The organism is Vibrio sp. OPT18, from assembly GCF_015163615.1.
Lineage (GTDB): Bacteria > Pseudomonadota > Gammaproteobacteria > Enterobacterales > Vibrionaceae > Vibrio > Vibrio coralliirubri.
Map to the genome: position 1 here is coordinate 15,137 of NZ_JADDYK010000055.1, position 57,671 is coordinate 72,807.

A 57,671-nucleotide genomic window follows, 5' to 3' on the forward strand; every position below is an offset into this window, starting at 1 on the left:
TCGCCCAAGCCAATGAGCTAGAACCCGACAACCACTTCGTTATGTCGAACCGTTACATGTATGAGCTTGCCGACATTTTTATAATGAGATCGAAGAATAAGAATAAGCAGGTTGAAGCGCTCAATAAGAAATTCAAAAAACAGTTACTGAATGCTCAGAACAATGCTAACTCTTATCGAGTCTATGACGCGTTAGCAGCCTACTTCCTCACTGAAGATAACCCTGGCCAAGCCGAATACTATCTAAGCTTGATTCCGAGGAATGAATACAGTGTGATGTCTATGATTATCTTGGCAAAAATTGAAGAATCTCAAGGCAACCCTTCAATGGCGGAAGAGTATTACTATGAAGCGATATTAGAATCTGGCCACCCTGTGGTTTTGAAAGTCGCTCAAACGTTGTTTTTCAAAAGTAACATCACCGAGATTGAATCCAAACTGGGTATCAACCAATGATTAACAGCTCTTAACTATTGGCTATTGGCTATAGGCTATAGGCTATAGGCTATAGGCTATAGGCTATAGGCTATAGGCTATAGGCTATAGGCTATTAGCCGTTAGCTATTAATATAGCAAACACACCGCTTACTCAGGCGGTGTGTTTTTGGGTTCTCACAGAAATCAGTAATCGTTAATCGCTCAATCGTTGATAAAAAAGCGATAACCGCTATAAGGCATTGGTTAGCAGAATACCAACACCAATCCTTTCACTGTTGTAGTCATAATCAATCAAGCTTTCTCCATAGCCTTTGTAGTACTGGACATACCCTTGAAGCCGGCCATACAGAGGAAAGCTGAGTGATGTCTGTATTCCACCATACCCGGTTTGAAAGTTGTAGCGACCCAATGCTGAAACCTCAAAACCATCCCACTTGTAAGCGCCAGACAATTCATAATGACCGAGATAGTCTTGAATATCAGGGTTGTCATCGCTACTACTCGACTCAGGAATTCTGTACCAAGGCTGAAAATAAACCGCAAAGTCATCTTCGGTATACCCTAGTCCAACATAAGCGCGGTTCCAGCTACGACTAAGCTCTGCCGTTCGTCCGTTAGATTCATGCTCTAAACCCAAACGCGAAAACCAAACACCATCAGCTGACTCGATGTTCAAAGGCGTTTCGTAAAAGATCTCTGGGCGATAGTTAGTCTCTCTAAACGGTGCCGAGATATCAGAAGAGTACGCCTGCCAAAATGATTTGAGCGTAAAACCAAAATAGATTTTGTCCGCTTGATTAAAAACACCATCATCAACCACTGGAATTTTTAAACTTAACTGCAGTTTGATCTCTTCATCGCTGAGGTCATCCGCTTTACCTCCGAATCGCTCATCCCCATAGGGCTGTGTATTCACGCTGGTCATATGAGTCACTGGCAAAATGTAGTTCAAACGATAAGGCGTTATAACAAACGGGTTATCTTCAGTTGTGTACTCCATCTTCAATCGCGGGACTTTAGACTCAAGTGCACTTTCGCTGATTGAGTCTAAACCGACTTCGCTGGTTTCACCCGAGAACTTATTTTCGGGTGTTTTGTTTGATGTAACGGCTTCTTGGGATGCGCATTGCTGCTTTAACCACTCAATACTTTGTTGATTGGTTGCTTTGGCCAATGAAGACAAAATACATTGCTCATAGCTTGCTCGTTCATCAACACCGATAGTTTTGGCATACGCTGAAGCATTCACAGCGAGGCCAATAGCCAGTAGAGCAAGCGTGTTTTTGTGTCTAGCTAGACTTTCACCAATCCCGATGCGTTTACTAGCGCTGTTCTGTTTACGAGCTTGCATCACACTACCCTTGCTTTTTATCGAGGTAAGTCACTTCAAAAGCAAAGTCGACTGCTTGTTGGGTAATTTGCTCAAGGTTTTTGTCGAGCATATCTATGGTGATTTCTGATTTTTCATTCTCAAGTACGCCATTATCGTTAACAACGAAAATACGGCGACCAATGAGCTGAGATGAATCATGATCTTTCAAATCCACACTCGCCAATATACGAATTGAACGGTCGCGAGTGCCTGCCGCATATTTAATGGCGCCGATAACAGAGCCAACAGGGATAAACTCAGTCACACGCATGTCTTCAGGAATATCATTGATGTCATAGAGCATCACGCTTATATCGAGCTCCTTATTCTCCAAAACTACGTTCTTGTAGCCCTGTAATTTCGTCGCCAGCTTCTCGTCCATTTTCTTGTGGAGCTGTGTTTTGAATTGAGACTGAACCTGCTTTGATACTCGCTTGTCAATCCCCGAACTTTTTATGCCAACGGTCGTAAATTCAAACTCATTGAAGTGAAGTGAACGGCTGTCTTTGGCTATCCACGATACCCCTTTCATGTCGTCATCAAACTGGCTATCAATGAAGTAGTGGTTTGAGTCGACGCTCTGGATTTCTTGTTTATTTGGCATGTTGCTTGAACAACCAGCAGTGAATAAAACGATCAATGGGAATAGGTAATGTAGTTTCATGTGAACCTCTAATTTTCTAAATTTTGAGTGCACGAATCCCTAAGCGATAAGGCTCATAAATTGGGATTCGTGTTGATTAAGCTTCTATGTGTATTGGCTGACTAAAGTAACCAACCAGATAACGAACTAAACTTCTTGCTCTTGTCCGCGGTGATCCGCAGCCAAGTAGGTGTATATCGTTGGCACAACGAACAGGGTGAATAATGTGCCCACCGACATACCCACCGTGATGACCAAACCAATAGAGAAACGGCTTTGCGCACCGGCTCCGCTTGCAATAAGCAGCGGTACGACACCGACAACCATCGCAGCTGTGGTCATCAATACTGGTCTCATTCGAACAGTCGCTGAACGAATAGCGGCCTCGCGTCGGCTGCATTTCAATTCCTGTTGCATTTGGTTTGCAAACTCCACAATCAAAATACCGTGCTTACTAATCAAGCCTATCAAGGTCACCAGCCCCACTTCGGTGTATATGTTGAGCGTATCAATGCCTAAATACAGTGGCATCAGGGCGCCAAAGATAGACAATGGAACACTGGTTAATACCACTAGTGGGTCTCGCAAACTTTCAAACTGAGCCGCCAGCACCAAGTAGATAATCACAAGCGCTAGGAAGAACGTCGTAACCAGTGAAGAGCCTTCTTGTAGGAACTGTCTCAATTGGCCTGAAGTATCCGTCGTATAAGACTTAGGCAATATCTTCGCTGCTCCTTCTTCCATCACTTTATAGGCTTCACCGATACTGATTCCCGGCATCATTTTCGCTTCAATCATGGCGCTATTAAGCTGTTGAAACTGATCCACTTTCGATGGCTGTACTGATTGGCTAATTTCAATCAATGACGCCAGTGGCACCATCTCATTGGTGTTAGAGCGTACGTGGTAGTTCTTCAAGTCATCCCAAGAGTTACGGTTCTCGTTAGGTACCTGAGTGATAACTTGGTAGCTGCGCTGGTCCATCGAGAAGTAATTCACGAAGCCTTCACTGATAAAGCGAGACAACACGGTACCAATATCTTGTGCGTTCACGTTCATCTGAGCCGCTTTATCGCGGTCGATGCGAATCTCTACCTGTGGCTTATTAAAATTCAGGTCGTTTTGCACATAGATGAACTTGCCACTCTTCTGTGCGTACTCTTTCAGTTTTTCAGCGTACTGATAGAGATCCTGATAAGAGCCCGTTGGCGTTTTCAGAACCATCTGGAATGGCAGACCTTGCGGTGTGCCTGGCAAGTCCGGTGGAGAGAAGGTATACACCTGCAAACCCGGTAATACAGAGCTCTCTTTTTCGAAACGTTGCATTACTTCTTTTGCCGTTGCGTCACGCGAATCCCAATCTTTCAATACACCCAAACCAAAGAACGCATTGTTGTTCATGTAACCGTTATCTAGCATGGTCATTTCGACTTCATCGTTCTTGCTGATAGAGTCAATCAGAGCCGGTGTAAAGTGGCGAATGTAATCGGTATTCGCTTGTGCAGGACCTTGCCCCATCACAATCATCACGCCTTGATCTTCTTCAGGTGCCAGTTCAGATGAAGTATTCATAAACATGAACACCAAACTGATCAGTAACGTTCCTACCACTGGCCAAATATAAACACGGTTGTTCAACACATGTTCGAGCACTTTTCGGTAGCGCTCTGTTACACCTTCAATTACAGCATCGATTTTCTTAACCAACTTTCCATCGAGAACCGATTTGTTAAGCAGTTTTGAACACATCATCGGCGTTAGCGTTAAGGCGATGAAACCCGAAATTAATACTGACCCCGCCAAAGTGAATGCGAACTCCGTAAACAACTTACCGGTGAGCCCTCCCATGAAACCAATAGGCGCGTACACTGCGGCCAATGTAATGGTCATCGCAATAACCGAGCCTGCAATTTCACGTGCACTGTCTATTGCGGCCTTAATTGGGCTGGTGCCATCTTCTAAGTGACGAAATGTGTTTTCTACAACAACGATGGCATCATCAACCACCAGCGATATCGCTAATACCATGGCAAGCAGCGTCAACAGGTTAATACTGAAACCCATGCTCAACATGAAGAACATAGAGCCAATCAATGACAAAGGAATCGTTACAAGTGGTATCAACATTGCTCGCATTGAGCCCAAAAAGGCGAAGATAACGATGACAACGATCAGCGCAGCTTCCATTAAGGTTTTCGCTACTTCATCAATTGAGGTTTCGATAAACTTAGTTGAGTCATAGATTACGTCCGCTTTAATACCATCAGGTAGGCCTGCTTGGATCTGCGGAAGCAATTCGTAAATGCCTTCAACAACGGTTAACGGGTTCGACGTTGCCGTATTGCTGATCGCCGTTGATACGGTAGTCACACCATTAAACTCAACGTCTGAGTCATAGTTTGCTGCGCCTAGTTCAACCGTCGCCACATCTTTCAAGTGTACGAGTTGCCCGTCGTGCGTCTTCAAAGACATGTTCTTGAAATCGTCTACTGAACTTGAATCGGTATGAGCGTTAATATCAACTTCGATATAAGGATTTTGCAGCTTGCCCGCCGCACTCACAATGTTATTTGCACGCAGCGCGTTTTGGACATCTTCAGCCGTCAGACCATATGAAGCCAGTCGTTGAGGGTTCAGCCAAATTCGCATTGCAAAATCTTCTTGCCCCAACATGTCGACCTTTGACACCCCTTCAACAGTAGAGAAAGTCGGCTTAACCACACGGCTCACATAGTCCGAGACTTGCTCCGTCTTCAATGTGTCACTCGAAAATGAAACATATAAGATCGGAGATTGAGACGTCGACTTAAGAATACTTGGATCCAATACGCCCGATGGCAGCTTATATTTTACTTGCTGCACGAGAGACAAAATCTCAGTCAAAGCACTGTCCGATGGATACCCTAGCTTCAAATAAACCGTAATAACCGACTTACCCAGAGCACTATCCGATGTCATGTAATCAATGCCCGCTGTTTGGGCAATTTCTGCCTGCAGTGGTTGCGTCACATACCCTTGAACGCTGGATGCACTGGCACCTGGATAACTCGTTGTAATGGTAATAACGCCCGTTTCAATTTCTGGATATTGACGCACTTGCAGTGAGGTAAAGGCTTTAAGACCTAACACCAATAGCACAAGGCTTAATACCGTAGCCAAAACTGGACGTTTGATAAATACATCAGTAAATGTCATGGGAGTTTCCTAGTTACTTTGCTTAGTGCTTTTGTCAGTGATCAGCGGATGTTGGTTGTTAACCAGAACCCATCCACCATTCTTAAGTTGGTGTTGGTTTGAAGTCACAACCACATCTCCTGCTTTCAAGCCCGAAACCACACCAACATAGCCACCTTGTTTAGGGCCGACTTCGACAGTGCGTTGCACAACCTTGTATTCATAGAAGGGTGATGCATCTTTGCTTGTGTGTTCGCTGGCCTTTTTGGTCGACGTATCCAATACAAACACGGTATTCCCGTATAAGGTGTAACTGATCGCAACAGAAGGCACCGCCACGATGGTGTCCGATTCCGATGTGATTAACGTAGCGTCGACATACATACCCGCTTCTAACGGCACAGCTTGGTTAGCCATGGCTCTCAATTCGATATTGTGCGTGTTGCTGTCTGAGCTCGGTTCAATAGCAGAAATAGTGCCGTGAAAGACTTCGTCGTTGGTTGCTTCTGAATAAAACTGTAAATCTTGCCCTACCTTCACATCGTGTAAATAAAGCTCTGGAATAGAGAAGTCGACATACTGCTTTGATTTGTCTTCCAGCTCGACAATCGCAGTGCTCGAATTAATAAAATCACCCACATCGATATTGCGAATCCCAACACTGCCAGAAAATGGCGCTTTCACTTTCATGTAGTCGATTTGCGTAGCAATATATTCCAGCTTTGCACCTTCAGCATTAAATTGAGCTTGTAGCTTATCAACCGAGTTTTTTGAAACGCTGTTATTTCTAAGGAGCAATTTATTCCTCATCAATTCGACTCTTGCCAATTCAACTTTGGATTGCTGGCTCTTATAATTGGATTTCAATAACGCATCATCCAATTTAACAAGAACATCCCCCTTATTTACTTGCTGACCTGAAGTAAATAGAATTTCTTTTACTTGGCCTGACATTTGGCTCGTCACATCAATAGATTGATTAGAGTGAATGTTGCCAATGACTTTTAAACTTTTGTCCCAAGTATCTTGATTTACTTTTTCCGTTGTTACAGATATGGCTGGCAATTTAAAATTAGCGACCTTCTCTTTGATCATTTCACCTTTTACATAATGAAAGCCAAATACAAAAGACAGTAATATAAAAAGAGCTGACCCGACAATAACGCCTTTATACTTACTCATGTGTTCACCTTGTTTTTTAAGTCTGGTCATTCTATCTATAGACGCTACCAATAAATCAAACTCATATAACATCCACCCAATCTTATATAAAATAAAAATCAAACCATATAAATCAACAATTTAAGATCAATCCACCAATCAACACTCAATTTTTGTTTTATTGCTATTTTATTTGAAAATGATTTATCTATTTTCTCGATCGATATAATTATCATCGTTCCTTAAACAATTAAACGAGTTAACTATGTCGAATCAAATTAATCACACTAAAGTCGCTATTAAAGAGAAGATGAAACGTATATATGGCGAAGATGTTGTCCATAAGCATAATAAAGACCATTTAGAATATAGAGAGCATCAACCCTCTCATTCTGGTCAACATGGTGGCGACCCAGAAGGTCATAAGCATTTAGTCAACCACCATTCTGATGGACATCATCAGAAACACCACAAAGATAAAATGCATGACCACAAAAAGTCATCGCGACTACATCATAAAAAATAGAATCCTGGGTTAATTCCAGGTCATTAAAAATAAGCATTAGATCAATTCATCACTCAAATATGATTAATGCTTAATCAAACATTAAACCAAATTAAAAAATGAAATAGCGAGTCAATGGTGATGCTATTTCATTCAAGGATTACTATGTCATTTATTATTGAACAACTTAGAGACTATCCATTTATAGCGCTCTTTTTATCACTCGGTCTCGGTTACTTAATCGGTAAAATTAAAATCGGTAAGTTTGAATTAGGTGGAATCGCAGGTTCACTGCTTGTTGCTGTAGCACTTGGTCAGATCGGCGGTATCGCGATTTCAAATGAAGTGAAAAGCATCTTCTTTGCTTTATTTATTTTTATGGTGGGTTACAACGGCGGTCCTCAGTTTTTCTCGTCATTCCGCCTCTCTTCACTCACACGCTTATTTGCTTCGTTCGTGATGACCTTTGTCGGTCTTATTACTGTCGTTTTACTCGCTAAGTGGGCAGGTTTAGATAAAGGGTTAGCAGCGGGCCTTGCGGCTGGTGGCTTAACACAATCGGCAATCATAGGTACTGCAGGTAATGCTATCGATCAGCTGAACCTAGCGCCAGATGTCACCTCAACACTTAAAACAAACGTGGCTGTGGGTTACTCAATCACCTACATCTTCGGTTCTCTTGGTCCGATTCTAATGATGTCACTCATTCCTATGGTAATGGGTTGGAACATCACTAAAGAAGCGAAAAAGCTCGCTGAACAAATGGGCTCTGGAAGCAAACAGTTAAACGAGGGGGAATTCTCTGCATTGAACCGCGTATCTTCTCGTGCTTATCAAGTGACCGCGAACTCTATGTTTGTTGGAAAAAGTGTTGTCGAGTTAGAAGAAGCATTCGATGCCGACCTCACAATTGAAGCTATCTACCGCTCACCCCAAGACACAGAATCAACGTTAGATTTGGCGAAGAACCCTATTTTAGCGGCGGGTGACAAAGTTTACCTTACTGGTCTGACTCAGGCATTTCCTAAAGTGACCTCGTTGGGTGTCGAACTCGGTGAATTTAGTGAAGAAAGCAATGTTGTCCAAACACAACAGAAGGTCGTACTCACGAATAAGAAACTAGTGGGTATTACGCTACGTAAGCTTCACGATGAAACGAACGCACGTATTCGTCGTGGTGTTTATATCACTCAGCTATCACGCATGGGCCATGATATTTCGACATTGCCAGAAACTGAACTGCACATTGGTGACGAAATCACCTTAGTTGGACAAAAAGAAGACATAGCTAAAGTCATCAAAAAAATTGGCTACAACAGCCCACTGCCTAGTGTTACTGACTTCGTAACAATGTCTTTCGGCATGGTGCTTGGCTATCTGATTGGCGAGATTGGTTTCACTATCGGTGGTTCTCATATCGCTCTAGGTTCAGGTTTAGGTTGTCTGGTTTCCGGCCTACTTGTGGGCTACCTAAGAATGCGTACACCTCGTTTAGGCAGTGTTAACCATGGCGCAGCCAACTTTATGCAGACATTCGGCCTTGCAGTATTTGTTGCGGTTGTTGGTATTAATGCAGGCGCTCCAGCTCTGACGGCAATCAAAGAGAATGGCGTAACGCTTTTACTGCTAGGTGTGTTGGTCACTCTAATTCCTCAAGTACTGACGTTCCTATTCAACTACTACGTACTCAAAATCAAAAACCCAGTAGAAGCGCTAGCAGTTATCGCGGGTAGCCGCAGTGCAAACCCTGCATTCGCATCGCTACTAGAAAAAACACAAAACAGCACACCAGTACCGAGTTTCACGATGACTTATGCGGTTGCCAATATCTTCCTCACCTTATGGGGTCCGATCATCATCAACCTAATTACCAAAATCTCGTAATCAACATCGAATCAGCCAATTGATGATTCAACTTATTCATTAACTACTTAACACAGTAGCTAGCCAAGCAGGCTAGCTGCTCAAAGAAATTAACTCATTTATATATCCAAAAAACTTGGATCTTAAACAAATTTAGAGAGAAACGACTATGAAACGCACAGATGAAAAACGCCTAGAAACACTAAGCCCATTCGAAGTAAAAAACACACTGATCGACCTTGCTCAGCATTCACATGAAAAAACCATGATCAACGCTGGTCGTGGTAACCCAAACTGGGTCGCGACAGCGCCACGTGAAGCCTTTTTCCAATTAGGTATGTTTGCACTAGAAGAATCAAAATCGAATTTCTCAGGGTATGAAGGCTTTGGTGGAATGGGAGTTCAACAGGATATTAGCCTGCGCTTTCTTCAGTTTTGTGAAAAATACGAAGACCAAGAAGGTGTGCAATTCCTCATTGAAGCCTTCCAGTTTATTACGGATCAATATCAGGTAGACGGTGATGCGCTTATTTATGAATGGGTTGAAGGGATTCTAGGTAACAACTACCCAGTGCCTGATCGCATGCTCAAATATTCAGAACTTATTGCTCGCAAATACATTGAGCAAGAAATGGCGGGCTCGCAGCCATTACCTGCAGGAAAGTTTGACTTGTTCGCCGTTGAGGGTGGCACAGCGGCCATGGTTTACATCTTTAACACGCTAAAGAGCAACCGACTATTGAACCCTGGTGACACCATCGCGATTGGTGCGCCGATTTTCACCCCGTATATTGAAATGCCAGAGCTTGAAGATTACGCGCTCAACAAAGTAGAAATCATGGCTGATGAAGCGTCTGCGTGGCAAATCCCAGACTCTGAATTAGAAAAACTGAACGATCCAAGTGTTAAAGCTTTCTTCCTCGTTAACCCAAGCAACCCTGCTTCGGTTCGATTAAGCGATGAGACACTCTATAAGATTGCAGAGGTTGCTAACCGTCGCCCTGAGCTCATCCTTCTTACAGATGATGTTTATGGCACTTTTGCTGATAACTTCACATCACTAGCGATGCTGGCTCCGAAGAACACGATTTTAGTGTATTCGTACTCTAAGTACTTTGGTGCAACAGGCTGGCGTTTAGGCGTGATTGGCGTACACGAAGACAATAATTTCGACCGCATGATTCGAGATCTTCCAGAAGACACTCGAAGCACGTTATCTCAGCGATACCAAGGCATTGCACTTGAGCCGAGTAAGATTAAGTTCATTGACCGTTTAGTGGCAGACAGCCGTGCAGTAGCACTGAACCATACCGCCGGTCTTTCAACACCTCAGCAGATTCAAATGACAATGTTCTCGCTGCTGTCTTTGATGAAGGATGGCGAAGAGTACAAGCGACTCGCAAAACAAATTGTGCGTCGTCGCTACCACACTCTAATGCAAAAGAACTTAGCCGCGCCAATCGTTGCTGAAGGCGATCAAACCGGTGCGTTCTATTACGTGGAGATTGATCTGAAAGAGATTGCTCAAACGATTCACAGCAACGATTTCTTCGCATGGTTAGAAGAAACGTATGAGCCGCTTGATTTCTTGGTACGCCTTGCAGAAGAACATGGTGTGATTGTGATGCCGGGGGCGGGTTTTGATGCGCCAACGTGGTCTCTGCGTGTGTCTCTAGCGAATCTAGAGGAAGCACAATACGCAAATATCACTAAAGCGATGAACGCAGTAATGCAAAGCTATGTTGAACGTTACGAAGCGGCTTGCTAACACGACCTCAACACTAGAAAGCTCATAGAAAAGCGATAAATTCTGAGTGTAGATTCACTAAATTAGTGAGCCTACACTCAGTTCGTTTTATCTAAGACGATATATGAGAATAATTATTTGAACTCATAGGTGTAAGACGCACCAACACTGTTATTTTCACCGAAATCGTCCTCAGCAAAAATAGTGAAGAAGTTGAATGATTGAGCGTCACTCAACTTGTAGCTAGCACCGACGCCTGCCCAATACCCTGAATAATCATCAGACCCCATTGAACCGCCACCGAAGCCCATGATAGACCATTCATCAGTAATCGTTTTTAAACCAAACGCACCAATGTAGCCACCGTGTGTTGAGCTCGGCATCAATACATAGTCAGAACCAACATTATCGTCATCGAAAACCGCTACTTCGCCGTCATTATAGCTGTAACCAGCCATAGGGAAGATTTGCCAACCTAACGGCTCAATATCGAAATAGCTCAGTGGTATAAATGTGCCAATACTGTAGTTGTTCTTATAAGCATCGTTATCATACTCAGAGCGGCTAAAGTTGAAGTTCACGATACCCATAGGCAATAGCCATGAACCGCCTACTCGCCACTCTTCGCCGTCTGCATTGACACGAGCATTAATCATTCGCGCTTCATCAAGCCCAATAGACCCAGAGAACTGCAAATCTTCGTTATAAGCAACGCCAGCTTTGGTTACGATTTTAGTCGGGTCGTCAGGGTGCTTCTCTTCAGCAAAAGCACCCATCGAACCGAGCGTTGCCAGAGCAACAAGCAATAGATTACGTAATGTCATTAGAAGGTCGCACTAACGCCAACAAAGTGGATACGGCCATCGATTGATCCATTAATTAATGTAGCTGATGTATCGGCTAAGTTACGATTCATATCAACTGATCCTAAATCAGCGTATTCGTAGAACACGTCGATCAAGATATCATCCCAATACGTTGAAGCACCTACCGAGTAGCGATACTGTTCGCCAACAGGAAGGTCAACCCATTGCATTGACGGATCATCTTGTGGCGAGGTCTCGTAAGAGAAGCCCGCTTTCAAACGCCAGTCTGAGTTCAGTTGGTAGTCCGCACCTACTGCAAACTTCCACACGTCGTCCCAATCGCGTTCAAGTGGAACACCACTAATTGGACTTCCAGCAACACCAAAATCAAGAACTGTTGTATCCCACTCACTCCAACGATGTAATTGCACACTAGCCAATAAGTCGAGCTTTGGGTTAAGTGCGTAACTAGCGCTGATATCAACGATCTCTGGCAAAGCAAGATCCATAGCTAGAGAGTTAGACAAATCTTCTATCCCTCTTAACTCATTATTAAACTCGTGCTCAAGCTTTGACCGATAGCTAGCACCCAACTTAAGTTTATCCGACGGCGTAAACATTACACCTAGGTTATAACCATAAGCCCAGTCAGTGTCTTGCTTTGCTGTAAAAACAGAGGATGACTGTTGTAACGCAGCCCAACTTAACTGGATACCGGCACCAACCGACCACTGGTCATTCAGTTGGTAGCTTAGTGATGGGTTCACTTGCATTGCAGTGAGAGTGATATCTTCTAAAAGTGCTGCACCCGCCCAATCACTGCCGTAATCAAGGCTAGAGCCGCCAACAGCGCCAAGCGCGATACCAAGGTGTAATTTGTCTGTGACTTGATGAGCGTGGAAGGCACCAAATGAAGGCATGACTGTATGAGCTTTACCGTTGTCACTTGAATCTAAGTTGTCTTGATATTGCATCTCAAGATCAAACGCCATAGTGTTAATGGTCGTTTTGCTTTCGCCCATGTGAGACATGGTGGCAGGGTTAGTCCACATCGCCGCCGCAGAGCGAGTGTAAACACCGTCACCAGCGCCAGTAGTACCCGCGTTGGCAACGACTGCTTCTTGCAAAAACAGGCCACTTGCGAATGCATTTAAGCTAGTAAAAATTGCAGTGGCAGCTAGAGAGTAAGTAAAAGTTTTGTTCATCAGAGCGCTCATTTAGCCTTAGACATTAAATTGCTCTAAGGTTACCGCAAGGCCCTATAAACAAAGGGAATATCCATTATTCCTGTACAAACGCTATTTAAACTTTCTGGCGACGTAAGGGCGTGGTTTGTCTCGATGAATTTCACGTTGAGCTGCAATCGCCCTGTTCTTACCTAACCCAACCTTTATCTGATACCAAGTCTCGTAGAACACAGCCATGCCTGGGCTTGACCACCAAGTCTTGTTGTAGAGTTTCTTGTTAGCAGCGACGACATCTGGCGACCGATTCGCACACTCAAGCGCCAACGCATAGGCTTCAGCGTAAGGATCTTCGGCAATCTTGGTCACCACCCCATATTCTTTCGCGGTTTCACAGTCGATCACTTTGGCCGTCATCGCCATTTCAAGGGTGTGATCTTTACGCATCAGCTCTCTAAAGGCGATAGCGCCTCCCATGTCTGGAATCAGACCCCACTTTGCTTCCAATATTGAGAAGTTCGCATCCGGGCTAGCAATTCTAAAATCACCACCACTGACCAATTGCAGACCACCTCCCCAACAACGACCATGAATCGCAAAAATGACTGGGCATGGAATATCTCGCCAACCCAATGAAAAGCGTTGTGCAGCGTTGGGCAATGTCGGTAGCCATTTAAACAAGAGCTTCATCGCCCCAGATTTACTGGTTAATAGGGACTTAACATCAAGCCCTGAACAAAAATCAGAGCCCTCGCCCTTCACTATTACGGCACGAATCTCGGTGTTCTTTTTCAGCTGAGTCACCATGTTATTCACGCCTTGGAACATTGGCATATCAATAGCATTGAGCTTATCGGGTCGATTCAACACAACCGTCGCAATTTGGTTTTCATCGATAGAACAAGTAATACGATCGAGGTTTGGCATGGTGGCTACCTTATCAGTGGTCAGACCTTTAGATTATACATTTTATTAACATATGCCAAACTTGCACATTAAGAAGCGAGACCTGTGTTGCTTAACGCCTCTCCCTTACTTAAACGACATCAACAAAAAAGCAGTGATGGATCGCTCCATTCACTGCTTTTTATTCATAGCTTTTATTGCCAGTAGCGTCGATTACCAATGGATTTAGGTCATGAGAAAAACCTATGTTCTTCGAGATTTCAGTAACAAGAAGATGAAATAGCTGCCACCAATAATGGAAACTAACGTCCCTGCTGCAAGCTGCGCTGGGAACACCACCACTTGCCCTAGCCAGTCAGCAAATAACATGAGAGCAGCACCAATTAAAAACGACAAAATGATCTGTTCTTTAACCAAACGCGCACCCACCATTGCGGCTATATGCGGAGCCAACAAGCCGACAAACGCGACAAGCCCCATGGTGGTTGTCACGACCGAACATAAGATCGCAACAATACACAACAATGCCACGTAGGCAATATTGATATTCAACCCTCTGGCACTCGCGAACTGACGGCCTGTCGCAATTAAGGTCACCCAACGACTCAACAGCAAAGCAGCCCCGATAGAAGACGTTATCACCATGGTCATAATCATTGCTGACTCTGGTTCAACACGATAGGTAGAACCTGCCAACCAAGCCAATAAGGTGTATTTCCCCTCGCCGACTCGTGTTAAGGAAAATTGCACTAAAGCCTCCAACACCGCGGTCAGCGAGATACCGGTCAGGATTAGGATAGACGGAGCGAACTGATGCTTCTTACCAAGGAACAGCAACAAACAGAGCGCAATCGCACTGCCCAAAAACGCAACCCACGGGCTCAATGAGTGAATCGAATACCCCATGAATAAGCTACTGAAAATCAACGCCAGAACCGCTCCAGCCGACACACCAAGAATGTCTGGGCTCGCGAGGGGGTTGTAGACCAATCTTTGTAAAATCACACCAGCCACCGCTAAGCCGCCACCAGCGAATATCGCGGTTAACATTCTCGGCCAACGAATCGACCATTCAAATGCGTCTGGAATAACAAAGTAGCCCATATCAGAAGATGGCTGTGACAATGTACTCAACGCCAGCAACCCGAAAATCATTGTACCCAATAAGAAGTAAGCCACAGGTGAAATAAACTTTGGCCCTTTAGGCATCGAGAAAAACAACTGATCTTGAGCCGATAATTGCTTTCTCGCAATAATAATCAACGCAGGAGCACCGATCACCGCAGTTGCCGTCCCTGTTGGAATCATGTCCAAAGACCATTGTGCCAAGAAGATCGCCAAGCTGTCGGTCACACAAAGCAGCAGCGCACCTAATACACAACTCGCGATGAGTTCAGATTTGGCCTTTAGAAAACCTAGATGCCTAGCGATGTTCGGGGCAATCAAGCCGATAAAACTGATCACGCCCACTGAGGTAATCGACACTGAGACCAACCAAACGCCAATTGCCATTAACACAAAGAAGGTTGCTCCGATGTTAAGCCCGCGCGCTGCTGCTCCTTCAGTACCAATCGAAAGCAAAGTTAGAACTCGTGGCGCCAACAAGAAGATGGCAAAAATCGGCAACAGCTTAGGCATCAGCCACAACACTTGTTCCCAGCCATTTTGCCCTAGGTCGCCCGCTCCCCATACAAACAGATTCTGTGCGTACTGGTCGTTAAGCAGAATAATCGCCGTTGCAAATGCCCCTAGCAACAAGTTGACCGCCATACCCGCCAATACAATTGGCAAGCCGCTCATGTTTTTGATGCCTACAATTGAAACAATCAGCCCCATCGCAAGCAGCGCACCAACTAGAGCAAACCATACTGAATACTGAGCGACCAACATCGGCGCTACCACATTCAGAATAACCAGACCAAGCCATGCACCTGATGATGTACCCAAAGTTAACGGGGACATCATGCGATTCTGCGTCAATTGTTGAAACAAGCTGCCGATAGTGCCAAGTGTCCCGCCAACCAAGATTGCCATCACCAAGCGAGGTAAATTGACATAAGCCAACGCCATCAGCTCGAATGAATCATCGACCATTGAGTTGAATGTCGCGATGTCACTGATCTGTGAGACTTGCTGAAGCAACTCACCAATAGGGCCAAATTCCGACTGCCCTAACCATAAATGAACAAGGGCAGCACAAAGTAGCGCAGCCCCCATCATAAAACCACTGGATTTCATTACTGCTCCGCTAGCGTCAACAACGATTGCGCCATGGCTTCTGCGTTATACAAGATCGACATTGCACCGCCGTAGCTCCAACTTGCTGCGACTGGGCTAAATTGACCATTGCGAACAAAGGGCATGCTCTTCCAAACCGGAGAACGGTCCAGCTTGTCTTGATACGGGAAAGGTTCAAAGTAAAGCGCAATCCCCTTCTTCACGTTCTTAAGCTCGGTCATACGCTTTTGACTGATACCCCACTGACTTGCAGGCAGATCCATCGCATTATCAAAGCCTAGTTGCTCAAGTGCATATTGTGGAATCGAGTTATCACCGTAAATGTATACCGAAGTGGTGCTCGCAAAACGGAAAGAGGTCACTTTCGGCTTGTCGCCTGGGTACGCCTTATCTAATTCAGCTTTAAGAGCTGCGATACGCTTATCCATTGCGGCCAGCTTTTGGTTCGCTTGTTCTTCTTTGCCAAGCAGCTGGCCGATCTTCTTGAAGTTCTCGATAGCAGCCGCTGCATTACTGTGCTGCTCACTGTACGTTTGGTAGTAAAGTACTGGCGCGATTTCAGAAAGTCGTTCCTGAAGATCTTTCTGTGGTGAAGCGATAAGAATCACATCAGGGTTTAGCTTCTTCAAAGCAGAAAAATTAGGCTCTGTTCGTGTGCCAATGTCCGCCACGCCTTCTGGAATCGCAGGTTGAACAACCCAATCGGTATAACCTGCAATATCAGGCACTGCTACTGGCGTGACACCGAGTTCAATCACTTGTTCAGCTATGTCCCAGTTCAGCGCTGCCACTCTAACAGGCTGAGCTTTAAGGGTTTTAACGCCCTCACTGTCTTCAACTTGAAAATCCGCCATCGCATTAAACGATAAAGCGCTCGCTAATACGGTTACCACCAGCTTTGCATTCAAGCACTTTACTTTAGAAAAATGGGAAGCTATTCGTTGTAAATTCATACTGTTGCCTACTCAATCTAAATTCTATATTTCTTCAAACGACAAAAGCAGCCCAGTGAAGGCTGCTTTAAAATTGATCACCCTAACCTAGTTAGAATTCATAGTTTACGCTTAGCTCTACAGACTGCTCAGCACCGAACCAGCAGTTCGATTGGTCGTAACACGCGTAATATTCTTCGTTGAAAATATTGTTCACGGCTAGGTTCGCTGTTGCGCCAGATAGCGTATCGCTTGCTGCACCCAAATCATAACCCACCGACAAATCAACAACCGTGTAAGACGGAACTTTACCTTGAGTATTGCTTGCGTCCATTTGCATTTCGCCAACGTAACGAGCACCTGCACTGAATCGAGAGCCAGCTAGCATGCCGTTAAATACGTTGTAGTTAGCCCACATGTTAGCTGTGTGTTCAGGTACATAGATTGGAGTCGTACCTTCTAAACCGTTGCTAGAGTCTTCGGTAATTTCCATATCAACATACGTGTATGAAGCCGCAATATCGAAGTTTTCTGTCGCAAACCAACGTCCAGATAGTTCTGCACCTTGCGATACCACTTCACCAACTTGGATTCTTGGACCATAAACGTTTGTCGGGTCTGTCATCAACATGTCTTGCTTAACAATATGGAATAAAGAAACCGTTGCTTCTTTCGACATATCGTCAGACAGGTATTTCACACCAATCTCTGCTTGTTGTGCGTTCTCTGGATCAAACTCATTGCCCGCTTTATCAACACCCGGAGCTGGTTCGAAGCTCGTAGCGTAACTTGCGAATGGCGCTAATCCATTATCAAACTGATACAAGCCACCTAAACGGTAAGTGAACTGCTTGTGATCAGATTCATGGGCGTAGTAATCACTCTCAGATTTGTAGTGATCAAATCGCGCACCCGCAATCAGTACTAGTGCGTCCAGACGAACTTGGTCTTGAACATAGAAGCCTAACTGACTTGACGTCGTATCATCTAAGTATTCGTTTTCTTTAGTAACGTCACTACGGTCAAGCAGATCGTTGTTAGGGTTTAATGGATCAAAGCTATTAAAGCCACTGCCGTTCGCGCTGTATGCTGAGTAGTTAACATTACCATCCATGTCTTGGTAATCTAAACCAAGCAATAAGTTGTGTTCTACTGAACCAACATCAACGATACCGCTCAACTGGTTATCAATAACAAAACCTTTGAAGCTCTCATCTGTTGAATAAAGAGCTCGAGCCAACTGGTTTGGTGTGCTGGGATCGTAACTAAGGTGATATGTGTTCTCTTGATATAGAGATGCGTCGGTATAGCGAGCATTCTGTAAGAACGTCCAATTGTTATTAAAGTCATGGTTAATCTTATAGCCAACCATCAACACTTCACGTTCGAATTTACTCCAGTTCTTGTCACCCATAGAAACAGATGGATCGCTTGCTTTAAGCACATCGAGTGGCATTGCCGAGTTGATGCCCATTGAAGGATCATTCTGGTAGTACAGATTGAAGTTGATTAATGTGTTGTCGGTTGCTTGCCAGTCCACAGAAGGTGCAATTAAGTAACGCTCTTCTTCTGCATTATCAACTTGGCTGTCTTGCTTGCGAGCAAGTGCGATCAAACGGTAAGAAAAATCACTGTCACCAAACTGACCAGTGGTATCAATAGAAGCTTCTTGTAGATTGCGAGAGCCTGTTGCTACGCCAACTTTAGTCGACGATTCCGTTTGCGGAGCTTTAGCAATCATGTTCACCATACCACCCGGTGGCATTGCGCCATAAAGCACAGAGGTAGGCCCCTTGAAGATCTCAACTTGTTGCATTGCGATCGGATCAATCTGCGGTTGTAGGTTCCAACCATTCAAGAATTGAAGTGAAAGACCATCGTAGTAGTTAACGTTGTTGGTATCAAAACCACGGATAGAGTAAGAATCAAACATTGCTACCGAGCTACCACGGTTTTCAGTTACAACACCCGGTGCATAACGAAGGGCTTGATTCAAAGATTGAACACCTCGTTGCTCTAACTGTTCTTCATCAATAACCGTAATACCTTGAGGCGTTTCTTCTGGCTCAAGTGCCGATTTAGTTGCGGTGTTACGATACGCTTTGCCCATAATTGTGACAGTTTCTACATTCGAATCTGCCGCAGTAACGGTTTCTTCCGCCAACGCTTGCGCTGAGAACGCAGTCAACAAAGCGACTGCCAATGATGAATACTTAAAACGAGTGTGAGTGGTCATAATTCCCTCGGTACCAATGCTTAATATAAATAATAATAAATCTCATTTGCATTGTATGTATCTATGAATGGGATAATTAACAATTTGGTGCAAGTTCAAAAAGAACTTGGCCTATTTATAACGAAATTCGGTCAATTGATGATTAAAAACACAATTAACCTTATCAGTAGCAAGGCTTTGCTAGGAAGGGAATGACGAGGATATGACTACGATTTAATAATAGGAACCCAATACTCCATCTCAGCATCTGATGCATGGGCTTGATAGCCAAATGGGTACACTTCAAGCTCATAACCATCAAGACCACGATAGCCGGAACTTGGCATCCAATTCAGCACAAACCAACTCAAGGTATGTCGCAGATTCTCGATAGGCCCGCAGTGCTTCACCACGGCATAGGTTTGCTTGGGGATGGTCAGCACTTCTAACTTTTCAGAAATGAGGCTTGGTAGTTGCGGAATTGAAACTTCGTCATGAAGCTCGACACCTGCCCAATAATGAATGTTAGTCCCGTCGAAGCATGACTGAGTGAGATCGACAACACCAATAAACTGCAGTGCATTATCATCGGGCAAACTCACCTCACTTTCCAAGCGTGACCATAACTGAGGGACTTTTTGTGCAAAATCTTGGGTCAGTGAAAACAAGCCGCTGATTTCTGACGTCATGCCTTTAACAAGAAACGACTCTTTTTCGTCGATTCGAACTTCAACAAAACTCAGAGCGCCTTTTTCTTCCGCACTGACGGTTTCAGATACTTGTATCGGCTTCCTTAGCCCTACTCTTTTACCCGCTTTTCTGTATTGGCTTGGGCTTGCCCCAAACATCTGCTTAAAGGAACGACTAAAACTAATTTCTGAATTGAACCCAAGCCCGAGTGCAACATCAATGACCCGCTCTCTTCCATCAAGTAGCTCTTCGGCAGCCTGACTCAGTTTTAGCTCTCTCACATAGTTCGCCACAGTAAGCCCAGTTTCGGCTTGAAACACTCTTTGCAGTTGCCAGCGAGACCAACAGCTTTGCTTTGCAATATCTTCTAGAGATAGCGCAGAACTAAGGTTCGCATGGATATAAGCCAAAACGCGGCTGATACGGTCAAATGCAGGTGTGTTCATATTCAAGCTTTCATATTCTCGGTGGTGGCTAAGGCGTGTTGACCTTTCGGGGTAAAATAAAGCTCAACACGATCTAAAACATATTGGTTTCAGCAATACTTTTATCATTTAAAAACACTTTGATCACTTAAAAAAGGCTAAGCCGCGTACAATTCATAAATTAACCAAAACAGCAAAAGCCCAACGTAGATGCTCCATTTTGTATGGTTATCCTTAATTAGGTTCGCTATGATAACGCAACTGATTCTCATTTAATGGTTTAAGATGCTTTCCCAGCTCCACAATATTGTCACTCGTAGGAGAGCGCCGTCTCTACATAAGAAAATCTTCGCTTACTCAAAGCAAGTTACCCCTTATTTAAGCGGAAGCTTTGGTGCGCTGCATAGTAAGAGCATTGCAATAACGAATGACGATAGCCATAAAGAGATCAAACGCGTTTACGATAGCCTCGCACAAAACCACCCTGAAGCGGGCAAAGCCTATTGGTTAACCCGAACGTGGGATCTAGTATGCTGGCAACCCATCTATGTGACCTTCATTTCCATTTATGGCCTTCACTCACTGCCGGATATTAAGAACATCGGCCAGTTTCGGTACAAAGAGTTTGTCACAGGCTACCGTTTCTTTAATGGTGACCATCAACATGGCTCACCGGAAGAACTGATTCCACAAGCGGGTGAAGCTATTCTTGCACTGACCGAGTTTTATCGAAGCCAGATTAGTGAGTGGACACGCATTCGCCCGGGGTTTACCAATCATTTATTGGCTGACCTACTGTTAGGCAGTTTGATAAAGCTTCAGCAGCACGAACCAAGCCTAACTAACGACTATATCACTGAACAAGCCAAGCTTTGGTTAGCGGCATGCCAATTGTCGGAAAGTCATTTGGACAGCCTGAAGGTTGATGCAAACTCAGGTATGCTAAAGCTAATCAGAGTCAGCTGCTGCTTAGTTTACAAATGCGAATCAGGAAAGTATTGCGACGATTGTCCAAGACATCCCGACAACAAAAAAGCGGCTAAATAACACCCTCTATTTTAAAGGCCAATAAAGCTCGTTTTATTTCATTGAGTTGCTTTATTGGTCTAGACACAGGACTGACATGTTTCAGCTTTCAAACATCAAAATTGTTCGTGATGAACGAACCATTCTCTCAATTGAAGACCTTGCGATTCCGACCAATGAACTGACTGTCGTTCTTGGCCATAATGGTTCAGGTAAATCTACACTCGTTAATTTGCTATCCGGGCAGATGTCACCGGATCATGGCAGCGTTGAACTGGACGGCACTTCTCTTTCTTCACTAAAAAGCAAAGACTTAGCCAAGAAGATTGCGTATTTACCGCAAAAACTTCCCGCTTCTGCTGGCTTAACTGTCGAAGAGCTAGTTCGTTTAGGGCGTTTCCCATGGAGAGGCGCACTAGGCCGTTGGAATTCAGAAGATAAGTCGATCATCCAGCAAGCAATGGAAAGAACCGGTGTTACTGAATTCTCACAAGCATTAGCGGATGACTTATCTGGTGGTGAACGTCAACGCGCGTGGGTCTCTATGTTGCTGGCTCAACAGTCACCGGTATTGATCCTTGATGAACCGACTTCTGCATTGGATGTTCATCACCAATTCCAACTGATGAGTTTATTGTCTGAACTGAACAAAAATGAAGACGTTGGCGTTATCGTGATTCTGCACGACTTGAACCTTGCACTGCGCTACGCGACACACATCGTTGCTCTGAAGAAAGGTCAGATTGCCTTTGAAGGTAGCGCAGATAAGTTACTCGATGAACAGGCTTTGTCTGCACTGTATGAATCCCCTATCCGACTGATCGATCATCCAGTTCCAGCTAAGACAGCAGCAAGCGAAAAGGTCGCCGTTGTCTGTGAATAGTTCGGATATCTGAGTCTAAGCTCTAAGCTCTAAGCTCTAAGCATAAAAAGGCCATTGAAATTGTAGAACTTCAATGGCCTTTTCGTTTTCCACTAGCCGGGCTGCTAGATAATTACCTAAACAACTAACTGAGCTGGGACTCTCTCGCTTCTTGGCTACTGAAACCACGCAAAATGTTAAACAGGGTAATCAATGTGAACAGCATGATGACGAGCGATAAATGCCACGCTTCCCCTAGCCCTAACTGAACCAGTCCCATACTCACCATTGAAGAGACCACCATCTGCCCGCCGCCAGACATCGCAGCAGCCGCGCCAGCATTCTTCTTATAAGGCAACATCACTAACGCCTGAGCACAAGGTAACGCAATACCATTACCAAGGATCATCAAAAACTGGCCAAGCATGAGATACAAAGGCTCAAGTGGGCAAAAGAAAAGCCACAACGCAGCTGAGATGTGTAGCACAGGCGTACATAACAGTGTTTTCTTATTGCCTAACATTGGGCGAATACGGTTACACAAGCTGGTACCACCTAACATGCCCAACGCAGGTATCACCGCCCACATAGCGTACTCATCAGACGTCATGCCGATCTGGTTCTGCATGATAAACGGCATCACCGACACAGTGGTGATCATCAAACTAAAATTAAGCCAGCCAATGCTCGCAAAGCTCATAAAGTAGCGAGAAGTGAGTAGCTCTTTGTATTGCAACGCCATTTTCTTCGGTGAGGGAATCGCTGAGAACTGAGTGACGGTTTCTTTGAATTTGAACGCCAATACCCCCCAAGCCAATGAGACATACCCAAGTAGCGAGATGAATACCATACTCCAGCCAAAGTGGAAGTTGATAAACCCACCGATAACAGGCGCAATCAGGGGAGTAATTGACGCTACCATGGCGATATAAGACATCGCCAATGGTAAGTCAGATCCGCTGAATCTATCTCGTGTGGAAGCGCGAGCAAGCACCGCACAACAACCTGTTCCTAAACCTTGCAGGAATCGACCCAGTACCATACTGGTAAATGAATGGCTGAAGAAGATGATCATCAACAGGCCAAGCATGGCGATCAACAAGCCGCTTAACAGTACCTTCTTACGCCCAAGAGCATCGGAAATAGGGCCATAAATAAACTGGGAAGGGCCAAAGCCTAATAAATACACACTCACCAAAAGCTGAGCTTGCTCTAGCGAGACATCAAAATCTTTTGCGATCCAAGGTAAAGAAGGAAACACCAAGCCCATACTGAGCTGGCCGATACTGATGACCAAACAAGCAAGTAAGATCGATTTAAAATCAAATCCACGACTCATCGTTTAATACGTCCATTCGAAAAAAAATCGTGCGTATCTAACTCACAACATAAAAACTGAGAAAATAGCAAAAATGCTGCTGGCGAGTTGTTCATAATGCTCCGACGGGATCAAATAGAGAAAGGCACAGTAAACATACGTGAGCTTGTATAATCATACAATAGGCGTTCAACTAAATATGTGAATAGTCACTTTTCAGCGACCTGAGCTTTCCGCCTGCCCACGACAAGCGCTAGACTAACACTAGATGCTCATAATCAAGGGACTTCAATGAACACTCATCACCGTGTTTTTTCATGTGCTTTAGCGCTACTTGCCTCTGGTCCTATAACGTCTGCCTTTGCGTGGCAGGCAGAGAAGATCACCGACGGACTCGTGATCCCTTGGGGGCTGGCTTATATCAACGATAAGTCCATGCTAGTAACAGAAAAATCAGGCGTCATTAAACAAGTTGATTTAAAAACAGGCGATCAAAAAACACTCTTCAGGCTGCCCAATGTATGGGCGAAAGGCCAAGGTGGGTTATTGGATATCGGACTCTCCCCTTTTGAAAACGGAAAGTTCTACGTCACTTACAGTAAAGACGTCGATGGTGAAGGGGTAACAACACTGGCTTATGCTAATTACAACAATAATGAAATCACCAATTGGACAGACGTGTTTGTATCTAAATCCAGAACGGACACCGGACGTCACTTTGGTAGCCGTATCACCTTTGATGATAGCCACCTGTATTTTTCAATCGGTGATCGAGGTGATCGAGACAACGGCCAAGACACCATGACTCATGCTGGCTCAATATTACGACTGAATGCCGATGGAAGCACACCAAGCGATAACCCATTCTCGGATAACAGCGAGGTGCTCAATGAAATTTGGAGCTTTGGCCATCGCAATCCACAAGGTCTGTATTACGATTTCCCGACTCAAAAGCTTTGGTCGATTGAACACGGTCCTCGCGGTGGTGATGAAATTAACCTAATAAAAGCAGGTGCCAACTATGGGTGGCCAGTCACCTCACACGGAAAAGAGTATTGGGGCCCTATCAGCGTTGGCGAATCGGAAACCAAAGATGGTATTGAAGCGCCTAAAAAAGTCTATGTTCCTTCAATCGCTCCGGGCAGTTTGATTGTTTACCAAGGAGACAAATACCCAGAGCTGAAAGGCAAACTGCTGGCTGGAGCACTAAAACTTACTCACATCAATATTGTGACAGTCAATGAACAAGGTGAGGCAATCGAGGAAGAACGCATTTTAGAGGACTTGGGCGAAAGGATAAGAGACATCGAAACTTCACCAAACGGAGACATCTTCTTCAGCACCGATAATGGTAATCTATACCGCTTGAAAAAGTAGCCGGAACCTCGTTCAAGTGAAGACATATACCTTACAACGACATTTATAAATATAAGCCGTTAAAAGTGGGCTCAACGCCCAGTTAGCGGCTTTAAATTTGCAAAAAATTAATGCGCTAAAACAGTGCATTTACTCCAAATTCGTCATCAATTTCGACCACCTTTTTCACAAAAACTACAACAAATCACCATACAACTGTAACTCCATGATATTTAAGGAATGCAAAGTTTGACTACCCCCAAGTTTCTGCAACCTTTCACTATGGATTCGATTGACTATCCCCTGATTTGATTTAGACTTCACTCCGGCTAGAAAGAAAGTTCTTTGTATATAAACATTTCGTTGGATTACTAGTAACCCCGTTGTGTTGTACGCAATAGCAATAAACTTTTCCGCGCTATCAGTGCCACAATTGGCTCAAAATAAAAATTTAATTTTAGGATATCATCATGTCTAACACAGTTACTGGTACAGTAAAATGGTTCAACGAAACTAAAGGCTTCGGCTTCATTCAACAAGAAAACGGCCCAGACGTATTCGCACACTTCTCTGCTATCACTGGCGACGGTTTCAAAACTCTTGCTGAAGGCCAAAAAGTTGAGTTCGTAGTATCTCAAGGTCAAAAAGGCCCACAAGCTGACAGCATCAAAGTACTTTAATTTAGTATTTTAAAGCTTTCTAAAAATAGCCAGCCTCTGCTGGCTATTTTTTTACCCGCTATTCAGAGATTTAAGGTAATATTCCCCTTCACTATTTCTACCTAAGACACCCTCTCAATGGCTCTTAAACCGACAATCTACAAGTTTCGTATCTCTTTAACCGATATGAATCGCGACTATTACGACTCTTTTAATCTAACGGTTGCACAACACCCTTCTGAAACAGAACAGCGAATGATGGCTCGTATCATGGCTTTCTGTATCAATGCATCTCCTGAACTTGAGTTCACTAAAGGGTTGTCTAGTATTGAAGAACCCGATTTATGGCAGAAGTCGTTAGACGATCAAATCCTAGAATGGGTTGATGTGGGCGAACCTGATCCAGAGCGTGTTAAGAAGGCAACTCGCCTATCTAAATCAGTACGCGTATTCAGCTTCAACACTAAATCAAACGTTTGGTGGGAGCAGAACAAAGGTAAATTCGGTTACCTAAAAGCTCAGATCGTTCGTCTAGACAACGATGGTATTGAGCAGCTAGCAGCGATGACACAACGTACGATGGATCTTTCAGTCATGCTGACGGGTAACTCTGCTTTCGTTAACAGCGATACTCAATCTGCAGAAGTAACGTGGGAAGAGCTACAGAGTAATGACTGAGCGTCCAACTAGTGATCAGCAGAAACTTGAAGCAAATCAGCAAGTCAAAACCAAACTGCACTCTTGTTTGAAAGAGTCTGGTTTAGACTCAGTAGCCGCGATTGCGACAGGTTTCGAGAAAGAGCTAACGTCTTTTATCGACGAAAACCACGCTCTGTTTAAACACGCTTGTGAGAATAAGCCGGACAACTCTGCACGTCAGACGTTGCTTGGTCTGTTAACCAAGGTACATATCGATGCAAGCTATCGCTTTGAAAGTAATAAAGAAGCGAATGAGGCGATGCAAAATGTATTCGATAACACAGTGCGCACTGAACATAGCGACAAGTTTCAAAACTCTAACGCCCAACAGTTAAAACTAGTCACGCATTTGTGGTTGTTCATTCAAGGACGACTAGGAATGGATTACAGCCTAGCCAATGATCATGCTGCTGTAGCCGCTACGCTACTGTCTCGTATATCGAGAAGCAGTGATGATGAGATTCGCGTAGAGTTCATGGCCAGTTTTTACGATGGTTTGAACATCTATCAAGCTGAGAACAAGCCATCTGGTATTGTTCACCACTTAAAGCGTTTGTTTAACCTTTCTTAAGCACCCCACCAGCGACTGACTCTAGTTACGCTCTATGTTTTATAGAGCGTGCTTTTTCTGTTTGGCCGCAAGAGATTCCCTATTACGCTCGTTCCTCACTTTAGGGAATGACGGACTCGTTTTACTGAGATTCAACGTTTCGGCTCGCCTAAACAGCAACACAAAAATAACCGTTTTTCGCGAAATACTCTTAGCCTAGTACCCCACATTCTTGGTCATCCCCGAGAAGGAGGAACGACTGAATCGGGGATCTCATAGCAAGTCAGAAAGCACAAAGATCAACAGATTCCCTACTCGCTCATTCTTCACTTTAAGGAATGACAGAGGTGACCGAGTCTCTCATTCTGCAAGATCAGCAACGCTGGCTTCTAAAAGGCTAGCGATAGAATACACACTTAACCCTCACCCTCGTATTTTACCTCACACGCCGTCATCCTCGAGAAGGAGAAACGACTGAATCGGGGATCTCGTGCCAGCTATACCAATAAAACACTTCATCAAAACAGACTCCCTACTTGCTAATTCTTCGCTTTAGGGAATGACAAAAGTTAACGAGTCGCTCATTCTTCACTCTAGGGAATGACGACATTCGCAGCCATTACAGTTAACTTCATTACAGGCGTAAAAAAGCCCCGCAAAAAGCGAGGCTTAGAATAATTTCAACGAACTTCAATTTACAGAGGATAAATCGCGTTCATCCAATAACGAAACGTATTAACGCAGGCCGTGTAAGAATTCGTGGCGCGTTGCTGGGTTTGATCTGAATATACCGCCCAGAGCTGTTGTTGTCGTTTCACTAGTTGCGTCCATAACACCGCGAGATTTAACGCAGTAGTGAACGGCATCCATAGTTACAGCAACGTCATCGGTTTCGAGTAGCGTTTGCAGTGCAACAAGGATCTGCTGCGTCATACGCTCTTGAACTTGTGGGCGCTGAGCAAAGAATCGAACAATACGATTAATCTTTGAAAGGCCGATGATTTTCCCACGCGGGATATAAGCGACCGCAGTCTTACCATCAATCGTCACTAAGTGGTGCTCACACGTACTGGTCACGGTAATGTCTTTTACTCGTACCATCTCACGAACACCCATCTTGTTTTCGATTACAGTAATTTTAGGGAAATTAGCGTAATCCAAACCAGAGAAAATTTCATCCACGTACATTTTAGCAATACGTTGCGGTGTTTCTTCCAGACTATCGTCCGTAAGATCAAGTTCAAGGAGAGTGAGAATCTCACGCATATGGTGTTCGATTCGTTCCTTTTTCTCTTCTCGGCTAACCTGGTTAGGACTCATTGGCGTCTCTAACCCGCGGCTTGCTAGCGCATCTTTAACCAACTTCGCTGATTCGCTAAGACCTGACATTGAACTTCCTCTTTTATTACCCCTTCTGGATGGCAAACAAGGATACTCGGAATTTTGAATAAATACACCCATATTTTAAGGGAGGTCATTATTTACGGGGCTTAAACTATGCTAAAGTGGCTGCAATTTCGTTGGCGAACCATCATGATTTGATAATTATTGAATCCCTATTGCCAACCACCAAATCAAAATAATAACGATCAAAGGATTTCAATTATGGGCTGTTGCGACGCTCCGGGCTTGATGCCAATTGAAGAAGCACTAGATAAGCTGCTATCACCAATTAAACCTATTCAAACGACCTTATCACTGCCATTGGCAGAAGCATTGGGTTACGTACTTGCTGAAGATATTCTATCCCCTATTTTCGTCCCTCCTTTTGATAACTCAGCAATGGACGGCTATGCACTGCGCTTAGCAGACCTAGAGAACGGTAAAGTACTGCCTTTAGCGGGCAAGTCCTTTGCAGGTCAACCATTTGAAGGTGAATGGCCAGCAAACACCTGTATTCGCATTATGACAGGCGCAAAGATCCCGGAAGGTTGTGACGCCGTAATCATGCAAGAAAACACGGCTGAAACTGACGCTGGCATTGAGATTCAACAAGACGACATCAAGCTGAACAATAACATTCGCCCTACTGGTGATGATATCAAGCAAGGCGATATCGTTCTTAGCCGTGGCGAACGTTTAACGCCTCGTGACATTCCAATGATTGCTTCGCTCGGTGTGAGCCATGTAACTGTGGCACACAAACCCAAAGTCGCTTTCTTCTCTACTGGCGATGAGCTCAAGCCATTAGGGCAACCTCTTGAAGACGGTCAGATCTACGACAGCAACCGCTACGGCATTAAACCGCTGATTGAAGCATTTGGTTGTGAAGCGATTGACCTAGGCATCATCCCTGATTGCCCTGCAACGCTTAAAGAAACCTTCGAGAAAGCTCAAGAACTCGCAGATGTTGTTGTGACTTCTGGCGGTGTGAGTGTTGGTGAAGCGGATTACACCAAAGATATTTTGGAAGAACTCGGTCAAATTGGCTTTTGGAAGCTCGCTATCAAACCCGGAAAACCGTTCGCATTTGGTGAGTTGGATAACGCGTGGTTCTGTGGCTTACCGGGTAACCCAGTATCAGCAATGATGACTATGTATGTGTTAGTTCAACCTATGCTGGCTAAATTGGCTGGTCACACCGCATGGACAGCACCAGAATCGATTCCGGCTATCACTAAGTCCGCATTCAAAAAAGGCCCAGGCCGTACTGATTATCAACGCGGCATCTACTCGATTGAAAACGGTCAGTTTGTAGTAGAAACAACAGGTAACCAAAGCTCTGGCGCTTTCCGCTCAATGAGCTTAGCAAACTGCTTTGTGGTACTAGAGCGCGAACGTGGCCGTGTTGAAGTCGGTGAAACGGTTCAGATTCAACTGTTTAACTCGACGCTTTACTAACGAGGCTTGCTGATGGAAATACTGTCTGACGCAGAGATGCTTCGCTACAATCGCCAGATCATTCTCAAACAGTTTGATTTTGAAGGCCAAGAAGCGCTGAAACAGAGTTCAATCTTAGTGTTAGGTGCAGGTGGTTTAGGCTGTGCCTCTGCTCAATACCTTGCGACGGCGGGCATTGGTAAGCTAACACTGATCGACGATGATATTGTCGAGCTTTCAAATTTACAGCGACAAGTGCTTCATACCGATGCTGATATTGGTAAGAAGAAGGTCGATTCTGCCGCTGAGTCTTTGCAAGTATTGAATCCTCATCTGACGATTGAAACTGTTGATCACAGGCTTGATGACGAGGCACTTGGCAAGTTGATTGAAGCACACTCTCTTGTTCTTGATGCCAGTGACAACGTTGAAACGCGCAATCAGTTGAACCGTTTGTGTTACGCATCAAAAACGCCACTAGTATCAGGTGCTGCGATTCGCATGGAAGGTCAGATTAGCGTATTCACTTATCAAGATGAAAACGCACCTTGCTACCAGTGCTTGAGCGCTCTATTTGGTAATGCTGCTCTAAGCTGTGTCGAAGCCGGTGTGATGGCACCTGTTGTTGGCATGGTAGGCGCGGCTCAGGCTTTGGAAGCTATCAAGGTTATTGCCAAGTTTGGACAACCAAAGCAAGGCAAACTTTTGATTCTCGATGCCATGTCTCACAACTGGCGTGAAATGAATTTAATGAAGATGCCTAATTGTTCGGTGTGTGGATAGACTGAATCATATCCCCTCTTATCGAAAACCTAAGCCTTGACTAAAAATCAGGGCTTTTTTAGGTCTCAACATAAGCGTCTCAAATCGCTTTATCAATTTGAAATACTCTATGAGTGATTAGTTTCATTTGAATTCTCATTTTGAGAATATAATGAGAAACCTAACGCCTTAAAATATAAACCAAAAAAATCAACAACTTAAAAATGGCACGTAACTTGTAAAAGTATCTAGACCTTCCATCACAAGGATGTAGATATGAGAATTACAACGTTAAGTTTGCTATTAAGCGCCCCCCTAGTCGCCAACGCAGCGCCATTCGATACCTGTCCAAGTAAGGCGTACCTCTTTCAATCCACCCCAGTGCAAGTTTGGGGCGTGAACCTAGTGACAGGTTCAACCACCTTGTTAGAAGACGATACCGGTATGGATGCCAATATCAATGGTGTTGGTTTCGACTTCCAAGACAGATATATTTATGGCTATGACACCACCAACAAACGCCTAGTGCGTCTTGGCCAAGACTTCCAAGCAGAAGTTATCAACACAAGTGGACTGCCAACTGACCACACTTTCTATGTCGGCGACGTCTATGAACATGTGTATTACCTGTACCGCACAGGGAAAGGTTTATTCACCGTTGACCTATCGCCGTTAGACGCCGACCCAAACGCGACTGTTACAGTTAACAAAATAGCTGGCAGCCCGGCAACCGTAAGACTGACCGATTTTGCTTTCCACCCAAGTGATGGTTCTTTATATGGTATCGATAATAACTCGGGCGGCTTGTACCAATTCAACCCAACCACAGGCGCAGAAACCTACATTGGTGACACCGGAGAAACAGGGACATTCGGCGCAGGTTATTTCGACGTAAACGGCTACTACTACGTATCTCGAAATCAAGACGGTAAGATCTACCGTATCAACCTGTCCCCAGAGAACGCTGCAAACATCGCTGCAGGTGTCGTTCCTGCTGTAGAGTTTGTATCGAATGGCCCTTCTTCTAATCAAAATGATGGTGCTCGCTGTGCGAATGCGCCTGTTGTGGATGAAGATTCCAACATCGACTTCGGTGACGCTCCAGATACTTACCTAACGTTATTAGAAAGTAACGGTCCTCGACATGAACTGGATGGCGTAACTTGGTTAGGTACAGATGCGCCCGACGCCGACCTTGATGGCTACGTAACACCGCAATCAGATGAAAGCGTGGGTATTGATGATGAGTGGGCGAACGGTGGTATCGGTTTTGTAACCGCACTTGAAGCTGGTCTTGATTCAAAAGTGGTGATTGAAGCTTCAACAACCGGTTACCTTTCAGCTTGGATAGACTGGAACCAAGATGGCAGCTTCGATGGCGCCAACGAGCAAGTGTTTACCGATTACCTGTTAGACGCTGGTGAAAACGATCTGTTTCTAAATGTCGATATCAACGCACTAACCGGTACGACGTGGGCTCGATTTAGATTCAGTCAACAAACCAACCTAAGTTACTTTGGCGGTTCAACCTCTGGTGAGGTGGTAGATATTCAAGTCGATGTTCTTAACGATGGTGCCACCGCTCGTTACTTCCCAAGTGCTTCCGGTTACGCAACGCTCGCGTACGAAGATAACTGGCCATATAAAGCCGACTACGACATGAACGACGCTGTTCTTATGTATCGCATTACCGAAATCCTTAAAGATGGAAAAGTCGTTAAGTCCACTATTGACGGCCGCCTAGCTGCTGTCGGGGCAACGTACAGAAATGGTTTTGCTGTTCGACTTCCTAACTTAGACCCGATCTTAGTGAGTAGTGGTAGCTCTTACATGAAACACAACGGTGTATTCACTGACCTTGACCTAGAAGATGGACGTAGCGAAGCAATCTTTGTTATCGCCAATGACCTGACAGAAAAAATCAGCACTGGCTGCACCTTCTACCGCACCAGTAATGGATGTAAAGAGGATGAGCAGTTTTCTTTCCAAATCGGAATTACTTTAGCCGGCGACGGTGTGAGTACTGGCAGCTGGACCGATATGCCTTACGACCCGTTCATCTTCGCAACGCCTGGGTATTATCACGGTGAAAACCTACCTCTACATCCAGGACGCAGCTGGGAGGTTCACTTGCCAGACCAAGCTCCAACAGAAGCATTTGATACCACTAACCTCTTTGAAGCTGGTTTAGGCGTCGATGACAGTAATCCATCAACAGGTAAATACTTCAAAACAGTAGAAAATCACCCTTGGGCACTAATAGTGACTTCGGATGACGAATGGGAGTGGCCTTTAGAGTACGTCGATATTGTTACCGCTTACCCAGAATTTAAACCATACGCAGAATCCGGCGGTGAAACGAACCAGACATGGTACCAATCACCTGCAGACAACCAACGTTACGAACCATAAGGAGAGACGTTATGACTATTCACACTAAACAATATCGAGACAATCATTGCGTTGATTCAAGTCGCAATCTCTTTGAGGAAAAACGTATGTCTGTACAAAGCACTTGGAACATGAAGAAGTCACTAGCCGTTATTTTAGCAGCAGCGCCATTAGTATTAGCCGGTTGTGGGGGCGGCGGGGGCGGTGGTAGCAGTGCATCGACTCCATCGCCATCTACACCCTCGACACCTGTAACACCGTCGAATCCAGTAACAGCAACGCCTTCGCCGTCTCCCACGACAAGTGCGGTAGCAGCGCAAAGCTATACGATGAGTGATTTGGTGGTACCTGACGGGTTTGACTACGACTCGGTTGAACAGTTTGATCTCGACATCGACATCAGCAGCATTTCGACAGACCGTTCTTTTGTGACCGTTTATAGCCGATTTAGTACAAGAGATGACTCAACCTTGAAGCCGGATTACTCCAGTAAAGTCATTGCTGGCCCATTAGATAATGGTGTGTTCGCCTCCAACTTTGCAGCACCGGTAAACCATGAAGCACTCTTGATAGAGATTTGGTTTTACGATGGTCAACCTCCATTACAACAAGTGGTTTCTAGCGGCGACTCTCAGATTGTCTGGCAGTAAATCGTTTAACAGCAGGTAGCTTGTCGTTAGTTAGGTCTATGACGAAACAGAGTCAAAATTGGTTATTTGTAAGTAAGAAGTGAGCAGAAATGCTCACTTTTTTGTTTTCGTCGAAGAGCGGTTAATTCAGCTTTCTTAGCGAGTAGCATTCACTTTACCACCAATCTCACTTATATTTTCAATATAACCTTCAAAGACTTACTCTCATGAAACAGTTAAAAATAGGTCTATTTATCTTAATGTGTGGCGTAGGCGTGTTAGTTGCCCTTGCCTATTTCCCGCTAACATCAGAGACGGAGCAACGCATTCAAGCCAAAGTCATTTCGAACACGCTGACTCAATCCTTAGATGGACACAGGCGTTATCTCACGGTTCAGACAAAAGATAATGACGTATTTCGGGTCTCTATTGCTCCTACCACAGACTGCCCTATTGATTCTGTGGTTGCGCTTGATACATTAAACAATCAATTAACCGGACAAAGCAGTTATCAGTTCATCCACTGTCGAGCAGCTCAGTAGCTATCGATACAACAACGGTATTCGTAAAAGCAACTGTATTCGCAAAGCAACTGTAATCGCTCTAACACTGTATTTGCTATAACACTGTATTTGCTATAACAGCAAGAATCGCTAAAACAACAAGAATGGATATAACAATAATGAATCAGCCACTCATCTCACCACAACAACTTCAACAACGTTTGCTAAAAGAAGACAATATCATCCTCCTCGACGCCAGTATCGAGTTTCAAATTCCAAGCGAGTCAGAAAAGATCAAAGGACAAATGATTCCTGGTGCTATTCGTTTTGACTACGACAAAGACTTTTGTAACAAGCATACTCTGCTTCCTCACATGTTCCCGACCGAAAAACATTTCAACACTCGCGCAAAAGAGATTGGCATCAATCAAGACAGTACTATTGTGGTTTACGATAACTCCGGAACCTTCGCTTCTCCCCGTGCGTGGTGGATGTTTATGGCAATGGGACACAACGAGGTATTCATCTTAGATGGCGGTTTGCCCGCTTGGATCGAAGCCGGTTACGCGACCGAGACTGGCTATCGCACCGAAGTAAAGGCGGGCAATTTTGAAGGCCATATTCAAGACAACTACTTTGTCAGTGCTCAGCAGGTTGAAGGTTACTCAACTGACAAGAGCGCAAACATTGTAGATGCGCGTTCTCAAGCTCGCTTCGATTCAGAAGTTCCTGAACCACGTGAAGGCTTACGTAGTGGCCATATACCGAATTCGATTTGCCTACCGTTTGCTCAAGTACTCGATAACGGTAAGTTAAAGCCTCAAGAAGAGCTTATTGATATCTTTTCAACGTTAGAATTAACGCCTTCTCAACCTATGTTCTTTAGCTGTGGCTCTGGCGTAACAGCCTGCATCATATTATTAGCCGCTAAACTCGCTGGCTATAACGGTGAAATGGGTGTTTACGATGGTTCATGGACGGAATGGGGTGCTAACGACAAACTCCCTATCGCCGTGACTAAAAAGTAATTCAACTTCGCTTAATGCAACTATTGGAATATACTGCGCATGCATAAAGAGCTTACTGATAATGATGGCCCCACGTCTCATGAAGTAAGCCTCTATGTCGCAGTTAACGCTATGTTCATTTGAGACCAAGACTCGATTCACGCCGTTTGATTTGTAACCCACATCAACTTGCTAACCATAATTCGTGATTAATCATAAACTAATCGTTATCGACGTTATGAATACTAATTTTTCACTCAAGAATCTCTGCTCGTAGTCGTTACACTATTTAATCATTAATACTTTCATCATTGATGTTTGTATTTTTCGTTGCATGAATCGCGCTGACAACCCAATAGTTTGTCACTTGCAGTCTGTTAAAAGTAGTAACCAACAAAGGCATCTCATGGCTCTATTTAAGCAAAATATCTGGTCGCTGTACGCGTTTGTCGTACTACTGACCCTGATACTTTTCGCCGCGTTGGGAATAACAAACTGGAAAGCGAACAGAGACGATTTCATAGAGCAGCAGCACATTCAGGTTGAGCTTTTTTCTAGCTCCGTCAACTCGCTGCTGACCAGTCAAGAAGCCTTGTTAGAAGTGGTCGGCCATCAACTAGCTCAACAGTCTGATTTCACACGTACTGCGTCTATTCAAATTAGGCCAATTTTAGACAAGCTACTTGAAACCCACCCTGCGATTGCAGCGTTTGGCTTGTTGAACACCGACGGCGACTACCTCTCGATCAGCTCAAATCTTGAACTTGCGAATCAAAGGAACTTGCTGCAATACGCGCCAACAAGAGACTCCTTTTTAGACGCCCTATCAAGCCGTAGCATGGTGCTTGGCCGTACCTATTTTCAAGAATCGTTGAATAGCTTGGTTATCCCGCTGAGAAAATCCATTTCAATCGATGGCAAGAAAACCGATGCAGTAATGACCGCAGGGCTACGATTAGACGCCACGATCGTATTTGAAAATAATGCTCACGCCGGAAGTTTCAATACACTAAGCCTGATCAGAAAAGACAGCTATCGCCAGTTTTATTCGAGTGATATCGAATCTGAGAGTGCGTATTCCTCTCCGGTAGGCAAAGATGTCATACAGCGTATTGCAAGCATCTTTACCGACCGCTTTGGAATTAGCGTGCAAGAAGCGATGAATGGGCAAGAAACCTACTCTTTTGTCGTCGACGATGAACAGTACCACTCTTTAATGAGCGCGAAATACATCCCAAACTACAAATTGTGGGTGGTAGGACGTACGGATCTAACTCACGTCGATAGTATATTCATACAAGAGTTCAGCATTCTTTTCGTTGCCTTTATTTTTCTTCAATTTGGTTTCTACTTTTTGGTTAAGTCGATTGCCAAGAATGAACAACGCACTCGTAGCCAACTCATTTATCAGGCGAACCATGACCCTTTAACCTCTCTGCCAAACCGTTTGTACATGCGTAAAAACATTGGTAAATGGATTGACGATGAGTCAGAGCCGTTTTCGCTGTTGTTTATCGATATCGATAACTTTAAATGCGTCAATGACACCCACGGGCATGACTTTGGAGACAAGGTTCTCAAACAGATCGCTTTGCGTTTGATGAGGTTCCGATCTCGCCTCAGCCTATTGGTACGTGAATCCAGTGATGAGTTTTTGTTCTTAACGCCCTTGTCGAATGAAGCTGAAATTAAACGACTCGCCAAGCGCATTATTGAAGTGCTTTCTCAACCTTATGAAGTTGAAAGCGCTCAGTTTTTGTTAGGTTGCAGCATCGGCGTAGCACGTTTCCCTGAACACGGAAAAGATCTGGATAGCCTGTTACGTTCTGCCGATATTTCGATGTACAAAGCGAAACAGCAGCAAAACTCGTACAGTATTTTCACGACGGAAATGCAAGACGCGCACCTATACAAGATGAAAGTAGAACAAAGGCTACGCATCGCTATTGAGAAACAAACGCTGTTCATGGTTTTCCAACCACTGGTTCGTGCAAATGAGAGTATTCACGGTGTAGAAGCACTCGTTCGCTGGATTGATGACGAATTGGGTTTTGTTCCGCCAGATGTCTTTATACCGATAGCTGAGAACACAGGCTTGATGCAAAAACTGGGTACTTTTATTATTGAGTCCAGCATTATGCAGATCGCCCACTTGCACCGAACAACAGAACAAAAGATCGGGCTGTCGATCAACATATCAGTGCGTCAGTTTTCTCATCAATCCTTCTCTGAGCACTTGTTCGCGACACTAGAAAAGTATCAACTCTCTCCTAGCTGTTTAACGCTAGAAATTACGGAGAGCTTGTTCATTGAAGATGTGACTTTAGTGAAACCGACTTTTGAAGCCCTCAAAGAGAAGAATATAAAGATCTCTTTAGATGATTTCGGTACAGGCTATTCATCACTGAGCATGTTGAAAGCACTGCCTATCGATGAGCTTAAAATCGATAAGAGCTTTATTGAGAACATTGCTGTCGATCAGCAATCACTCACAATGGTGCAAAACATCATCGCAATCGGTAAGAACTTCGGCATGGTGGTATTAGCAGAAGGCGTAGAATCGAACGAACACTTCGCAATTCTAAAGGCATGTGGATGTGACTTAATGCAAGGCTATTACTTCTCTCGCCCTATCCCTTATGATGAGCTGGCTGCTCACCTAAATAAGCAAGTGACCGAGCACGCGGAATGTTCTGTTTAAGAACGCGAGTTAAGTTAAATAGACGAGCTAAATAAATAAGGTAGGCAGATAAACACCTACCTTATTTTCTGGGTATTTTTTGATCGGTTATTTATTCATTTCACTATTTATTCATTTCGCTATGCATAACATCGATCAACTGTCCGGAAGGATCTCCTGATAATTCCCAAGTAAAAATACCACCTAGGTCTGATTTCTTCGCCCATTCTGCCTTTGCTTTGATAGAACGCTGATCTTCAAAAGATATGAATACTTTGTTATCTGGGTTCCACAAATAAGGTGCTTGAGCTTGCTCGTCATACTTGTACTCATAACCTTGTTTGCTGCTGTAGTTATTCATAAGGTCCCAGAACATAAAGTAACCGTTTTCACCGGTACCAAACTGCGCCCCTTGTTCAGAAATTAGGTCACCTTTAGGCAGCTCTCCAGCAAAGTCTTTTGTCCCTTGCCAGCCTCGACCATAAAAAGCCGCCCCGATCACGAGCTTCTCGCTAGGAATACCTTGCTCTATCATCTGATTAATGAAGACGTCAGCTCCCATTCCCCACCAACTGCGCTCTGTGGCGTGTAAGTTTGTAGTGTGACCTGTTTGAGCTCCCCAACCTCCGAGGAAGTCATACGTCATCGCAAACATGTTCGTCAGATATGGGCTAGCTGCGTTCCAATCAATTTGGGCAGCCTTAGCGCCAACACCGACAGCCGTTGAAAGCTCATAATCTCTTTGAGTCGTCTTTGATAAAGCGTCCAAATCACTTCTGATTGTTTTTACTAAAAGTGTGAAAGCTTCACGCTCTTGCGCTTTCTGCTCATCCGTTAGTTTAGTCTCTGGGTTCCAAGGCGAAGTGGTTAAGCCGCCGCCTCCTGGGTATTCCCAATCAAGATCAATACCATCAAAGAAGTCATATTTTTGGATCAACTCAACAGCAGTTTTTGAAAAGTGCGCTATGGCTTTAGGATCTTTCGCCATCGCATGGAAAGGTTCCGACATTGTCCATCCACCAAATGATGGCAATATTTTGATATTTTGATTGTCGGCCTTCAATTGAGCTAACTGGGCAAAGTGACCTTTATAGGCGACATCAACATCCACGTCTCCGAAATCGACTTCTAACGCAGCTTCTTTATCCACAATAATCGCGGTATATGGTTGTTTGTCTGCACATTGCTGCTGAATTTGTTTTTGGACGGGCTCACCGGCACCGCTATGAGGACCACACATGCTCAAGAAGGCGTAAATAATATGTGAGAGCTTGTCTGCCGGTATGTCGTCAACGGTATAAGGGTTATCTTTATTAAGATATTGCCAATCCGCAAAATACCCTGCGACGACTTTATCATCGGCATGTACTGTAGGTGTGAGCATACAAGCCGTGGCTATTAAGCTAAGCGCAATGACAGAATTAGATTTAAAGATAGAACTTGATTGGTCACTGTTACTAGAAATAGCGTGTGTGATAAATGACAGTTTCATAATTATCTCCTTTAGTGTGGCTTAACATTAAAGAGTGATAATTCTTTCAACCGCTGAACAAATTCACTATTCGAGTCATGTCTAATAGTTATCCCCCTTATTGCACTGGTTTCATTAGGGAGGAATTTCCATGGTTACTCAAATAGTGAATTCAACGAAGCATAAATATCTTACTATTCACTGCCGTTTGGTTTATTCACGCTAAGTTGTTCGTCCAAGTTAAGTACCGTCAATGCATTACTTACGCTGGTTGCGATCACATCGACCACGCCGGTTCTTAGTGCACCTAACAAAGCGAGAGGTTTACTGTTCTCTGCTGCGATGGCAATCACTTCTGCTATTGGCCGGAATTCTTCCAAGGCCAAACCAATCACACGGTCACTCATTACTGTGTTTGCTGTTTTACCGTGAACATCGAAAAAGTCGTAACCCGCAAAGTCACCGACGACACCTTGTAATAAACGAGATTGAACGACCTCACCTGCGGTAAACCAACCTAAGTCGACCATATAACTGTTTTCGCTCATATCACCGATACCGACTAAAGCGACATCGGCTTTTCGAGCGAGATCGAGGGTCTGCTTAACGGTGCTGTTTTCCATGAATGCGGTTTTTTGCGCTTTATTCTCGGCATAAGCAGGCGCGTACAAGGTTTCAGAAGATCCACCGTACTTTTTAGCTAGCTGCCTGCATATATGGTCGGCATTAAACATACCGCCTCTTGGGTGAATACCGCCGATACCACACACGAATTTGCAGTCTCGTGGCGTAATGACACCAGTGTGGTGAGCAACAGACGATACGTTTCGCCCTTGTCCTACTGTCACCACCATGCCGTTTTTCAGTGTACTGGTAAGATAGTTAGACACTAAACCAGCAACCTGTAATCGCTGCTTCTCTTCATTTGGTTGGTCTAGTGCCACAAGCGCACGCTTTACACCAAATCGTTCGATCAAACGTTGCTCGATCTTCGCACTAAAGACAGGGTGATATTTCACGGTGATCTCAACAATGCCCTCATCTCTGGCTTGCTTGAGCATTCGACCAACCTTTGCACGGGAGATAGAGTACTTTTTGGAGATCTCTTCTTGCGTGGCACCGTCTTGATAATAAGCAACAGCGACTTCAGTGAGGAGATCAGTGTTTTCTTCGGAAACATCTTGGATATTCTTACTCATATACCACTCAACCAATATTTAACAATTATTTTACCTGCTTGAAGAACAAATGTTCGATGCTTAAGCAAGTGATACACAAGTTTACACCCCGAACATATGTAACAGCAAGGTACATTTGCTCATCGTCATAACCATGGTTTTGTTGTTGATTAATTCACCTCACTTTGCTCGTTAAACGTTTGCTTGCATACCCCATGATTACTAGAGCGAAATATATTTGACTGAAGTCACCATACAGCACTATTTACCGTTGACTTTGGGGCTAGATCGGATAAATATGGCTACATCATTTACTCATCGAGCGATCAAATGTTCTGTGCAAATGTTCGTTCGGAGAAAAATTTAAATTAATGTAAGTTTGGCTCACTGGTACAACCATTGAGAACTTCATTAGTTAGCTTGCAAATGCCCACACCTCTCCCATTAACGAGGTGTTATGCGATACATAGGATGATCAAAATGAGCAATAAATTAGAGCAACTTCGTAAACTAACAACTGTTGTAGCTGACACTGGCGATATCGAAGCTATCAGCAAGTACACTCCTGAAGATGCAACAACTAACCCATCTCTAATTCTTAAAGCTGCTCAAATTGCTGAGTACGCTCCTCTAATCGATGCTTCTATCGAATACGCAAAAGCGCAAAGCGGTGATAAAGCACAGCAAGTTCAAGATACTTGCGACATGCTTAACGTGAACATCGGTAAAGAAATCCTGAAAGTTGTACCTGGCCGTATCTCTACTGAAGTAGATGCTCGTCTTTCTTACGACATGGAAGGCAGCGTTGCTAAAGCTCGTCAACTTATCAAAATGTACAATGACGCTGGCATCACTAACGACCGCATCCTTATCAAACTGGCTTCTACTTGGGAAGGCATCCGTGCCGCTGAAATCCTAGAGAAAGAAGGCATCAACTGTAACCTAACGCTTCTATTCTCTTTCGCTCAAGCTCGTGCTTGTGCTGAAGCTGGCGTATTCCTAATCTCTCCTTTCGTTGGTCGCATCATGGACTGGTACAAAGCGAAAGAAGGTCGTGATTTCGAAGCTTCAGAAGATCCAGGTGTAATCTCTGTTTCTGATATCTACAACTACTACAAAGACCACGGCTACAAAACTGTTGTTATGGGCGCAAGCTTCCGTAACATCGGCGAGATCCTTGAACTTGCGGGTTGTGACCGTCTAACTATCGCTCCTCAACTTCTAGCAGACCTAGAAGCAGCAGAAGGCGAAGTAGTTGAGAAACTTATCGACTCTAACGGCACTAAAGAGCGTCCAGCAGCGATGACTCACGCTGAGTTCCTATGGGACCACAACCAAGATGCAATGGCTGTTGAGAAACTGGCTGAAGGCATCCGCAACTTCGCCGTTGACCAAGGTAAACTAGAAGACATGATCGCAGCTAAGCTGTAATCACTCTCACCAAATTCAAATAGGGGAACGTTCAGTTCCCCTACTTTTATCAATTTTGTTTTTCTTAATTTTTATTCGGAAGTTCTTATGAATCGCAAACATCTAGCTAACGCTATTCGTGCTCTAAGCATGGACGGCGTACAACAAGCAAACTCTGGTCACCCAGGCGCACCTATGGGTATGGCTGACATCGCTGAAGTACTTTGGCGTTCTCACCTAAACCACAACCCAGCAAACCCAGAGTGGGCTGACCGCGACCGTTTTATCCTGTCTAACGGCCACGGCTCAATGCTGATTTACTCTCTGCTGCACCTAGCAGGTTACGAGCTTTCAATTGAAGACCTTAAGAACTTCCGTCAACTGCACTCTAAGACTCCAGGTCACCCAGAGTACGGCTACGCACCAGGCATCGAAACAACGACTGGTCCTCTAGGTCAAGGCATTACTAACGCTGTTGGTATGGCTATGGCTGAGAAAGCGCTAGCTGCACAGTTCAACAAAGAAGGCCACGACATCGTAGACCACTACACTTATGCATTCATGGGTGATGGCTGTCTGATGGAAGGTATTTCTCACGAAGCATGTTCTCTAGCAGGTACGCTTGGTCTTGGTAAGCTGGTTGCTTTCTGGGATGACAACGGTATCTCTATCGATGGCGAAGTTGAAGGTTGGTTCTCTGACGATACACCTAAGCGTTTCGAAGCTTACGGCTGGCATGTAATCCCAGCGGTAGATGGTCACGACTCTGACGCTATCAACGCAGCGATTGAAGCGGCTAAAGCAGACCCTCGCCCAACTCTAATCTGTACTAAAACAGTAATTGGCTTTGGTTCTCCAAACAAAGCAGGTACGCACGACTGTCACGGTGCACCACTAGGCGCTGAAGAAATTGCAGCAACACGTAAAGAATTAGGTTGGGAGCACGGTCCTTTTGAAATTCCGTCGGAAGTTTACTCAGAGTGGGATGCGAAAGAAGCAGGCGCAGCTAAGGAAGCAGCGTGGAACGAGAAACTTGCAGCTTATGAAGCAGCATACCCTGAGCTGGCAGCTGAATTCAAACGCCGCGTAAACGGTGACCTACCAGCTGAGTGGGAAGAGAAAGCATCGGCAATCATCGCTGATCTTCAAGCTAACCCAGCAAACATCGCATCACGTAAAGCATCTCAAAATGCTCTAGAAGCGTTCGGTGCTATGCTACCTGAATTCATGGGCGGCTCTGCTGACCTTGCGCCTTCTAACCTGACTATGTGGTCTGGTTCTAAGTCTCTTGAAGCAAACGACTTCTCTGGTAACTACATCCACTACGGTGTACGTGAATTCGGTATGACGGCTATCATGAACGGTATCGCTCTGCACGGTGGTTTCGTACCATACGGCGCAACGTTCCTAATGTTCATGGAATACGCTCGTAACGCTATGCGTATGGCTGCTCTGATGAAAACTCAGAACATCCAAGTTTACACGCATGACTCTATCGGCCTTGGCGAAGATGGTCCAACTCACCAACCAGTTGAGCAGATCGCTTCTCTACGTCTAACTCCAAACATGAGCACATGGCGTCCATGTGACCAAGTTGAGTCTGCTGTTGCTTGGAAACTAGCAATCGAGCGTAAAGATGGCCCTTCTGCACTTATCTTCTCTCGTCAAAACCTTGCACAACAAGATCGTGACGCTGAGCAAGTAGCAAACATCGCTAAGGGTGGTTACATCCTGAAAGATTGTGAAGGCAAGCCTGAGCTTATCCTTATCGCAACGGGTTCTGAAGTTGAGCTAGCGGTTAACGCTGCTGCTGAGCTAACAGCTGAAGGTAAGAAAGTACGCGTAGTTTCTATGCCTGCTACTGACGCTTTCGACAAGCAAGACGCGCAGTACCGTGAGTCTGTACTTCCATCTGACGTAACAGCACGTATGGCTGTAGAAGCTGGCATCGCTGACTTCTGGTACAAGTACGTTGGTTTCGGTGGCAAGATCATCGGTATGACAACGTTCGGCGAGTCTGCACCAGCAGGTGAGCTATTCAAGATGTTCGGTTTCACTACTGAAAACGTAGTAAACACAGCGAAAGAGCTTCTAGCTTAATCTTGAATACATTGTCTCGCCCTTCAATGGGTTGATGCATACAGAAAGCCCCGCATGAAAATGCGGGGCTTTTTTTGTCTTTTCTCTCATTCGGATTAAATCTAACGGCTATTTTTCTTCGAAACGCTTCGCCAATTGGTAGAACTCATTGACTTGTTCTTTTAGCTCTGTGGAGTGGTCTTTCACAGAATGCGTTGCCACTAAGTTTTGTTCTGCGGTCGACGCGATAGACTGCATATGCAGATTGACCTCACTCGACAGCTCACGTTGTTTATGAGCAGAACTTTCAACAGACTGCATGAGTTCATTCATGGATTGCATTAGGTTTTCGACTTCCGACAAGCGCTCTGCACTCACCTTTGCAACATCACCACACGCGTCCGTTTGCTCACGGTTCGCCAGAATATCTTTTTGCCAGCCTTCAATCGTCGTTAGCATGGTGTCGATACTCTCTTTGATCTGAACCGTAGCCTTTGAGGTTCGACCCGACAACGCGCGCACTTCGTCTGCAACGACCGCAAAGCCTCGTCCTTGCTCACCCGCTCTCGCCGCTTCAATCGCAGCGTTCAGGGCCAACAAGTTGGTTTGTTCGGCGATTCCACCAATCTCTTCCATTATCTTACTTACGCTCTGCGCTTGGTCGCTCAGTTGGTAAGTCGTTTGAGTCGCCTTTTCGGCCTGAGAAGCTAGGCTCTCTAAGTTTTGATGAGTTTGATTAATACTCTCTTTAGCGCCAGCACAAGTTTGCAAAGTCACATCGACAATCTGGTGCGCTTCTTCTGTGCGAGAAGAGACCTCATTGGCCGTGACTTCAACCTCTTCAGTCGCCTCTCGTACTTGAAGAATATCTTTTGTTTGTTGATCTAAAGCTTCAGATACTTCAAATGACGTGGCATTCAAGTTGTCAGCCAAATCTTGTAACGGCTTGGCAGAGTCTGTCATACGACCTAACACTGTGCGGATTCTTGCAGACAATAGTTTTAAGTGAAAATCGGCCACAGAGAACTGACTATTACCTGAATAAACAAGACGACTGACACTATCGAATTTCGATTGCAGCTTTTTCAACTGCACTGGAGTATCAATCAGCTCTTGTCGGAAAAGTAACGCCAATGCTGAAACAGGAAGTAGGCTCAACAACCATTGTGATACTTGCCCTACTTCAACGAGATTTGAAATCAGAGGCGCAGCCAAAGAGCCTAGCAACACGGCGTAACGAACACTGTCACTGATCTTTAATGACCATTGACGACCCGACTTTTCAGCCTTCAAGAGGCCTTGGTAAGCCTTGTCTGCAACTTGTATCCATTCATTCTTTGGCTTAACACGAACAGATTGGTAGCCACTCACCTTACCATTATCGTAAATTGGAGTTACGTAAGCATCGACCCAATAAAACCCACCAGATTTGGTTTTGTTTTTTACGATGCCACGCCAAGCTTTACCTTGCTTTAGGTTAACCCACATATCGGCAAAAGCGGCTTTCGGCATATCGTTATGCCTTACGATATTGTGGTGTTGCCCTAGCAATTCTTGTTGGCTGTATTCCGCTGTGCGACAAAAAGCATCATTACTGTACGTAATCACGCCTTTTAAGTCAGTGGTAGAGACAAGTTGTTCGTTTTCGCTGAGAAGCGTTTCACGAGATTGAGTAGATGAGCTGACAGTCATTATATTAACTTAGGTTAATTATTATTTTAGGCGAGGAATATATACAATTATTAAAGTTATGACAAAATGTGAACGTCACATTTTGTGTAAATGCCTGCTATTTATACAAATATTAGCTAAGTACCTCACAAAGCTAATAACTTCACTATCTTCTCATGCCAACAGTCATGACTCATCTAAGTTTACTGCAGTAGTAAATTTCACGGTTCTCATTGAGACAGAGGTATGGAATTTACGAATATTCAGATCTTTGCGTAGTACTCGCTCCACAAAGTCTTCGTAGGCTTGAATGTCTTTGACCGTCACAATCAGCATGAAATCAAAGCTGCCTGATATCTGATAGCACTGCGTGACCTCTTCTGCCTTTGAAATAGAATGGCGAAAGATTTGATAAATATCCCCTCGGTCACGCTCCATTTCCACGGACACAACCAAAGTCATCTTACTGCCGGTCAGTTCTGGATTAATGATGGACACATCACCGACTATCACGCCCTCTTCTCTCAGCCGTTTCACTCGCTTTAAGCAAGCAGGCGGTGACAACCCGACCAGCTCAGCCAATGTCTGATTAGGGATTCGGTTGTTCTTTTGCAATTCAACCAAAATGCTTCTATCTATACGGTCAATCACCATAATTTCTTAAACCAATACATTTATGACTTATAATTCTTAATACTACGATAATTAAAAAATCTATCGCAACTTTAAAGGTCAATTTAGAAATCTGAATCACAACAATCACGGTAAGATCTTCTCATACCAAACAATCGAACCATGGTCGTAACTATGAAATCAATCTATCAATTTTTTAAAGAACTCCTTAGAGAGATTTTCGATGTCACCTCGACACTTTTCCGAATCATGATTCCAATTATCATCGTGATAAAGGTCATTGAAGAGCTCGGCGGCATCGTGATTCTGAGCGAATGGCTGAGCCCAATAATGGAAAGCGTCGGCTTACCGAAAGAAATGGGCTTGGTATGGGCAACCACCATACTCACTAACATCTATGCGGGGATCATTATTCTCATCAATTCCGACGCTCCCTTAACGGTTGCTCAAGCCTCGGTTTTAGGCAGTATGATGCTTCTCGCCCACTCACTGCCGATTGAAGGAGCGATAGCCAAAAAGGCAGGCGTGAGCTGGCTGGCTACGCTGTCGGTGCGAGTCGGTGGTAGCTTGGTGCTGGCATGGCTACTCAACCTCAGTTATCAATATGGGGATTTGCTCAATTACCCAGCAACGGTGCTTTGGCAGCCTGAGGTATCAGGAGACACAAGCTATTTGGGTTGGGCCATTGAACAGCTCAAGAGCTTTGCGGTTATCTTCATGGTGATTTCAGCGCTATTACTGCTACTCAAGGTTTTAAAGATTCTCGGCATTGAAAAGCTCATGGCAATATTGTTAAGACCGTTCTTGAGACTGCTAGGAATCAGCAAGGACGCAACCAACTTAACGATCATCGGAATCACGCTTGGTCTTTCGTTTGGCGGTGGCTTATTGATCAACGAAGCCAAGAAAGGACATATCTCCGCGAGGGATGTATTCACCGCAATCATGCTGCTCAACTTGCTCCACAGTTTGATAGAAGATACGTTGTTGATCATGCTCATTGGGGCTGACTTCTACACCATATTTTGGGGAAGGTTAGTATTCTCAGTGCTGGTTATCGCTTTAATATCCAACGTCATTAAACGCATGAATCCAAGCACTTGTGAACGTTACTTTTATCGCGATGTCTCTCAGTCATAAGTAAAAATACCAACGAGACTAAAAGGAAAAGAGCTCAAACACGGGCTCTTTTTGCTACTCGCCGATCCTATCACCGCCGTTATTGTTAAATTTCACGTCATTGAAACACTGAAAGTTACTCTCAATACCCTAATTATTGATATTTTGAGTAAAATAATTTGAGCATGGGTATTTACTAATAACTCAGTTATTACATGCGTATTTTAAAACACCGATAATAAAAAATTATCTTATTATTTAGAAGCCAACTCCTTGTATAAAGCGCCCTCCAGAATTATAACCGCGTTCTAATCAATGTTATTAAATATCCAAACTATCAGCTATTCATTCAACAAAACCCATTAAATAACTGACAATAGAATAAATAACACTCCTTATTTTATATTAACTCTAAATGTTGAAACCGGAACGAATAATTAATTGTAATAATTATCCATTTGATTGGTAAATTTTATAAATATATTTTGTTACATAATCAAAACTGATGGCTCTTATGACTATGTTCCTTATAACAGCGCCTCTTACAACCGAGACTCGTACAACTAGGACTCTTACAAAAACACCAGAAAAACAATGGCTTTAATGGTTCTAATTTTTTCCTCACTGTCACAGGCTTCCACTATTGAGAACGACGAACTATTGCTGAAGTCATTGATTAAACGAGGTGTTATATGTTCAGGCTTAACCTATGAGGAAAATCAAGAAGCTTTGCGTATCTATCTCAACGCTAAAAAAGTGAAGAGCACTCCGTTTGATTCAAAAAATAGAAAAGAGACAACCAATACAAAAGAGATAGAAGGTAAAAAACATACAACAAACACACGTCAGTTAAATAAGACACCACAAGAGTGTATTAGGCCAAACTCGGACAACAGATCCGAATAAGGCAAGTTGATACTGATATCGACATGGAAATATAAAAAGGAAATATAATGAAAATGATGAGAAAAACATTGTTGGCTTCAGCAATGCTTACTCTATTTAGCGTCAGTGGTTATGCAAAAACACCTATTGATTTAGGCGTAGTTAATGAAGACAAACTCATTGAAATGCTAGTTAGACAAGGCTTAGTCGACCAAGATGCAACCGATGCGGCAAAGCACGATGCGCTTGACCGTTATTTGAAAAATAAAATCAATTCCGATTTCAAAGGCGATGCTCAATTCGGAAAAAAAGCACTTGAGCAACGCGCAAAAATACTCAAAGCCATAGAAAAAGTGTCTGGTGTTAAAAAAGCGAGTGTCTTTGCTTTAGAAGTCGGCACCAAGCGTACCGACAAAGTACTCGCTCTATTGGTCGATTTCCCTGATTTGAACTGGGATAACAACAAGTTGACCGAAGAGCACACGCAGATGCTCTACGAGAGCTACAACCCAGAGCATTATCAAGAACTGTTGTTCTCAAATTCTGGCTACACAGGGCCCAACGGCGAGAACCTAATCTCGATGCGCCAATATTACCAAAGCGAATCAGGTGACAGTTACAGCGTTGCAGGTCAAGCTGCGGGTTGGTATCGCGCCTCTAAGCCTGCGTCATTCTATGGTGGTAACTCCCCTACCACCGACAACGACTTAAACGCACAAGAACTGGTTCGTGAAGCGCTGAATCAACTGGCTCAAGACCCGAGTATCAACCTTGCCGATTACGACATCGAAGATCGTTACGATTACGACGGTGACGGAAATTTCCGCGAACCCGATGGTGTGATTGATCACCTGATGGTGTTTCATGCATCGGTAGGCGAAGAAGCCGGTGGTGGCGTGTTAGGCCCTGATGCGATTTGGTCTCACCGATTCAACCTTGGTCGCACTCATGTACTGGAAGGTACCTCTAGCTCTCTTCCTGATCGCTTTGGTGGCCAATACGCGGCGTTTGATTACACCATTCAACCGATTGATGCAGCTGCAGGTGTCTGTGCTCACGAGTATGGCCATGATTTAGGCTTACCAGACGAGTACGACACGCAATACACAGGCAAAGGCGAACCGGTTTCTTACTGGTCAATCATGTCTTCGGGCAGTTGGGCTGGTCAAATTGGCGGTACACAACCAACGGCATTCAGCTCTTGGGCAAAACACTTCCTACAGAAATCGATTGGCGGACGTTGGATTAACGATGATCAGATCTCGATTGATTACCTAGAAGACAATCCACAAGTGTATACGCTGTTCCAAACGACGGATAACAGCCGTCCGAACATGATTAAGGTCGATCTTCCCGAAAAGCAGATTGAAAGCCTGAAACCCTTTGAGGGCGAGTATTCGTTCCACTCTCAAAAAGGCGATGATCTGAAAAACAGTATGACTCGCAAGTTGGTGATCCCAGCGGGCGGTTCTGCTTTGCTTTCGTTCAAAACTTGGTATGAGATTGAAAAAGACTACGACTTTGCTCGCGTGCTAATCAACGGACAAGCCATTGCTGGCAACATTACCTCAATGGACGACCCATACAATACTGGCCTCGTTCCTGCTATTGGCGGCGAGTCTGGCGGATGGATAGACGCTGAGTTCGACGTTTCACAATGGGCAGGCCAAGAAGTTGAACTGTCTTTTGAATACATCACCGATGGCGGCTTAGCAATGGAAGGCTTCTATTTGGATAACCTTGCTGTGGTTGTCGATGGTGAAGTGACCAATATAGATGATGGTGAGAGCAACTCCACCTTCGCCCTTAATGGTTACAAGCTGAGTAATGGATTCCATCAAGCGCAGCACTACTATCTATTGCAATGGCGCAGTCACATGGATGTTGATGAAGGCCTAGCGAACATCAAACGCATGGGGCAACTGATGTCATTCGACCCAGGCTTGATCATTTGGTACGTGGACGAATCACTAACTGACAACTGGGTAGGTAAACACCCTGGTGAAGGTTGGTTAGGCGTGGTCGATGCAGACCAAAATACCATGGTGTGGGCAAACTCTGGTGAAGTGGCTCAAACACGTTACCAAGTTCGAGACGCTGCGTTTTCACTCAAAGATCATACTCCAATGCGTCTTGTAAACAGCGACAATGATGTGCTCGAAGATACCAGTTTGGTTGGCAATGCGAGCTTCTCGGATGACCAAGATTACACATCGCCTCAAGCACCAGATTCAGGACGCATCCTGACGGAGTTTGGTTTAGCGGTCGATATTGTGAATCAAAGTGATAACAACGAATACGGCGTGGTCCGCTTATCTAAAGTAAGCCAACACAACGTCGCTCCTACTGCGAACTTCGAGCTGAATGTGACTGGCCTGAACGTTTCAGCACGTAACTTCAGCTCAGACCAAGACGGTGAGATCACCCGTTACCTGTGGGACTTCGGCAACGGCACAACAAGTAACGAAGTGGCTCCAACTTGGTCTTACGAGCAAGCGGGTGAATACACGGTGAACTTGACTGTTGTCGACGACAAAGGCGCTACCGATTCATTTAGCTCCGTAGTGAGTGTTGAATCTCCAAACGCCCTTCCAGAAGCGAGCGCGAAGTACATTCACTTGGGCCGCTGGGTAACCATGTGGTCTACAAGTTCAGACAGCGATGGTCGTATTGTTGATACCGAGTGGACACTTCCAAACGGAAAGGTGAAACGAGGTCGCACATTCACGTCAATCTTCCCTTCATACGGAAAGCACGAGGTGACACTGAAGATAATCGATGACCAAGGTGGAATTACCACCAAAACGATTTTGGTCGACCTGTAAATCATCGCAGGCTCTGTCATGCGTATTTGCAACACAAGCTTAAGTACTGTTGTTACAGGATATAAGCCAAGACAGCAGTTTTAAGAAAACGTTATTATTTAAGCCGTAAGCAAAAGCCCTACCTTATTGGTAGGGCTTTTTATTTGTCTGTGTTTGGATAGCATCATTAGCACTGTAAACCGGTTACCGTAGCACTAACGTTCAATTCTTCAGCCGTTCAACTGGTCCTTAAACCGGTTGTTTTTGAATGTGTGATTTACGTGCGCTGAACGCGAACAACAAGATAACAGCTAACACGAATGGTAAGACATAGATATTGAGGTTCTGCCATCCAGCTGTCGATTCTAACCAACCAGAAAGCATGGCGGTAATCGTCACACACCCAAACACAACAAACTCATTAAACGCTTGTGCCTTGGCTTTGTTCTGCGATTGGTAAGACTGACTAAACAAGCCCGTTGCCGCGATAAACATGAAGTTCCAACCGACACCTAACACGACCAAGGCCGCTCTAAAGTGCCAAATAGATTCGCCATGAATGTTAATCGCGATACAGACAACGAACAGCACCCCACCCGCCAAGATCATCATTCGTGAGCCAAACTTCTCGATAAGTGAGCCAGTAAAGAATGCAGGTACAAACATGCCCAGCACGTGCCACTCAATCACACCCGCCGCCTTGGTAAAGTCAAAGCCACAACCAATCATTGCTAATGGCGTTGCTGTCATCAGGATATTCATCACCGCATAAGCGACCATGGCAGCAAACACGGCACCAATAAAGTTAGGCGATTTAACTATCAAACTGAGAGGATCGGATTTAGGCGCCTGACTATTAAAGGACACTTTTGGGAATTGAATAGTTTGTAAGATGAGTAACGCAAGAATGTTCAATCCAATCAAAGAAGCAAAAGCACCAATGTACAAGCCATCTTGCGACCACTGTTGAGACATAATAGCCAAATTTGGCCCCAATACTGCTGCTAGAACGCCACCAGCCATAGAGATAGATATCGCTCGATGACGGGCATTTTCATCACACACCTCGATTGCAGCAAAACGATAAAGCGTGCCAAAACCTATGCCTATCCCAAGTAAGAACGTAGCGAAACAGAACAGATAGAAGTGTTGTTGAGACAGTGCGTAGGTGGCAAGACTAGCTCCTGTAATGCCAACCACATTACCAATGCTAAATCCTCGCTTTCTCCCTAACTTGCCTGAAATTAAAGATGCAGGAATAGTGGCTGCCATTAAACCCAAAAACTGCAGTGCAACCGGCAAGGTGATCATGCTGACACTGGGCGCAATCTGCTTACCGATCAAACCAATCACAGAGATCAGTAATATGTTACCCGTCATCAACAAGGCCTGACACAGTGAAAGCAGCCAAACATTTCTATTCATCTTCGTTCCTAAATATGAGCACAGTTGGTCAATAGACCAAAAAATCAACAAAGTCGCAACACTTTGTTACTCATAGCAACTCTACAAATCGACCAGTATAAAGTGTTACCACCATATGACTTTGATTAGCGTTACTTAAGACACTAGAGTTGAAATTATCATTACTTAAGATAATAATAATTTTCTGTTATTTATTGGCTTTGTTGTTTACAGGCTCTGTGATTTATAAGTCTTGTTATTTATAGGCTTTAGCATTTGAAGGTGAGTATGATTAATCCACTTTGGCTCAATACGTTTAAGACTCTGGTTGAAGTTGGACATTTCACCCAAACGGCAGATAAGTTGTATATGACACAACCTGGAGTCAGCCAACACATCAAGAAGCTTGAGCAAGCTTGTAATTGTGACCTGCTCTCTCGAGAAAATAAGAGCTTCGAGCTGACCGAACAGGGTCGGATTATGTATCGCTATGCGCTCAAACTAGAGAAAGACCAAGAAGATCTTTTTGAGTCTCTGAGTTTTGATAATCCTTATGCTGGGCAATGTCACTTGTCTTGCTCTGGTTCACTCTCTTTGCGTCTGTATCCCAAGCTTTTGGAACTTCAACAGCAACACCAAGAGCTCAGCATTAACTTAGAAGCCGCTCCAAACAAAAAGATATTGAATGACCTAATCGAAGGCACTACCGATATCGGCATTGTTAGGCATTCCCCGAACGACAGTTACTACCAAAGCCAAGTCATCGGCAAAGAAGCACTGTGTCTTATTGTTCACCACAGCCTTGCTGATTTAGAGGTAACGCCACAAGTACTTCATGATATTGGCCTGATTGCGCACCCAGATTCTGCACACTATCTGTCTTTGTATTTCGACCTTTGCGGAGATAAAGACTTAGCGAGCATCAACGTTAATGAAATACCAAGATCTGGCTACATCAATCAGCTTCACCAGATCTTGCTACCCGTATCAAAAGGATTAGGTTTTACCGTGTTACCGGCTGGCGCGGTTGAGCACTTCCCAGATAGAGACAAGCTACACGTTGTTCCGCCAAAGGTAGAAGTTGAGGAAACGCTGTATTTGGTTCAAAAACGAAACCGAAAACTGCCGCACCGATACGATACGGTTGTTGAATTGATCAAACAGAACGTGAGTGGTTAGTTCGGTATAGATAGATTTAAAGCCTTTAGCTAGCTCGTTATTTCGCTGTAAGAGCTAAAGGCTTTAATGTTGAAGTGATATTTATAAAAGACAACTACTCAGAAGCGCCAAGTCCCTCTTTGGCTCGTTCAAAGTCATAATTATCTAACGCACTTTGAACATCTTTGAGAACAACAGAATGTGGATACTGTGCCAGTAACTCAGTCACATATTGAGTTGCATCGTTATCATAAGCATCCAGCAGTGATAGCAACTGAGCATGCTGTTCTGACGTGATGCTCGGTGAATCAGAGATATCAGCAAGACTCGCATCGGCTTCTTCAGTACTTGTCGTATTGAATCCCTCAACACCAGGCACATCAAAGCTTCTCTCAACCACTTTAGTCAATTCGATTAATCCAAGTTCGCCTTGCTTAAGATCCTCTTCATCACACGCCTTGTTATGAGCTTTGCTTTCTAAATCACTGAGTAACTCTGCCAATCGCAATCCACCAATCGCAGCTGCCATGCTTTTTAAGGTATGTAGATTACGCTCTAACGTCTCCCATTCGCCTTGTACTAAATTATCGAAAGCTTCCGACATCATGTCTGGCGATCCTTGGCAGAACCTATCAAGCATTTTGGCTTGCAGCTTCACATCATGATAAGTCAGTTGCTCAAACCTCGACTGAGAGAAAACTGGCGGTTCTATGTGAGTATCGGAGTGTAATTCCGCACTCTCAACAGAATCACCTGTCTGGATCGCATCTGAAGATGTGTCTGATGGCGCTCGACCTTCAACTAAGACCTCAGGAACAATGTATCGAGTAATCAAAGACATCGCTTTATCAATAACAATTGGCTTATCCAAGAAGTCCATGACGCCCGACGCCCTCGCTCGTTGTTTCGCATCAGCAAAAACATTGGCCGACATTGCAATAATCGGTACATCTGTATTGAATTCACGAATCAAACGGGTAGCTTCAAAGCCGTCCATAACCGGCATTTGAAGATCCATGAAGATTATTTCGTAGTCGTTGTTTTTAGCTAGCTCCAGCGCTTCCTTTCCGTTTTCAGCAAGATCGGCATTTAATTTGGAACGACTGAAAAATGCTAAGGCTAAATCTTGGTTCAACTCATTATCTTCAACCAGTAGAACTCTTTGGCCTTTGAACTCTATCTGATAATCCAACTGCAACTCTTGGGCTTTGAAGTCGGCTAACGCATCCGAGCTTGATCGTGGCAATGTCAGTACAAAGGAGAACTCACTGCCTTGCCCGTAAACACTCTCCACCGTAATTTGACTGCCCATCGCATGCACTAATTTCTGGCTAATGTTAAGCCCAAGCCCTGTACCGCCAAACCGACGTGTTGTTGTGGTATCGGCTTGGCTAAAGGCTTCAAACAGCTTGTGACGGTTCTCATCCGAGATGCCTATCCCGGTATCCATCACACTCACCTTCATGGTTAGGCTGCTATCGTTCGAGTCAACATGCTCCACCGTTAACGCTACGCTGCCTTTTTCCGTAAACTTAATCGCGTTGCCCACAAGGTTGAGTATGACTTGGAACAACCTCAAGGGATCGCCTTGCAATGGCGTGTCTAATTCTGGGTCGATGACCATCGACAAATTGAGCTGCTTCTCAGCCGCTTTCGACTCCATCAACTCAATCACATCTTTAAAGGTCGTCACGGGATCAAACGGGATGTTATCAATAACAAGTTGCCCTGCTTCTATCTTTGAAAAATCAAGGATGTCATTGATGATGCTGAGCAACGAATGGCCAGAACGGTGCACTTTCTCGATGTAATTTCGAGCGACGGGATTAGATATTTCGCCAATCGCCAGATAAGACAAACCAATAATGGCGTTCATTGGGGTTCTTATCTCATGGCTCATATTAGCTAAGAATTCCGATTTAGCTTGGCTCGCCAAATCGGCTCTCTGTTTCTCTTCTTCCAATTGCTCATTAAGGCGCTTCATTTCAGATATATCGAATGCCCAAAATAGTGTGGCGACTTCACCATCAAGTACAAGCTGGTAGTAACTAACAAGAGCGACAAAACGACTTCCATCAAACTTCCTAAGCACTAACTCTCGGTTTACTACTTTACCTTTGAGGTTGAGCTCTTTGTATAGCGAATCACGATCAGACAGAGAGTCATAAATAGTTTTAATATCGATAGAGTGCAACTCTCTCCGTTGGACTCCAAACAGACGTTTCGCAGTATCATTCGCATAACGAACCTGATCCCCGACAACCACACTCGCAGCTATAGGTGAAGTGTTCAGAATGTTATAAAGCTGATTTTGGGCTTTTTGAAGGGCTTCGGTCGCTTCCTTAGCAATACTTATCTGCTTCGCTAATTTACGATTCCAGAAAATAATAAGAAGAAGGATCACCAGAGAGAAAACCGAAATGGTGTAAACCAATTGATAGTCAACTCTTTCTATCGCTTTGGGTGCCGCCCATTTTGCTGAGATCTTCTGGTGTTCTTCAGCCGAGATACTGCCTATCGCTTTATTCACAATAGACAACAGTAATGGTTCAGACTTGATGACATGCAGAGTTGGCGACAGGAAGAAATCTAATCGGCCGATAATGCCAATCCCTCGATAGCCAAATGAGTCGATTAGGTAAGTTAGGACATCAACGGTATCAATCATCGCATCAAACTCACCCGACTCGACGAGCTCTAAGCCGTCATTAGTCGAGGACACCATCGCCCAGTTGATCTCAGGGTAACTATCCATGATAGCTCCTGTATTGGCTCCCCCCTCTAAAATACCTATTTTCCATCCAGCAGCTTCTTCTAAGACAAGGCTATTCACATCTCGTCTTGAGGCAATGGCCAAGCGACTAGAAAATAACGGTTTACCCGCCTTCACACTCTCGCTAAGTGAACGATTCTCCACAGCGGCCGAGACAAGGTGCACTTTTCTATGGTCAACGAGACGTCGAGTCTCCTGCCAACTGCCGACGTCAACATGTTCCAAGCGTAAACCTGTTTTCTGTTCGATCAGCTTTAGGTAATCATCGATCATGCCGATGTATTCCCCTTTGCTCGATACTGCTTCATAAGGCAAAGAGTTAGGATCAATACCGATTTTTAATACTGGATGAGACTTTATCCACTGACGTTCATTTTGACTAAGGTTAAGAAGTTCACCGGCTAAACTGTTTGATTGATAAATATCTGAAATATAACGCTTTGCACCATCTCCGAATGAATTGAACTGCTCAATGGCTGGGAAATATACATAGCTTCCTTCCACGGAATCCACATCGAAATAGAACGTCATAAACCCAGCATTGGTGCTGCCCGTCTGCGTTTTATAGCCAGCGCCTTTCGTCACGGATGACAATTTAGAGGTGTTTTTCTTGTCCAATGATGACGTTGATACATCTCCTAGGAACCAAGATTCAAGCGGTCGCTTATTATTATCAGCCAGTGCCGAAATAACCATGAAGGTATTATCTGCATCAAATATGTCAAAAATCTTAGGCAATTCGTCAAAGCGGTCATTGACGATAAAGTACGCTGAGATTTGAGCAATAATATCGGCCTTCTTCAAAACTGGAGTCAGGTCGTTCTTAATTTGTCTTCTAAGGATTGGCTCAAACTCACCGTCTTCCCTTTTCAGGTTTGCCAATGCGGCGTTGAAACGGTCTCTTAATTCCGCCCCCCTGAAATCCACGTAGATGGGATAACTGACTTTATAATCTTCATGGAGCTGAATCTCGCGCATTTCAATAAACCGGGTATTGGTAACAAACCAGGTTAATACGCGCCTTTCTACCATCAGGAGATCAACATTTTGAGCTCTCAGTTGGGAAAATGCCGACTCTAAGCTGTCGAGATCATCTATCCGATCAATGCTCAATTGGCTTTCCAAGACTTCTACGGAGTTTTTAATCGGCGATGTTTCATCGAACAGCAAAGCACCCAATGACAAATTTTTTGCCGACTTCAAATCCAGCTTACGCCTCTTTAATGACACTGGCACAAAATCAACATCCATCACCTTGTCACTGACAAAGTGCAATGAAGAATCATCCAGTTGAACGCCAGAAACAAACGATATTGAGCTATTGCTATCGATGGCTTGACGAGCCGCACTACGAGGCAAGGTGACAACGTCACCCAGTCGATACCCCATATCGTTCAAAGCCCTTTGCATAATGTCATGCTCTAAGCCAACAGAAGTACTGTCTGGATACATGTAAGGTGGGTTGCCGAATCCAAATACACCTTTAATGGGAGAGCGATAAGGTGAGTCATCTAACCATTTAGATA

At 44.4% G+C, this 57,671-nt stretch carries 41 protein-coding genes and 1 pseudogene (1 of these 42 cut by a window edge); 23 read left to right on the forward strand and 19 right to left on the reverse strand.

Annotated elements, in window-relative coordinates; all coding sequences use genetic code 11:
- Positions 1 to 455 (forward strand): annotated as a pseudogene (locus tag IQQ51_RS27155) (CadC family transcriptional regulator); the annotation flags it as partial.
- Positions 456 to 666: 211 nt separating this feature from the next.
- Here IQQ51_RS27155 and IQQ51_RS14525 read toward each other — a convergent pair.
- From IQQ51_RS14525 to IQQ51_RS14540, 4 genes are all read right to left on the reverse strand, one after another.
- Positions 667 to 1,788: a phospholipase A gene (locus tag IQQ51_RS14525; RefSeq protein ID WP_193841446.1), complete on the reverse strand. Its 1,122-nt coding sequence runs from the start codon at positions 1,786 to 1,788 to the stop codon at positions 667 to 669.
- A 4-nt stretch (positions 1,789 to 1,792) separates the two neighbouring features.
- Positions 1,793 to 2,473 carry a DUF3313 family protein gene (locus IQQ51_RS14530; protein WP_193841447.1) on the reverse strand — a complete coding sequence of 227 codons (681 nt, stop codon included), beginning with the start codon at positions 2,471 to 2,473 and terminating at the stop codon, positions 1,793 to 1,795.
- Between the two features lie 126 nt (positions 2,474 to 2,599).
- Positions 2,600 to 5,647: an efflux RND transporter permease subunit gene (locus IQQ51_RS14535; protein WP_061038131.1), complete on the reverse strand. Its 3,048-nt coding sequence runs from the start codon at positions 5,645 to 5,647 to the stop codon at positions 2,600 to 2,602.
- A 9-nt stretch (positions 5,648 to 5,656) separates the two neighbouring features.
- Positions 5,657 to 6,880 carry an efflux RND transporter periplasmic adaptor subunit gene (locus IQQ51_RS14540; RefSeq protein ID WP_050620725.1) on the reverse strand — a complete coding sequence of 408 codons (1,224 nt, stop codon included), beginning with the start codon at positions 6,878 to 6,880 and terminating at the stop codon, positions 5,657 to 5,659.
- Between the two features lie 172 nt (positions 6,881 to 7,052).
- Here IQQ51_RS14540 and IQQ51_RS14545 point away from each other — a divergent pair, with 172 nt between their 5' ends.
- From IQQ51_RS14545 to IQQ51_RS14555, 3 genes are all read left to right on the forward strand, one after another.
- Complete coding sequence (locus IQQ51_RS14545) at positions 7,053 to 7,313, forward strand: hypothetical protein (RefSeq protein WP_193841448.1); 261 nt, start codon at positions 7,053 to 7,055, stop codon at positions 7,311 to 7,313.
- Positions 7,314 to 7,457: 144 nt separating this feature from the next.
- A complete protein-coding gene (gene aspT, locus IQQ51_RS14550) occupies positions 7,458 to 9,176 on the forward strand; it encodes an aspartate-alanine antiporter (RefSeq protein ID WP_193841449.1) in 1,719 nt (572 codons plus the stop codon).
- Positions 9,177 to 9,324: 148 nt separating this feature from the next.
- Complete coding sequence (locus tag IQQ51_RS14555) at positions 9,325 to 10,923, forward strand: bifunctional aspartate transaminase/aspartate 4-decarboxylase (protein WP_193841450.1); 1,599 nt, start codon at positions 9,325 to 9,327, stop codon at positions 10,921 to 10,923.
- A 113-nt stretch (positions 10,924 to 11,036) separates the two neighbouring features.
- On the opposite strand, the gene IQQ51_RS14560 is transcribed toward IQQ51_RS14555, so the two are convergent.
- From IQQ51_RS14560 to IQQ51_RS14590, 7 genes are all read right to left on the reverse strand, one after another.
- Positions 11,037 to 11,726, reverse strand: a complete 690-nt coding sequence (locus IQQ51_RS14560; RefSeq protein ID WP_193841451.1) for a hypothetical protein — start codon at positions 11,724 to 11,726, stop codon at positions 11,037 to 11,039.
- A complete protein-coding gene (locus IQQ51_RS14565; protein ID WP_193841452.1) occupies positions 11,726 to 12,913 on the reverse strand; it encodes an OmpP1/FadL family transporter in 1,188 nt (395 codons plus the stop codon). Before IQQ51_RS14565 ends, IQQ51_RS14560 begins: the two co-directional genes overlap by 1 nt.
- A 93-nt stretch (positions 12,914 to 13,006) precedes the next feature.
- Positions 13,007 to 13,819 (reverse strand): crotonase/enoyl-CoA hydratase family protein, encoded by an 813-nt coding sequence (locus tag IQQ51_RS14570; protein WP_193841453.1) that lies wholly within the window; start codon positions 13,817 to 13,819, stop codon positions 13,007 to 13,009.
- A 222-nt stretch (positions 13,820 to 14,041) separates the two neighbouring features.
- Positions 14,042 to 16,036, reverse strand: a complete 1,995-nt coding sequence (gene fhuB, locus IQQ51_RS14575) for a Fe(3+)-hydroxamate ABC transporter permease FhuB (protein ID WP_193841454.1) — start codon at positions 16,034 to 16,036, stop codon at positions 14,042 to 14,044.
- Positions 16,036 to 16,989 (reverse strand): iron-siderophore ABC transporter substrate-binding protein, encoded by a 954-nt coding sequence (locus tag IQQ51_RS14580; RefSeq protein ID WP_193841455.1) that lies wholly within the window; start codon positions 16,987 to 16,989, stop codon positions 16,036 to 16,038. The genes fhuB and IQQ51_RS14580 overlap by 1 nt, the downstream gene beginning before the upstream one ends.
- Positions 16,990 to 17,080: 91 nt before the next feature.
- On the reverse strand, positions 17,081 to 19,204 hold the full coding sequence (locus tag IQQ51_RS14585) for a TonB-dependent siderophore receptor (protein WP_193841456.1): 2,124 nt from the start codon (positions 19,202 to 19,204) through the stop codon (positions 17,081 to 17,083).
- A gap of 206 nt (positions 19,205 to 19,410) precedes the next feature.
- Positions 19,411 to 20,319: an AraC family transcriptional regulator gene (locus IQQ51_RS14590; protein ID WP_193841457.1), complete on the reverse strand. Its 909-nt coding sequence runs from the start codon at positions 20,317 to 20,319 to the stop codon at positions 19,411 to 19,413.
- A 264-nt stretch (positions 20,320 to 20,583) separates the two neighbouring features.
- Between IQQ51_RS14590 and IQQ51_RS14595 the strand changes: the two genes are divergently transcribed.
- Both IQQ51_RS14595 and IQQ51_RS14600 read left to right on the forward strand, forming a co-directional pair.
- Complete coding sequence (locus IQQ51_RS14595; RefSeq protein ID WP_193841458.1) at positions 20,584 to 21,345, forward strand: siderophore ferric iron reductase; 762 nt, start codon at positions 20,584 to 20,586, stop codon at positions 21,343 to 21,345.
- Between the two features lie 76 nt (positions 21,346 to 21,421).
- A complete protein-coding gene (locus IQQ51_RS14600) occupies positions 21,422 to 22,207 on the forward strand; it encodes an ABC transporter ATP-binding protein (protein WP_050633000.1) in 786 nt (261 codons plus the stop codon).
- 124 nt (positions 22,208 to 22,331) lie between these two features.
- Here IQQ51_RS14600 and IQQ51_RS14605 read toward each other — a convergent pair whose 3' ends face one another.
- A complete protein-coding gene (locus tag IQQ51_RS14605) occupies positions 22,332 to 23,525 on the reverse strand; it encodes a multidrug effflux MFS transporter (RefSeq protein WP_193841459.1) in 1,194 nt (397 codons plus the stop codon).
- Positions 23,526 to 23,795: 270 nt separating this feature from the next.
- Between IQQ51_RS14605 and IQQ51_RS14610 the strand changes: the two genes are divergently transcribed.
- The 4 genes from IQQ51_RS14610 to IQQ51_RS14625 all read left to right on the forward strand — a co-directional run bounded on the left by IQQ51_RS14610 (position 23,796) and on the right by IQQ51_RS14625 (position 26,789).
- The gene (locus tag IQQ51_RS14610; RefSeq protein WP_193841460.1) at positions 23,796 to 24,881 is read left to right on the forward strand and encodes a PQQ-dependent sugar dehydrogenase; all 1,086 of its coding nucleotides are present in this window, start codon (positions 23,796 to 23,798) and stop codon (positions 24,879 to 24,881) included.
- Between the two features lie 449 nt (positions 24,882 to 25,330).
- Positions 25,331 to 25,540, forward strand: a complete 210-nt coding sequence (locus IQQ51_RS14615; RefSeq protein ID WP_010430417.1) for a cold-shock protein — start codon at positions 25,331 to 25,333, stop codon at positions 25,538 to 25,540.
- A gap of 117 nt (positions 25,541 to 25,657) precedes the next feature.
- Complete coding sequence (locus tag IQQ51_RS14620) at positions 25,658 to 26,197, forward strand: YaeQ family protein (protein ID WP_017631131.1); 540 nt, start codon at positions 25,658 to 25,660, stop codon at positions 26,195 to 26,197.
- Positions 26,190 to 26,789 (forward strand): hypothetical protein, encoded by a 600-nt coding sequence (locus IQQ51_RS14625; RefSeq protein ID WP_193841461.1) that lies wholly within the window; start codon positions 26,190 to 26,192, stop codon positions 26,787 to 26,789. The genes IQQ51_RS14620 and IQQ51_RS14625 overlap by 8 nt, the downstream gene beginning before the upstream one ends.
- A 714-nt stretch (positions 26,790 to 27,503) precedes the next feature.
- Here IQQ51_RS14625 and folE read toward each other — a convergent pair.
- Entirely contained in the window at positions 27,504 to 28,157 is a 654-nt protein-coding gene (gene folE / locus IQQ51_RS14630) for a GTP cyclohydrolase I FolE (protein WP_017061725.1), read from the reverse strand.
- Positions 28,158 to 28,373: 216 nt separating this feature from the next.
- Here folE and moeA point away from each other — a divergent pair, with 216 nt between their 5' ends.
- The 7 genes from moeA to IQQ51_RS14665 all read left to right on the forward strand — a co-directional run bounded on the left by moeA (position 28,374) and on the right by IQQ51_RS14665 (position 37,581).
- Positions 28,374 to 29,609: a molybdopterin molybdotransferase MoeA gene (gene moeA, locus IQQ51_RS14635; RefSeq protein ID WP_086968280.1), complete on the forward strand. Its 1,236-nt coding sequence runs from the start codon at positions 28,374 to 28,376 to the stop codon at positions 29,607 to 29,609.
- A gap of 12 nt (positions 29,610 to 29,621) precedes the next feature.
- A complete protein-coding gene (gene moeB / locus IQQ51_RS14640) occupies positions 29,622 to 30,371 on the forward strand; it encodes a molybdopterin-synthase adenylyltransferase MoeB (protein ID WP_193841462.1) in 750 nt (249 codons plus the stop codon).
- A gap of 255 nt (positions 30,372 to 30,626) precedes the next feature.
- On the forward strand, positions 30,627 to 32,762 hold the full coding sequence (locus IQQ51_RS14645) for an LruC domain-containing protein (RefSeq protein ID WP_193841463.1): 2,136 nt from the start codon (positions 30,627 to 30,629) through the stop codon (positions 32,760 to 32,762).
- A gap of 11 nt (positions 32,763 to 32,773) precedes the next feature.
- Positions 32,774 to 33,391, forward strand: a complete 618-nt coding sequence (locus IQQ51_RS14650) for a hypothetical protein (RefSeq protein WP_193841464.1) — start codon at positions 32,774 to 32,776, stop codon at positions 33,389 to 33,391.
- A 206-nt stretch (positions 33,392 to 33,597) separates the two neighbouring features.
- Entirely contained in the window at positions 33,598 to 33,912 is a 315-nt protein-coding gene (locus tag IQQ51_RS14655) for a hypothetical protein (RefSeq protein ID WP_193841465.1), read from the forward strand.
- Between the two features lie 140 nt (positions 33,913 to 34,052).
- Entirely contained in the window at positions 34,053 to 34,901 is an 849-nt protein-coding gene (locus IQQ51_RS14660) for a sulfurtransferase (RefSeq protein WP_193841466.1), read from the forward strand.
- 385 nt (positions 34,902 to 35,286) lie between these two features.
- Complete coding sequence (locus tag IQQ51_RS14665) at positions 35,287 to 37,581, forward strand: putative bifunctional diguanylate cyclase/phosphodiesterase (protein ID WP_193841467.1); 2,295 nt, start codon at positions 35,287 to 35,289, stop codon at positions 37,579 to 37,581.
- A 103-nt stretch (positions 37,582 to 37,684) separates the two neighbouring features.
- Here IQQ51_RS14665 and IQQ51_RS14670 read toward each other — a convergent pair whose 3' ends face one another.
- Positions 37,685 to 39,052, reverse strand: coding sequence for a glycoside hydrolase family 18 protein (locus IQQ51_RS14670; protein ID WP_193841468.1), 1,368 nt, complete (start codon positions 39,050 to 39,052; stop codon positions 37,685 to 37,687).
- A 173-nt stretch (positions 39,053 to 39,225) separates the two neighbouring features.
- Positions 39,226 to 40,230: a sugar-binding transcriptional regulator gene (locus IQQ51_RS14675; protein WP_017065721.1), complete on the reverse strand. Its 1,005-nt coding sequence runs from the start codon at positions 40,228 to 40,230 to the stop codon at positions 39,226 to 39,228.
- 459 nt (positions 40,231 to 40,689) lie between these two features.
- Here IQQ51_RS14675 and tal point away from each other — a divergent pair, with 459 nt between their 5' ends.
- Together tal and tkt are read left to right on the forward strand one after the other, a co-directional pair.
- Positions 40,690 to 41,640, forward strand: a complete 951-nt coding sequence (tal, locus tag IQQ51_RS14680) for a transaldolase (protein WP_009845571.1) — start codon at positions 40,690 to 40,692, stop codon at positions 41,638 to 41,640.
- Positions 41,641 to 41,727: 87 nt separating this feature from the next.
- Positions 41,728 to 43,719 (forward strand): transketolase, encoded by a 1,992-nt coding sequence (gene tkt / locus IQQ51_RS14685; protein WP_193841469.1) that lies wholly within the window; start codon positions 41,728 to 41,730, stop codon positions 43,717 to 43,719.
- A 108-nt stretch (positions 43,720 to 43,827) separates the two neighbouring features.
- On the opposite strand, the gene IQQ51_RS14690 is transcribed toward tkt, so the two are convergent.
- Together IQQ51_RS14690 and IQQ51_RS14695 are read right to left on the reverse strand one after the other, a co-directional pair.
- The gene (locus IQQ51_RS14690) at positions 43,828 to 45,390 is read right to left on the reverse strand and encodes a methyl-accepting chemotaxis protein (RefSeq protein WP_193841470.1); all 1,563 of its coding nucleotides are present in this window, start codon (positions 45,388 to 45,390) and stop codon (positions 43,828 to 43,830) included.
- A 165-nt stretch (positions 45,391 to 45,555) separates the two neighbouring features.
- Complete coding sequence (locus tag IQQ51_RS14695) at positions 45,556 to 46,023, reverse strand: Lrp/AsnC family transcriptional regulator (protein ID WP_048606174.1); 468 nt, start codon at positions 46,021 to 46,023, stop codon at positions 45,556 to 45,558.
- Positions 46,024 to 46,176: 153 nt separating this feature from the next.
- Here IQQ51_RS14695 and IQQ51_RS14700 point away from each other — a divergent pair, with 153 nt between their 5' ends.
- The 3 genes from IQQ51_RS14700 (at position 46,177) to IQQ51_RS14710 (ending at position 50,831) form a co-directional block, all read left to right on the forward strand.
- Positions 46,177 to 47,142 (forward strand): hypothetical protein, encoded by a 966-nt coding sequence (locus IQQ51_RS14700; RefSeq protein ID WP_193841471.1) that lies wholly within the window; start codon positions 46,177 to 46,179, stop codon positions 47,140 to 47,142.
- 573 nt (positions 47,143 to 47,715) lie between these two features.
- Complete coding sequence (locus tag IQQ51_RS14705; RefSeq protein ID WP_050652691.1) at positions 47,716 to 48,027, forward strand: hypothetical protein; 312 nt, start codon at positions 47,716 to 47,718, stop codon at positions 48,025 to 48,027.
- Positions 48,028 to 48,074: 47 nt separating this feature from the next.
- Complete coding sequence (locus IQQ51_RS14710; protein WP_193841472.1) at positions 48,075 to 50,831, forward strand: immune inhibitor A domain-containing protein; 2,757 nt, start codon at positions 48,075 to 48,077, stop codon at positions 50,829 to 50,831.
- A 228-nt stretch (positions 50,832 to 51,059) separates the two neighbouring features.
- Here IQQ51_RS14710 and IQQ51_RS14715 read toward each other — a convergent pair whose 3' ends face one another.
- Positions 51,060 to 52,235 (reverse strand): MFS transporter, encoded by a 1,176-nt coding sequence (locus IQQ51_RS14715; protein ID WP_193841473.1) that lies wholly within the window; start codon positions 52,233 to 52,235, stop codon positions 51,060 to 51,062.
- Positions 52,236 to 52,502: 267 nt separating this feature from the next.
- Here IQQ51_RS14715 and IQQ51_RS14720 point away from each other — a divergent pair, with 267 nt between their 5' ends.
- Positions 52,503 to 53,393, forward strand: a complete 891-nt coding sequence (locus IQQ51_RS14720) for a LysR family transcriptional regulator (RefSeq protein WP_193841474.1) — start codon at positions 52,503 to 52,505, stop codon at positions 53,391 to 53,393.
- 94 nt (positions 53,394 to 53,487) lie between these two features.
- On the opposite strand, the gene IQQ51_RS14725 is transcribed toward IQQ51_RS14720, so the two are convergent.
- Positions 53,488 to 57,671, reverse strand: partial view of an ATP-binding protein gene (locus IQQ51_RS14725; RefSeq protein WP_193841475.1) — the 3' portion only. Its footprint extends 796 nt past the window's final position; only the last 4,184 of its 4,980 coding nucleotides appear in the window; the start codon falls outside the window, past its right edge — the gene reads right to left on this strand; the stop codon is at positions 53,488 to 53,490.

What these genes read in the sequence shown, in the direction of transcription:
- IQQ51_RS14590 (WP_193841457.1), bottom strand. Translation starts at nt 20,319, where the DNA reads ATGAACACACCTGCATTTGACCGTATCAGCCGCGTTTTGGCTTATATC.
- IQQ51_RS14600 (WP_050633000.1), top strand. Translation starts at nt 21,422, where the DNA reads ATGTTTCAGCTTTCAAACATCAAAATTGTTCGTGATGAACGAACCATT.
- moeB (WP_193841462.1), top strand. Translation starts at nt 29,622, where the DNA reads ATGGAAATACTGTCTGACGCAGAGATGCTTCGCTACAATCGCCAGATC.
- IQQ51_RS14625 (WP_193841461.1), top strand. Translation starts at nt 26,190, where the DNA reads ATGACTGAGCGTCCAACTAGTGATCAGCAGAAACTTGAAGCAAATCAG.
- moeA (WP_086968280.1), top strand. Translation starts at nt 28,374, where the DNA reads ATGGGCTGTTGCGACGCTCCGGGCTTGATGCCAATTGAAGAAGCACTA.
- folE (WP_017061725.1), bottom strand. Translation starts at nt 28,157, where the DNA reads ATGTCAGGTCTTAGCGAATCAGCGAAGTTGGTTAAAGATGCGCTAGCA.
- IQQ51_RS14545 (WP_193841448.1), top strand. Translation starts at nt 7,053, where the DNA reads ATGTCGAATCAAATTAATCACACTAAAGTCGCTATTAAAGAGAAGATG.
- aspT (WP_193841449.1), top strand. Translation starts at nt 7,458, where the DNA reads ATGTCATTTATTATTGAACAACTTAGAGACTATCCATTTATAGCGCTC.
- IQQ51_RS14660 (WP_193841466.1), top strand. Translation starts at nt 34,053, where the DNA reads ATGAATCAGCCACTCATCTCACCACAACAACTTCAACAACGTTTGCTA.
- IQQ51_RS14580 (WP_193841455.1), bottom strand. Translation starts at nt 16,989, where the DNA reads ATGAATTTACAACGAATAGCTTCCCATTTTTCTAAAGTAAAGTGCTTG.
- IQQ51_RS14665 (WP_193841467.1), top strand. Translation starts at nt 35,287, where the DNA reads ATGGCTCTATTTAAGCAAAATATCTGGTCGCTGTACGCGTTTGTCGTA.
- IQQ51_RS14610 (WP_193841460.1), top strand. Translation starts at nt 23,796, where the DNA reads ATGAACACTCATCACCGTGTTTTTTCATGTGCTTTAGCGCTACTTGCC.
- IQQ51_RS14675 (WP_017065721.1), bottom strand. Translation starts at nt 40,230, where the DNA reads ATGAGTAAGAATATCCAAGATGTTTCCGAAGAAAACACTGATCTCCTC.
- IQQ51_RS14565 (WP_193841452.1), bottom strand. Translation starts at nt 12,913, where the DNA reads ATGAACAAAACTTTTACTTACTCTCTAGCTGCCACTGCAATTTTTACT.
- IQQ51_RS14620 (WP_017631131.1), top strand. Translation starts at nt 25,658, where the DNA reads ATGGCTCTTAAACCGACAATCTACAAGTTTCGTATCTCTTTAACCGAT.
- IQQ51_RS14700 (WP_193841471.1), top strand. Translation starts at nt 46,177, where the DNA reads ATGAAATCAATCTATCAATTTTTTAAAGAACTCCTTAGAGAGATTTTC.
- tal (WP_009845571.1), top strand. Translation starts at nt 40,690, where the DNA reads ATGAGCAATAAATTAGAGCAACTTCGTAAACTAACAACTGTTGTAGCT.
- IQQ51_RS14540 (WP_050620725.1), bottom strand. Translation starts at nt 6,880, where the DNA reads ATGTTATATGAGTTTGATTTATTGGTAGCGTCTATAGATAGAATGACC.
- IQQ51_RS14710 (WP_193841472.1), top strand. Translation starts at nt 48,075, where the DNA reads ATGAAAATGATGAGAAAAACATTGTTGGCTTCAGCAATGCTTACTCTA.
- IQQ51_RS14615 (WP_010430417.1), top strand. Translation starts at nt 25,331, where the DNA reads ATGTCTAACACAGTTACTGGTACAGTAAAATGGTTCAACGAAACTAAA.
- IQQ51_RS14595 (WP_193841458.1), top strand. Translation starts at nt 20,584, where the DNA reads ATGCTTTCCCAGCTCCACAATATTGTCACTCGTAGGAGAGCGCCGTCT.
- IQQ51_RS14670 (WP_193841468.1), bottom strand. Translation starts at nt 39,052, where the DNA reads ATGAAACTGTCATTTATCACACACGCTATTTCTAGTAACAGTGACCAA.
- IQQ51_RS14535 (WP_061038131.1), bottom strand. Translation starts at nt 5,647, where the DNA reads ATGACATTTACTGATGTATTTATCAAACGTCCAGTTTTGGCTACGGTA.
- IQQ51_RS14605 (WP_193841459.1), bottom strand. Translation starts at nt 23,525, where the DNA reads ATGAGTCGTGGATTTGATTTTAAATCGATCTTACTTGCTTGTTTGGTC.
- IQQ51_RS14585 (WP_193841456.1), bottom strand. Translation starts at nt 19,204, where the DNA reads ATGACCACTCACACTCGTTTTAAGTATTCATCATTGGCAGTCGCTTTG.
- IQQ51_RS14705 (WP_050652691.1), top strand. Translation starts at nt 47,716, where the DNA reads ATGGCTTTAATGGTTCTAATTTTTTCCTCACTGTCACAGGCTTCCACT.
- IQQ51_RS14715 (WP_193841473.1), bottom strand. Translation starts at nt 52,235, where the DNA reads ATGAATAGAAATGTTTGGCTGCTTTCACTGTGTCAGGCCTTGTTGATG.
- IQQ51_RS14690 (WP_193841470.1), bottom strand. Translation starts at nt 45,390, where the DNA reads ATGACTGTCAGCTCATCTACTCAATCTCGTGAAACGCTTCTCAGCGAA.
- tkt (WP_193841469.1), top strand. Translation starts at nt 41,728, where the DNA reads ATGAATCGCAAACATCTAGCTAACGCTATTCGTGCTCTAAGCATGGAC.
- IQQ51_RS14560 (WP_193841451.1), bottom strand. Translation starts at nt 11,726, where the DNA reads ATGACATTACGTAATCTATTGCTTGTTGCTCTGGCAACGCTCGGTTCG.
- IQQ51_RS14695 (WP_048606174.1), bottom strand. Translation starts at nt 46,023, where the DNA reads ATGGTGATTGACCGTATAGATAGAAGCATTTTGGTTGAATTGCAAAAG.
- IQQ51_RS14655 (WP_193841465.1), top strand. Translation starts at nt 33,598, where the DNA reads ATGAAACAGTTAAAAATAGGTCTATTTATCTTAATGTGTGGCGTAGGC.
- IQQ51_RS14530 (WP_193841447.1), bottom strand. Translation starts at nt 2,473, where the DNA reads ATGAAACTACATTACCTATTCCCATTGATCGTTTTATTCACTGCTGGT.
- IQQ51_RS14555 (WP_193841450.1), top strand. Translation starts at nt 9,325, where the DNA reads ATGAAACGCACAGATGAAAAACGCCTAGAAACACTAAGCCCATTCGAA.
- IQQ51_RS14650 (WP_193841464.1), top strand. Translation starts at nt 32,774, where the DNA reads ATGACTATTCACACTAAACAATATCGAGACAATCATTGCGTTGATTCA.
- IQQ51_RS14720 (WP_193841474.1), top strand. Translation starts at nt 52,503, where the DNA reads ATGATTAATCCACTTTGGCTCAATACGTTTAAGACTCTGGTTGAAGTT.
- IQQ51_RS14525 (WP_193841446.1), bottom strand. Translation starts at nt 1,788, where the DNA reads ATGCAAGCTCGTAAACAGAACAGCGCTAGTAAACGCATCGGGATTGGT.
- fhuB (WP_193841454.1), bottom strand. Translation starts at nt 16,036, where the DNA reads ATGAAATCCAGTGGTTTTATGATGGGGGCTGCGCTACTTTGTGCTGCC.
- IQQ51_RS14570 (WP_193841453.1), bottom strand. Translation starts at nt 13,819, where the DNA reads ATGCCAAACCTCGATCGTATTACTTGTTCTATCGATGAAAACCAAATT.
- IQQ51_RS14645 (WP_193841463.1), top strand. Translation starts at nt 30,627, where the DNA reads ATGAGAATTACAACGTTAAGTTTGCTATTAAGCGCCCCCCTAGTCGCC.